Raw genomic sequence first — 57,065 nt, forward strand, 5'->3', positions numbered from 1 at the left:
CGGTGGCCTCATGGGCCGGCCGGTCGCGCGGAGGACGTCAGCTGTGGCGGATGTGACGGGTCAGCAGCCGGCGCCATGGGGACGGTACGGCGTGCGCACGCCGAGCCTGCGCGGCGGCACGCTGGCGCTCGTCGATGTGGGCACGGGCAACTTCGGGGGTGATCATGATTCCTTCACAGGGTTGTAAGGCGGGATCGTGGCGGGCTGGCCTCGACACTTCAAATTGTACGGCGTGAGTTACGCTCACACAAACGAATTAAAGGCAGATCGAGTGATGTGCCTACGAATCTGCGGTAAACGGGAGGTTCGCGCCATGGACGCGATCGATCGGCAGCTGATCGAGGCACTCCGCCTGAACGGCCGGTCCAGCTGGGCCGAGCTGGGCCGCGTGGTCGGACTGTCCGGCCCGAGCGTGCAGGAACGGGTCCGGCGATTGGAGGAACGCGGCGTACTGCTCGGGTATCGCGCCGTGGTCGCGCCTGAACACGTCGGGCTCGGGACGAGCGCGCTGATCGGGCTGTTCCAGCGCGACGACGTGGAGACCGACGACATCGTCGACCAGGTCCGGGAGATCGAGGCGGTCGAGGACTGCTGGTTCGTCGCCGGCGATCAGGAGCTGGTGGTGAAGGTCCGGGTCGCCGATGTCACCCACCTCGAGGCGGTCGTGGGCACGCTGCGCCGGGTGAACGGCGTAGTCAGGACCCGGACGACTGTCGTGCTGTCGACCCGATGGGAAGGGCGTCCCGCGCCGCTGCCCGAGTGAGCAGCAGTACGACGGCCGCACCGAAGGCAAGCGCCGCCGCCACCGGGTAGAGCAGGTCGGGAACGTGCTGATAGGCCGCACCACCGAGAGCGGGCGCCAAGAACATGCCACTGATGGACGCGGCGGCGTACAGGCTGGAGTAGCGCCCGACCATGCCTTCCGGAGCCGCATCGGCGACGTGAGCCGTGGCAGTCGGCTTGTAGAGCATCTCCCCCGCCGTGATGACCACCATCGCAACCGTCGCCCCGACCAGCGCCGGCCAGACGCCCAGCACCGCCAGCCCCAGACCTACGAGCGCGAAGCCGACTGCGATCACCCGAGTCGATCGATGCGCGCGAAGACGTACGGCGAGCGGCGCCTCGCAGCACACGATGACGGCAGAGCTCAAGCCGATCAGCAGTCCGTAGGCGACTGCCGGCGTACCAGCGTCCCGGAGCAGCAGCGGCATGGTGGCGAACAGCTGCCGGTACACGGTGTCGATGACGACAATCGCCGCCAGCAGAATCAGCACCTGCCTGTCCCGAAGCAGGACCCGCCAAAGTCCACGAGCGACAGCCGAACCAGCACGCGACGCCTGGGGCACCCAACGCCAGATGACCGCCGCCAGCACCAGACTGGTGACGGCGTCGATCACGAACACCAGCGAGAAGTTGTACGCCGCCAGCAACCCTCCCAGCGGAGGCCCGATCGTGAACCCGGCGTTGCTCGCCGTCCGCGACAACGCGATCCCCTCGCGCCGACGCTCAGCCGGAAGCGCGGTCGCTACCAACGCACTCATGTTGGGCCGGCCCGCCCCGCCGAAGAGGCCGGCCAGCATTCCGACGACGATCAGCAGCCCGCCTGGCACGAACCGCATGGCCAGGCAACAGACCGACCAGGCCAGCTGGCTGCCCACCGCGGCCCGGCGGAGGCCGAAGCGGTCCCCGAACCAGCCACCGCCCAGATTGCCTCCGAGCAACCCCACGCCGTACGCCGCCGCGGCGAAGCCAGCCTGCTGCGCGGACATGCCGCGATCCTCAACCAGATACAGCGTCAGGTAGATCCACGCCAGCGCGCCCGCCGCGCTGACCAGTTGCCCGACCATCACCGCCTTGAGCCACGCCGGCAGCTCAGCGATCCGACGCCAGTACATGCTGCCCCCCCAGCTAGAGCACAGGTAGAATGAGTTCCTAACGGGAACTTAGTCGGCCAGCTAGCGTGGTGGCAACCGGATTGGGGGTCGACGTGCGGCGGAGCAGCTTCTCCCCCGAGCCTGACTGTGCGATCGCACAGTCCCTCGGTGTGATCGGCGACGGCTGGGAACTGCTGATCGTGCGCGACCTCGCTCGCGGCCTCGACCGCTTCGACCAACTCGCCGACTCGCTGCACATCTCCCGTAAGGTCCTGACCGAGCGGCTCACCGGCCTGCTCGAGAGCGGGATCGTCGAGCGAACGGCGTACCAGGATCGCCCGACGCGCTACGCCTACCGCCTCACCCCGCGCGGCCGCGCACTGCTGCCCGTGCTGGTTGCTCTGCAGGACTGGGGTGACCGCTGGCTGCTCGGGGACGGTTCGCTCACCGGCACGAACGACGCCGACGAGCCGCCCGCGCACCGGGTCCACGAGCTGGTGGGCCGGCACGTCCCCGAGATCGCTCTGCCGTCCGTCAGCGGCACGACGATCGACGTGGTGGACGCGGACGCCCGCGCGACTGTGCTGTTCGGCTACCCGGCGACCGGTCGGCCGACTCCGTTGCCGGAAGGCTGGGGCGATATCGCCGGTGCGAACGGCTGCACGCTGGAGAACCGCCTCTTCGCCGCCCGGTACGACGAATTCGTCGCCAAGGGAATCGCGGTGCGCGGAGTCAGCACCCAGCGCACCGACGAACAGCAGGCGTTCGCCAAGACCGAGGAGATCTCGCACGTTCTGCTGTCCGACCTGGAGCTGGAATTGACCGCGGCCCTGCGGCTGCCGACCTTCCGCGCGGGCGGGTACGAGCGACTCAAGCGCGTCGTACTCGTGATCGGAGCCGACCGCGTGGTGACAGCCGCGCGGTACCCGGTGACGGACATCGCCGACGCCGTCGATTGGGCCTTCAAGACCGCTTGAAGAACGTCTTCAGCTCGTCGGCCACGCGACCGACCGCCTGAGCACTGCCGCCTGGATTGATCCTACCCGGGTCACTGGACCCACCATGGTCGAGGCCGTCGAACTCGACCCGCCGGCAGTGTGGAAGAACCTTCTCCAGCGTGTCCCGCCAAGGCTTCAACGCCGCGAGACCCTTGCTGCCACCCATCAGCAGCACGTCCGCCGACACCTCGCGGAACGCCTCGAACGTCCCAGCCACCTCGGCGATCAGCGCGCCCTCGTAGTGAATGGTCGGCGCGAGCCTGCGCATCGTGATGGCGTCCGCCCCAGCCTGCCGCTCGTCCTTGACCAACATCTTCTCGGTGATCCGCGTCATCAGCCGCCGCGGCACGACCTTCAGGAACGCCGGCGCCAACTGCAACCCGTACATGCTCGTCACCATCGCACCGGCGAGATTGCCCTCAGCAACCTCTCGATCGAAGCGGATCAGCCACTCCCGATGCGGCGTGGGATTGTCGACAATCGCAGGCTCATACAATGCGACCTTCTGCAGGCCCGGCAGCGTGCGCGCCGCCTCCAGCACAACGGCGCCGCCGGCGCTGACACCAAAGGCGAACTCGGCACCCGCCGCGGTCAGGACCGCCTCAAGATCCTCGACCTCGGTACGCACGGTGTGGTCCGGCCGATGCGGACCGGACAATCCACGTCCGCGGCGATCCGGGAGGTAGACGGTGAAGTCGCCGGCCAACGCCTCGGCGAGCAACGTGTGACTACGGGCGGACTCCATGCTGCCGTGCAGTACGACGACCGCCGGCCCCTGCCCGGTCTTCCAGTAGCCGATCTCGGTGCCGTCGCGGGACTCGACCGCACCCTGGGTCAGTTCTGCTGTTCTCATGACTCGATAGTCACATATTCTCTAGTTTCATTGCAACTAGTATCTCTGACCCCGTAAGCTGACGGCGTGACCTTCCGACGCTCCCCCCTCGCGCTCGCGATCCTCGGCCTGCTGGAGAACGGCCCACTGCACCCGTACGGGATCCAGCGGCTGATCAAGCAATGGGGCAAGGACCAGGTCGTCAACGTCGGCCAACGCACCAGCCTCTACCGGATGATCGTCCGGCTGGAGGACGCCGGCCTGATCACGGCCGGCGCGACCGAGCGGGACGAGCGCTATCCCGAGCGGACCGTCTACCACCTCACCGAGGACGGGCGGACAGCCTGCCGGGAGTGGCTGGCCGAGATCCTGACCACGCCGCGCAACGAGTTCCCCGAGTTCCCGGCGGGACTGTCGTTCGTGATGCTGGTGCCGCCGGAGACCGCCGGCGAGCTGCTGGCGCAACGGCGGGACCACCTGACCAAGCATGTGGCGGAGCTCGACGCCGAGCTGACCCTGGAGGTCGAGGGCGCGCCGATACCCCGGTTCGCGCTGCTCGAGACCGAGTACCAGCGGGCCGTCACGCTGGCCGAGGCGGAATGGATCGACGGGATCCTCGAGGACCTGCGCAGCGGGAGCCTGACCTGGACACCCGGACCGGCATGACGGTCGACGTCTGGTGGGCCCGGATCGACCAGGCCCGCGACGAGTTCGCCACAGATCTGGACGAGGTCGAGCGGGAGCGGCTGGCGGCGTACACACAGACCGACGCACGGGCCCGGTTCCTGCTCGGGTGCACGATGGTACGGCGGTTGCTCGCGGCACGGTTCTCGTTGTCTGCAGCAAATATCCGGCTGGACCGCACCTGCCCGCGCTGCGGTAAGCCGCACGGAAAGGTGCGTGCCGACGGCGTCGAGCTGTCCGTCACCCACGCCGGCGACCTGGTCGGTGTTGCGATCGGTGACCGGCCAGTCGGGATCGATGTGGAGAAGGTCGACCCGCACCTGGACGTCGACGGGCTCGCGCAGGTGGCGTTGACCCCTGAGGAGATTCAGGAACTGAACGGCGTCGACGGACGCGAGAAGGTGCACGCATTCCTCACGTACTGGACGCGGAGGGAGGCTGCGGTGAAGGCGACCGGCGAGGGATTGCCCGCCAAGCCACGCAAGATCACAGCGGGAATCCAGCTCCAGGAGCTGGACGTTGATCCCGACCATGTGGCGGCTCTGGCGGTGGTGTCCGCCGAGCCGCCCGTCGTGAGGACGTTCAGGTTCGGATCTGACCGTCACCGGTGACGACGTACTTGGTCGAGGTCATCTCGGGCAGAGCCATCGGGCCGCGGGCGTGCAGCTTCTGGGTGGAGATGCCGATCTCGGCGCCGAAGCCGAACTCGCCGCCGTCGGTGAACCGCGTGCTGGCGTTGACCACGACCGCGGCCGAGTCGACGGCCTGCACGAACCGGCGCGCGGCGGCCTGCGAACGCGTGATGATCGCATCGGTGTGACCGGAGCTGTAGCGACGGATGTGCTGCACCGCGGACTCGAGCGAGTCGACCACCGCGGCGGACAGGTCGAGCGAGTTGTACTCCGCGCCGAAGTCCTCCTCCGTCGCCGCGACAACATCCTTGCCCGCAGCAACTACAGCGGGATCGCCGTGCACGGTCACGCCCGCTTCGGCCAGCGCAGGCAGGGCTTGCGCCAGGAAGTCCGGGGCCACTGCCGAGTGCACCAGCAGGGATTCGGCCGCGTTGCAGACACTCGGACGCTGAGTCTTCGCGTTGAGCAGGATCGTCAGCGCCAGGTCGAGGTCGGCGTCGGCGTCCACATAGACGTGGCAGTTGCCGACTCCGGTCTCGATCACCGGCACGGTCGACTCGCTGACCACGGTCTGGATCAGGCCGGCGCCACCGCGCGGAATCAGTACGTCGACCAGCCCACGCGCCTGCATGAGCTCCTTCACCGCGGCGCGCTCAGTCGGCACACCCTGGACCACGTCCGCGGGTAATCCGGCCGAGGCGGCGGCGGATCGCAGTACGGCGATGATCGCGTCGTTGGACGCGGCGGCCGAGGACGAACCGCGCAGCAGGACCGCATTGCCCGACTTGAGGCAGATGCCGGCCGCGTCGGCGGTCACGTTCGGGCGCGCCTCGTAGATGATCCCGACGACGCCGAACGGCACGCGGACCTGGCGAAGCTCCAACCCGTTCGGCAGCGTGTAGCCGCGGACGACCTCACCGACCGGGTCGGTCAGTCCGGCAAGCTGCTCCAGCCCCGCGGCCATCGCGTCCACCCGGCTCGGGTCCAGCGCCAGCCGATCCACCGTGGACTCCGGCGTACCAGCCTCACGGGCCGACGCGACGTCCTTCGCGTTCGCCGCGACGATCGCGTCCGTGTTCGCCCGCAACGCCGCCGCCATTGCGTGCAACGCCGCATCCTTCGTCGCCCGCGAAGCCTCGGCCAACGCGTACGACGCTTCCCGCGCCCGCCTGGCCAGCTCGATGATCTCGCTCATGGTTCATCCTAGGTCGATCGGTTCACAGCAGGACCAGGTCGTCTCGGTGGACGACCTCGCGTTCGTACGCCGCTCCGAGTTCGCGCGCGAGGTCGCGCGTCGATCGGCCCAGCAGGTCAGGGAGTTCGCTGGCGTCGTAGTTGACCAGGCCGCGCGCAATGACCGCCCCGGACGGCGACACGAGGTCGACCGGATCGCCGGCCGAGAACGTGCCTTCGACCTTCGAGATGCCGGCCGGCAGGAGCGACGTACGGCGCTCTGTCACTGCCCGTACGGCGCCCTCGTCCAGGTGGAGCCGGCCCTGACCCGAGGTGGCGTGGGCGAGCCAGAGCAGACGGGTCTTGCGACGACGGCCGGTGGGGTGGAAGAGGGTTCCGACGGGCAGACCCTTCAGCGCCTCCCCAACGCGACCGGCAGACGTGAGGACGACTGGAATCCCTGCCTCCGTGGCGATCGCGGCCGCCTCGACCTTCGTCTGCATGCCACCGGTGCCCACACTCGACGACCCGGTACGACCGATCCGCAACGGGGCCAGATCAGCGGGACCACGAACGTCGGTGACCATCGACGTCCCCGGCTTGCGCGGATCCCCGTCGTACAACCCGTCGACGTCGGACAACAGAAGCAGCAGATTGGCGTGCACGAGGTGACTGGTCAGCGCGGCGAGCCGGTCGTTGTCGCCGAACCGGATCTCCGTGGTGGCGACTGTGTCGTTCTCGTTGACGATCGGTACGACGCCCAGCTCGAGCAACCGCGCGAACGTCCGGTAGGCGTTGCGGTAGTGGCTCCGCCGGGTCACGTCGTCGACCGTGAGCAGCACCTGGCCGACCCGCAGACCATGCGCCGCGAAAGCGTCGCTGTAGCGGGCCATCAGCAGCCCCTGCCCGACCGATGCGGCCGCTTGCTGCGTCGCCAGGTCACGCGGTCGCGACCGCAGGCCCATCGGGGCCAGGCCGGCGGCGATCGCGCCGGACGAGACGAGCACGACCTCGGTCCCCTCCACCCGTCGCGCCGCGATGGCGTCGACGAGCAGCCGGAGCCGTTCGAGGTCGATCTTGCCGCGCTGGGTCAGCGACGACGAGCCGACCTTCACGACGATCCGCGTGGCCTCGACGGCCTCCGCGCGTTCCTTCATGAAATCAACCGTTCTGGTCGAGTTCCTTCTGCAGTTCGAGCTCGCGCGCTTCCTTGCGCGCCAGCTTCGCCGCAGCTTCAGCTGCTCGTTTGGACTCGGCCGGAGACAGGTCCACCTCGTCCTCGACCCAGCCCGCGCCGTACTCCGACAGGTCGGACGTCGACTCCCCCGCCCGGTGGGCGTGGTACTCGGTGTCCTTCGTCCGCCGCCGTTGGACCGCGGGACGCGGCTCCTCCAGCCGGTGGTCCTCGCCGCGCCGGGCCAGGATCTCCGCGCCGGCCTGGACCTCGGGCGCGAAGTCGAACACGATCGCGTTCGGCCCGTCGCCGATGACGACCGCGTCGCCCTCCATCGCGCCGCGCTCCAGCAGTTCCTTCTCCACCCCGAGCCGGTTCAGCCGGTCGGCCAGGTAGCCGGTCGCCTCCGCGTTCGCGAAGTCGGTCTGCTTGACCCAGCGCTCGGGCTTCTCGCCCTGCACCAGCCAGCCGCCGTCGTCCGGCAACTTCTTCACCTTGAACTCGGGCCCGCCCTGGACCTGCGGCCGAATCACGATCCGCGTGGTGTCGGGCTTCTCCTCCTCGGCACGCCGCCGCATGACGATCTCCGCCATCGCGAACTTCAGGGCTTCGAGACCCTCGTGCGAAGCGGTCGAGATCGGGAACACCCGCAGCCCGCGCTGCTCCAGCTCGGCCTGCACCATCTCCGCGATCTCGCGGGCGTCCGGTACGTCGATCTTGTTCAGGGCAACGAGTCGCGGCCGGTCCTCCAGGCCGCCGTGCGCCTGCAGCTCCGCCTCGATCGTGTCCAGGTCACTCAGCGGGTCCCGGCCAGGCTCGTACGTCGCACAGTCGATGACGTGCACGAGCGCCGCACACCGCTCCACGTGCCGCAGGAAGTCGTGGCCGAGTCCGCGGCCCTCGCTCGCACCCTCGATCAGCCCGGGTACGTCGGCCACGGTGAACGTCGTGTCGCCCGCGACGACGACCCCCAGGTTCGGGATCAGGGTGGTGAACGGGTAGTCGGCGATCTTCGGCCGGGCCCGGCTGATCGACGCGACCAGCGACGACTTGCCTGCGCTCGGGAACCCGACCAGGCCGATGTCCGCGACCACCTTGAGCTCGAGGACGAGCGTCCGCTCCTCGCCGTCCTCACCGAGGAGCGCGAAACCGGGCGCCTTGCGGGCGCTGCTGGCGAGTGCCGCGTTGCCGAGACCACCCTTGCCACCCTGCGCCGCGACGAACTCCGCACCGGTCCCGACGAGATCCGCGAGCACGACGCCGTCCGCGGTACTGATGACCGTGCCGTCGGGAACGCCGAGGACCACGTCGCCGCCGTTGCTGCCGGCCTGGTGGTCACCCTTGCCCTGGGCACCGTTCGTCGCGGTGCGGTGGCTGGAGCGGTGGTAGTCGACCAGCGTGGTCACGTCCTGGTCGACGCGCAGGATCACGCTGCCGCCGTCGCCGCCGTTGCCGCCGTCCGGACCGCCGAGGGGCTTGAACTTCTCCCGGTGCACCGAGGCGCAGCCGTTTCCGCCGCGGCCCGCGGTGACATGCACCGTGACCCGGTCGACAAAGCTGGGAATCGCCATCGGTGTCTACTTCCTGTTGGTTCTTCTACTGCAAGGTTCTCTTACACAGCAGAAGGGCGGGTCCGCGGTATTCCGCGACCCGCCCTTCTCAGAGCTCGTGAAACGTCCGGGTGGCGGTGTTACTCCGCCGGGGCCGGGACGATGTTGACGACGCGGCGACCGCGCCGGGTGCCGAACTCCACCTTGCCCTCGGCCAGCGCGAACAGCGTGTCGTCGCCGCCACGGCCGACCAGGTTGCCCGGGTGGAAGTGCGTGCCCCGCTGGCGGACGATGATCTCGCCGGCGTTGACCAGCTGACCGCCGTACCGCTTCACACCGAGGCGCTGCGCGTTGGAGTCGCGACCGTTGCGGGTCGACGCCGCTCCCTTTTTGTGTGCCATCTCTGGATCAGCTCACTTCTTCTTAGCGTCGATCGCGGTGACCTTGACCTGGGTGTAGTGCTGACGGTGCCCCTGGCGCTTGCGGTAACCGGTCTTGTTCTTGTACTTGAGGATGTGGATCTTGGGACCCTTGGTACGACCCAGGACCTCGGCCGAAACGGCCACCTTGGCCAGCGCCGCGGCATCGGTCGTCACGGTGTCGCCGTCAACGACCATGACCGCCGGGAGGGACACGGTGTCGCCCACCTCGTCCGTCAGGCTGTCGATCTCGATGACATCGCCGACGGCGACCTTCTGCTGGGTGCCGCCACTGCGCACGATCGCGTACACCGTGGATCTCACTCTCTGCTGGTTCGGAAAACTTACGGGGGCCTGCACAGACCTCTAGCGGCCCACACAAACATGGCACGCTGAACGCGCGCCGACGCCCAAGTTTACGGGTCGGCTCACAGACGGGTCAAACCGGGTCAGCTCCCCGTGGAGACGAGCTCCGTGGCGTCGTTGGTCGCACCGGCCTCGGTGTTACCAGCATCACCCTCGGTCGCCGCCTTGCCACGGCCCCGGCTGCTCCGCCGGCGCCTGCTGCTCCCGTTCTTCGCAACCTCGGCCGGAGCCGCCTCAGCCGAAGCCGCCTCGGCGCCCACCGTCGTGGTCGACTCAGCCGTCTCGGTCGGGAATCCGGTCGCCTCCGGACTCACCGGTACGTCGTTTGCCCCGGAGGCCGGGTAGCCAGTCGGAGTCTCCGTCGTACCGGCCTCGTTGTCCTTCTTCGCGTCGAGCGCTGACGCAGCGGCGATCTGGGCCAGTCGCTGGGCGGCGTCGGCGTTGTGCTGCGAGGTGTCCTCGGCCGGCTGCTCGTCCTCGGCACGGCCCTTGCCCCGCCTGCGGCGCGAGCTCTTGCGGCCACCGTCGTCAGTCTGCGCGGCCGCGGGCTTGTTGTCCTGGCCGTTGCCGTTGCGGCTGTCCCGGCGACGGGACTCCTTCGGCTCGTCGTGCAGGATCAGGCCGCGGCCACCGCAGTGGTCACAGTTCTCGCTGAACGCCTCGAGCAGACCGGTGCCGATCCGCTTGCGGGTCATCTGGACCAGGCCGAGCGAGGTGACCTCGGCCACCTGGTGCTTGGTCCGGTCGCGGCCCAGGCACTCGACCAGTCGGCGCAGCACCAGGTCGCGGTTCGACTCCAGCACCATGTCGATGAAGTCGATCACGATGATGCCGCCGATGTCGCGGAGCCGGAGCTGCCGGACGATCTCCTCGGCCGCCTCCAGGTTGTTCTTGGTGACGGTCTCCTCGAGGTTGCCGCCGGAGCCGGTGAACTTGCCGGTGTTCACGTCGACGACCGTCATCGCCTCGGTCCGGTCGATGATCAGCGAACCACCGGACGGCAGCCACACCTTGCGGTCCAGCGCCTTCTTGATCTGCTCGTCGATCCGGAAGTTCGAGAAGACGTCGCCGTCGCCGGTCCACTTCTCCACCCGGTCGGCCAGATGCGGGGCGACGTCGGAGACATACTCGCGCACCTGGTCGTAGGCGTCGTCACCGGAGATCACCAGCTTGGTGAAGTCCTCGGTGAACAGGTCGCGGACGACCCGGATCAGCAGGTCCGGTTCACCGTGCAGCAGCTGCGGGGCCTGGCCGTTCTTCGACTTCTTGTCGATGTCGTTCCAGTACTTCTGCAGGCGGCTGACGTCGGCGGTCAGCTCCTCCTCGGACGCGCCCTCGGCCGCGGTCCGGACGATCACGCCCGCCTCGTCGGGGACGATGTCCTTGAGGATGGTCTTCAGGCGGTTCCGCTCGGTGTCGGGCAGTTTGCGGCTGATGCCGCCGTTGCCGCCACGCGGTACGTAGACGACGTACCGGCCGGGCAGGCTGATTTGGTTGGTCAGCCGGGCGCCCTTGTGACCGATCGGATCCTTGGTCACCTGGACCAGGACCGCCTGGCCGGACTTGAGCACCTGCTCGATCTTGCGCGGGCCATTGGCCCCGCCGAGCGTGGCCCAGTCGACCTCACCGGCGTACAGGACGGCGTTGCGGCCCTTGCCGATGTCGATGAACGCGGCCTCCATGCTGGGCAGCACGTTCTGCACCCGGCCGAGGTACACGTTGCCGATCAGCGAGACCTGCTCCTCCTGGGCGACGTAGTGCTCGACCAGGACGTTGTCCTCGGAGACGGCGATCTGGGTCAGGTCACCCCGGGCGCGGATCACCATGGTCCGCTCGACCGACTCACGCCGGGCCAGGAACTCGGCCTCGGTGACGATCGGCGCGCGGCGGCGGCCGGCCGCCCGGCCCTCGCGGCGACGCTGCTTCTTCGCCTCCAGCCGGGTCGAGCCCTCGACCGCGGTGATCTCGTTCGCGGTGTTCTTGCTGCGCGGCTCGCGCACCCGGACGACGGTCTCGTCGGGGTCGTCGGGCGACGTGGCGCCCTCCTCGCCCTTGCGGCGGCGACGGCGACGACGGCGCCGGGACGAACTGCCCGAGCCTTCCTCATCGCCGTCGGCGGAAGCGTCCTGCTCGTCGTCGGAGCCGGACTCGGCCTCCGGCTCGTCCTGCTCGTCGTCGTCGGACTGCTCGTCCGAGCTGTCCTCGGCGCCATCGGCGTCACCGGACTTGCGGCGGCGACGGCCACCGCGGCGACGACGGCGGCGACGCGTGCCCTCGCCACCTTCCTCGCCGTCCTCGGACTGCGCGTCCGACTCCGGCTGGGCGTCCGCGGACTCGTCCTCGGCTGCCTTGTCCACCGGAACAGCGGTCTGCTCGGTGCTGGTCTCTTCGGCGGTGGCCTCACGGGCCTCCGCGTCACGACCGCGACGGCTGCGGCGGCGCCGCGTGGTCGTCGGCTGCTCGTCGGCACCCGGCTCCGGAGTCGCCTCCGCGGCCTCCGAGGTGGCCTTGGCAGTCTCCGGAGCCGTCTTGGCAGTCTCCGGAGTGGTCTCAGGGGTCGTCTTGGCTGTCGCCTCGACCGGGCTGGTCGCCGCGGCCTGCGCGGGAGCCTGAGCCGGTACGTCGGTGGGCGCCTGGAACAGCACTGCCGCAGCGGCCGGAGCACGCCGGCGGGTCCGACGCGTGGTCGGCTCCTCAGCCGGGGTCTCGGCCTCTTCCTCAGCCTTCGGGAAGATCGTGCTGGGCGCCTCGTCGGAGGCGGTGGTCGCGGTGGTGGTCGTGGTCTTGGCACCGCGGCGGCGAGACGACCGGGTCGAGGCCGGCGCGGCGTCGGCCGCGGCTCCGGACGGGTCCACGGCGTCGGCGACAGGGCCGTCTGTGACCGGCGAATCCGTGCTGGTCAGGTCGGTCGCGGCAGCCTTCCTCGAGGTGCGCTTCCGGGTGGTCTTCTTCGCCGGCGCCGCGGCGTTCTCCACGACCGGGCCCGCGTCGGCGGTGGTCGTGTCGGGCGCGGTGTTCTCGCTCAGCTCCGGGAACGTGTCCTGGGCGGCGGTCTTCTTCGCCGGGCGCTTGGCGGTGGTCTTCTTCGCGGCCGTCTTGGCCGCGGCCTTCTTCACCGGGGTCTTCTTGGCGACAGCCTTCTTGGCAGCCGTCTTCTTCACCGGAGCCGGGTCGGCGGTCTCGCCGTCGGACTGGGTGGGAACCACCTCGGCGGCGGCCGTCTTGGCCGTGCGCTTGCGGGTGGTCGTCTTCTTCGCGGCAGCCTTCTTCGCGGTCCGGCCGGTGCTGGGCTGCTGGGCGGTGGCAGCCGTCTCGGCTGCCTCGGTAGTCGGCTCGTTGTCGAGCATGCGGTACGGGTCTCCTCAAGCCTTCCGGCGCAGCCTGCGACCCTGTCACGGGTCCGGCGCAGCCACTCCGAAAGGCGGTCACGGTTCGCCGTGCGGCACTCGTCGGTGCCGGCGCGGCGGAAGCCTGCTGGATCCGCTCCGCCCGCGCTCAGGGCACAGAGGGAGCGGCGGCGTCGCCCTCCGCTGGATGCGTCTGGTGGGGACCTACCTGGCCGGTCGCGGTCGCCTGGGTGGCGTCGCGGTCACGAGCGAGCGGGTCGTCCACCGTGCCGGTGGCCGCGATGAGCGGGCCCTGGGCGAGCCTGGTCAGAAGAGCCGGGCCCGTCACCGGGAGCGTCGCTACCTCTAGCACGCCGGCGAGAACGTCGTCGGGTCTCACGGCCGGGGTTCCGTGCCGTAACACCACTTGCAGTATCGCACACGTCGCAACCGGCGCCGGTTCGTGCGCGACGGTGAGTCGCAGAACGGCACCCCGACAGTCGAACGAGCGAAGACCCCGTTTGGTCATGCGCTCGACCAGAATTTCCTCTCGGGCCAGGAACGCCTCCACCGCCGCGGCGGCTACCTCGGGATCCACCCCAGGCAACGCGATCCGCCACTCGCTCGCCTCCAGCCGCTCGGCCAGCGGCCCGGGGCCGGCGACAACCACCTCGAGTACGTCGAGCCCGGGCGGCAGCGCCTCGTCCAGCGCGGCCCGGACCTGTTCGGCGTCCCGCTCGTGTGTGAGCGAGATCTCCAGGTACTCCGCCTCGGACGCGGCTCCGGTCGGCGCGGCACCGGCGTACGAGATCTTCGGGTGCGGGCTGAAGCCGTGTGAGAACGCCACCGGGAGCTCGGCGCGGCGGACGGCGCGCTCGAACGCCCGCTGGAAGTCGCGGTGTGAGGTGAATCGCAGCCGCCCGCGCTTGGCGAACCGGACCCGCAGTTTCTGGACCGCGGGAAGTTGCTGCGACGGCGGAGCTTGAACAGGTGCCACGCCCGCCATCCTCTCAGGATCCGATGGCAGGTTGTTTCACCACTGACGGGTTAGAACCGGTCAGCGGTGAAATAACCCGCCAGGGAACACCAGGGAATGCGCTTTCCGGGTTAGGGCTGGGCGGCGGACTTGCCGGTGAGGTAGAGGGCCCAGCCGAGGAGGCCGAAGGAGACGAGCATCAGCACGGTGCGTAGCAGATTGAAGGCGCGCCACCGGGCCTCGTCGAAGGCTGCGCGGGCGGCGGCGACGTCGATGGTGGCCGGGTCGCCGGCCGCCTTGAGGGCGTCGTTGAGCGGGACGTTGACCGCGATCGTCACGATGATCGTGATCAGGTTGAGGGCGAAGGCCACCGCGAGCCACGGCAGCGCCGGCTCCTTCAGGCTGAGCAGACCGGCCAGCAGCGTGAACACCGCCGAGCCGACGAACCCGAGGAGCAGGAAGACCGGGTTGAGGATGGCCCGGTCGACCGCCTGGAACGCGCCGGCGAAGGTCTTGTCGTCGGTCGTGGCCAGGCCGGGCATGAAGGCGTTCGAGTAGATCGCGTACACGCCCGCCATCAGCCCGGTGGTGATCGTGGCCGCCATCAGCGCCGCCACCCGCAGTCCGTTCATCTCACTCCTCCAGTACGGCGGGAAGGCCCCGCACCGGAAAGCTATGGCACCGCGCAGCCCACGGACATGTCAGCGAATCTCACGTCCATGTCCGCGCAACTCACAACCGCGCGCACTGCCCGGAACGCGGCCCCGAGACCTGGTTGGGCGCCTGCAGATTCACCGGAGCCGGCGCGTTCCCCGAGCAACTCAGCGGCCCGTTGACCGTGTTCCCAGCCAGTACGGCGGCCTCCGTCGTACGTCCCCCGGTCACGGATACCGGCCCGTTGACCGAGGACCCGACCGCGACCACGCTCCGGGTAACGCCGTCGGCGGTCACCGGTCCGGCCACCGTGCTCCGCAGCACCTGGAGATCGGCCGCCCTGTCGGCCCGGACCGGACCCACGATGCGAGTGCCGGTGGCAACCAACGAAGCGCCTGACCGGACCAGCACCGGGCCGTCGATCGTGGCATCGACCAGGCAGGTGACGCCGGATCCCACCACCAGTGGACCGTTGTGGACTCCGGTCACGGTCGACGTGCAGGCCGGTGCAGGTCGAAGGAGCGTGACCGCGAACCGGCGCGGGGTCCCGATGTTGCCGGTGGCATCGATGGCGCGGTACTCGACCTGGTGCCGGCCGAACCCGGGCGGTACGTCGTCCCACGGCACCACCCGCGGCATCCCGAGCTTGCCGTAGACGAGCTGGTCGATCTCCGTCCCCTCGGCGGTGAACCGGAACGGCGCGGACGCGTCCGTCGGCCAGCCGAAGTGGTTGTACCAACCGTCCCCGTCGACCCGGAACTCAGGAACGACGTACCCGGCGCTGTCGTCCGTCGCGGCGAGACTCATGGTGAACGCGTCGTTGTAGATGTACTCCGGCCCGGTCGCCTTCTGCACGGTCAGCAACGGCTTCGACAGCGTGGACTTCACCACCGGCTCGACCCCGTCGACCGACCAGGTCAGCGTCTGGTCGCCGACGCTCGCGGTCAGCGTGTGCCGCCCGGTCAGGTGGAGCAGCTCGAGGTCGAAGTCCCGGTCATTGCCCGGGTTGGCGACCGGCGCACCGTCGAGCCGCCACGTGATCGACGGCTGCTCGGTCGAAGACTGTGTCGTCTCGGCGTACACCACCTCGTCGGCGCTCACCGGATGCTCGGTCGACGTCGACCCGGTGAACATCACCGGCTCCGCCGCCGGGGACGCCGTCATCGTGGTGTTCACGGTCCAGGAGCGGGTCGAAGTCGGTCGTACGGCGGGATCCCGGATGTACTCGGTGGGGTCGACGACCTTCGCGGTCAGCGTGTGCTGACCGGGCGTGAGGTCGAGGGCCGCGAGGTCGACGGCACGGGCGTTCGCGGTCGGGAGCGCCGTACCGTCCAAGGTCCAGGTGACGTCGAGCTCGTGGCTCAGCGGGTGCAGGGTCTGCAGCCAGACGACCTGGTCACCGGCCACCTGACCGACCGGCGTGCTGTCCTGGAAGAGGTTGGTCCGGGACGAGATCCGCTGCGTCATCCGCTCCCGGGAGACCTGGTCGAAGTAGTAGCCGAGTGCCTTCATCATCGAGTGCCTGCTGGGTCGCCAGACCCCGGACCCGGCGTACATGCCGCCCTCGTACCGGCCGATCGTGCCGCCGGACTCTGACGGCTCACCGAGCCAGCGATACCACTTCTTCTGCTGGTCCCGCATCTGCTGCTCGGTCAGCAAGGTGTGGTGGATCGAGGACGGCTCCGGCCCTTCGTACGGCGCTCCACGCTCACCGCGGGCGTAGTAGTCGTACTCGTCCTGGAGGCCACCGAGCGAGTGACCGAGCTCGTGCGGGGTGATCAGTGCGGAGAGCGCGTTGCCGCCGGACGCGGTCGCGTAGGCGCCACCGGCGCCGCCGTACGTGGCACTGTTGCCGATAGCAAGGATCTGGCGGTTGGCGCCGGTCGTGCCGGGGACCAGGTCGGCGTACTGGGTCGCGGCGCCGGAGTCGACGGTGAGCAGGCGCTGGACGCTGCCCGGGTTGCAGCCGCCCCAGAAGCCCATCTGCAGTGGGGTGTCGACCTGCGGTGAGGTGAGGTCCGGGTCGCAGTCGACGCCGCTCTCGGGCGAGGTGATCTCGACGGCGTACACGTTGAAGTAGTCGCGGTACGACTTGAACGGCTCGATGCTCCACAGGATGTTGAGGTGCTTGTCCACCTGCTCGCGAAACTTCGGCAGCTCGGCGGCGGTGTAGCCGTCGCCCATCACCACCAGGTTGAACCGGGACGCCGCCGGACCAGTGACCTGGATCGGGACGACGGTCGCCGAGGCCTCCGTCGTACTGGCTCCGGCCGCCGTCGGCAGGCCCGCGAACACCGCCGCGACCACCCCGAGAACTGCCACGAATCGTCTGGTCCGCATGACCCCTCCCAGTGTGGGCGACACTGCCGTCAGCAGCTTACGAAGCGGCGGCGATCCGTGTCAGGAGTTCCCGCGCGGCGACTTGCGGGCCAACCGGGCCGCGGTGCGGCATCATGAGGGGTCGGGGAACTGTGAGGAAAGGACATCGATGACGGAACCGGCGCAGGCGCCGCGGTCCGAGCCGGACCGCGGATCACACGCGGTCGACGCCGGTGACGGTGACGGCAAGGGCATCTACTGGGTGCTGAAGAACGTGCTGGTCGGTCCGCCGGTCAGGCGGATCTTCCGGCCGATCGTCGTCGGCGCCGAGAACATCCCGGACCTCGGTCCGGCGATCATCGCCAGCAACCACCTCTCGTACTCCGACTGGATCTTCATGCCGCTGGTGCTGCGCCGGCGGGTCACCTTCGTGGCGAAGTCCGACTACTTCACCGGCGCCGGGATCAAGGGCCGGTTCCAGCGCGGCTTCTTCAAGGGCACCGGCCAGGTGCCGATCGACCGGTCCGGCGGGTCCGCGTCCGAGGGCGCGATGCGGGCCGGGATGAAGGTGCTCGAGCGCGGCGAGTTGTTCGGCATCTATCCGGAGGGCACCCGCTCCCACGACGGCCGGCTGTACAAGGGCCGCACCGGCGTCGCCAGGCTGGCGCTGGAGGCCAAGGTCCCGGTCATTCCGTGCGGCGTGATCGGCACCGACGTGGTCGCCCCGCCCGGCAAGGTGGTCGCCTCGTTCGCCTCCCCCACGGTCAAGTTCGGCCATCCGCTGGACTTCTCCCGCTACGAGGGGATGGAGAGCGACCGGCTGATCCTGCGCGCGGTCACCGACGAGATCATGTACAAGATCATGGAGTTGTCCGGCCAGGAGTACCTCGACATGTACGCCACCAAGGCCAAGCAACTGGAGGGCCGCGCGACCACCGGCGCACCGAAGAAGGTCCGCAAGTCGGACACCTGATCCGCTTGCTGAGATGACCTGGGTCTAGGCTGGTAGACCGTGGACGGACCGATCGCATACCAGGGTGAGCCAGGCGCCAACTCGGCGATGGCGTGCACCGAGATGTTCCCCGACCGCGAGCAGCTGCCCTGTACGACGTTCGAGGACGCGCTCGAGGCGGTCAGCAGCGGCCGGGCCGGGCTGGCGATGATCCCGGTGGACAACTCGATCGCCGGCCGGGTGGCGGACATCCACCACCTGCTGCCGGAGTCCGGGCTGCACATCGTCGGCGAGCACTTCCTGCCGATCCACTTCCAGTTGCTCGCCGTCCCCGGGGCGTCGATCGACGGGATCCGGACGGTTCGAAGCCACGTGCACGCGCTCGGCCAGTGCCGCAAGATCATCCGCGAGCACGGCTGGTCCACTGTGGTCGCCGACGACACCGCCGGCGCCGCCCGCGAGGTCGCCGAACTGGCCGATCCGACGGTCGCCGCGCTGTCCCCGCGGGCAGCGGCCGACCTCTACGACCTGGAGACCTTGGCGAGCGATGTCGAGGACGAGCACCACAACACCACCCGGTTCCTGGTGCTCTCCCGGGAGCCCGACGTACCTCCGGTCGGCTCCGGGCCGATCATCACCAGCTTCGTCTATCGGGTGCGGAACGTGTCGGCCGCGCTCTACAAGGCGCTCGGCGGGTTCGCCACCAACAACGTCAACATGACGAAGCTGGAGTCCTACCAGCTCGGCGGGATGTTCTTCGCGACCCAGTTCTACGCCGACATCGAGGGCCACCCGGACGACCCGAACGTCGCTCTGGCGCTCGAGGAGCTCGCGTTCTTCTCGGTCGAGGTCCGCATCCTCGGCGTCTATCCCTCGCACCCGTTCCGCGCCCAGATCGCCGAACCGGCAGCGAACCGGGCGCTTCGGCCGCACCACTAGACAACGACCAGCGCGTTCAGCCTCCAGTGCTTCGTCGGGTCTCCGGACAGTTCGAGGTCGACGTCTCCACCCAGCACGGTGAAGTGGAGCCAGCTGAACGCGCCGGTGGCGAGTGATGCGCTGGCGGCGAGTCGAGCACCAGCGGACCTGACGTACGTCGGGTCGGACGGTTGCGTGCCGTCTCCGACCAGCAGCCAGACATCGTGTTCGCCTGTCGGCAGCGTCAGCCGTAGTACGCGGGCTGACGTGTCGTTGACGAAGTCCCGCCGCAGGTCGTCGAGCACAGCACGGTCCCGCGACATCGGCCCCTGGCCGACCCACGACGACGCGTTGGGTGCGAGACGCTGATAGCCGGGCAACAGCGGACTGGTCTCCGTGCCCGCATCCAGCGCGAGTACGGCGGTGTCGCCCGCCGGCGTGGTCAGCACCTCATCGGTCCGACTCGTGTCGGTCACCTCTCCGTTCACGCCGACCTCGACGTCGAGTGCCCGAATCTCCGGATCCGGCCCTGGAACGACGATCACCTCGAGGTGCGCGATGTCGCCAGCCGGGATCGACGCTGTCGTCGGACTGGACGTCCAGCCTGATGGAGCCGGCACACGGACTGTCGCCTCCATCGCAGCCCCGGTGGTGTTGGCGACGTTGACGGTGACGGTGTTCTCGCGGCCGCAGAGCATCGGCGAAGGTGCGGCGACCTCGGTCACCACCAGCGGTGGCAGCTCGGCAGCCTCGTCCGGGATGACCAGGGAGACCAGATGCCAGTGCTGATCGGTCACGCTGCTCAGCTCGAGGTCGATGTCCCGACCGCTCGTGCCGCCGTCGAGGACGACCTTGACCCAGCTGTACTGCCCGCCGAGCAGGAACCCACTCTGGGCGAGGAGCTTGCCGTCGGAGCGAATGACCGTGGGCCAGCAGTCCGCGTTCGCATCGCCGATCAGCAGGTAGGCGTCGGAGGTGCCTGCCGGGACGTGGAGCCTGAGCGTGCGAGCGCTGGTGTCGTTGACGAAGTCGCGACGCAGGACATCCAACCGAGCACGGTCGCGCGACTGTGGCGCCGTACCGACCCAGCCGAAGCCTCGAGCCGGATCCCAGGAGTCTGACGGCGAGAGTCGCTGGTAGCCCGCGAGCACTGGGCTGGACGCCGCGCCGGCGTCCAGTGCGAGCCGGCATCGTGCACCGACCGGTGCCACGATCACCGACGTCTGCGTCCCGAGGACCGGTAAGCGTCCTGCGCCGGCGGTGATGTCGATGGACGTCACCTGCGGTGTGAGTGGTGGGGTGACGGGGACCTCGCAAGGCACGAACTCACGCGGTGGAATCGAGACTGTGCTCTCGCCGCTGGTCCAACCTCTGACGCGCGCTGTCAGCTCTACCTGGCTCGGCGATGCGTTGCCGACAGTGAGTTTCAGCAGGTTCGGCCAACCGCCGAGGAGCAGCCCGTCGCCGGTCTGTCGGAGCTGCGTCCAGGTGCGTGACTTGTCCAGGACGCGGCTGGCCTCGAAGTAGTAGCCGACGATCGAGTCGCGCCACAGCGTCGCCTGGATCGCCTGCAGGTCAAAGCGTTCCAGCGTGGTGGCGTACCGACTCCGGTCGACTCGCGACTGGAGCGAACGCCACAGCTCGCGCAGCCGGTGTGCGTCGTCGCGCCCTTCCCAGTGGGTGTCGTAGATGTGCTGGATGACTGTCTTACCGGAGTGCAGGCGATGGCCGTACGGCACGTGGTGCAGGAACAGCAGCAGCTCGTCAGGGCAGCTGGCCAGCGACTCGTACTGCTGCGCGACCGGCGGGTGATAGTGGCCGGTGTACCCGACTCCGGTCGCCACGGTCCGGTCGAACCCGGTCCCCTCGCGGTCGGCCCGGTTCCAGGGTGCGTTGCCCGCCGGGCTCGGGGTGAAGTGGTCGCCGGCGATCATGAACCCGACGCCGAGTGGCGAGGTGTAGTCCTCGTAGATCTCGCGTGACCCGAGCAGCATGCCGGTCAGCGTCCGGACCACTCGATCCTCGTCGCCGAACGTCATCCGGACCCACTCCTCGGCCACATCCGCAGCCTTCAGGGCGGGATTCCACGCCAGCCGGGCGTAGCCGTGGGTGTTGGCCGCGGCCAGTGGATGCCTGGTCCAGTTGCGGTCCGAGCCGAAGTTCATCACCCCGGCCGCACCCTCGACGATGCCCGCGACCGTCGTACCCGGACCCGCCGCGTGGGTGTCGAAGTCGTAGACCTCTTTCCACTGCGGCACCAGGTAGCACAGATGCGTCGACTGGCCGGTGTACTCCTGCGTGATCTGCAGTTCGGCCATCGTCCTGGTCCGCGGCATCGCGCCGAACAGCGGATGCACCGGCTCCCGGACCTGGAAGTCGATCGGCCCGTTCTTGATCTGTACGACGACGTTCGCGGCGAACTGTCCGTCGAGCGGCTGGAACGTCTTGTACGACTTGCCGGCCCAGGTCACCGGGTCGAAGTCGTGGATGAACGCGCGCCACATCACGATGCCGCCGTACGGACGGACCGCCTCGGCCAGCAGGTTCGCGCCGTCGGCATGCGTCCGGCCGTAGGTCAGCGGTCCGGGCTGGCCCTCGGAGTCGGCCTTGACCAGGAAGCCGCCGAGGTCGGGGATCACGCCGTAGACCTCGCGGGCCTTGTCCCACCACCACTGCTTCACGGCCGCGTCGAACGGGTCAGCCGTCGGCAGGCCGCCGAGCACGATCGGGCAGGCGAAGTTGGCGGACAGGTAGAGCGTGACGCCCCACTCCCGCAGTACGGCGGCCAGGCCGGTCAGCTTCGGCAGCATCTCGGTCGACAGGAACGCCGGGTTGGCGTTGACGTTGTTGACGACGGTCCCGTTGATCCCGACCGAGGCGAGCGCTCTGGCGTAGGCGAGGTCTCGCGGGCCGGTGTCCGGCAGGTCGTCCCACTGGAAGATCGAGTCGCCGGCGTACCCGCGTTCGACGCTGCGGTCGAGGTTGTCCCAGTGGTTGACCAGGCGGAGGTTCTTGACCGGGCGTTCGCGGATGTCGAGGCGAGTGAGATCGTGCTGGGTCTGCAGCAGCCGGAGCAGGTGGAACGCGCCGTACAGGACGCCGCGTTTGCCTTCGCTCGCGATCAGGATCGCGCTGTGCCGAGTCCGTACGACGTAGCCCTCGGGGCCGAGGCGACGGAGCTCGGCGCGGTCGACGTACTGGGCGATGTACGGCGAGGTGTCGGGGGTGCCGATGATGACCGCGCCGTCGTGCTTGGGGGTGGTGTGGCGCGGGACTGTGCGGCCGGTGATGGCCGAAAGGCCTTGCAGGAGTTCGGTTGCGGCCGAGTTGATGACGTCGATGTGCGGCGCGACCAGGTGGGTGATGGCGCGGCGGTAGTCCTGCAGGCGGGACGGGCCGGCCTTGCGGTAACGCAGCCAGAGTTCGTGGCCGTCCTCGTCGGGCAGGCCCGGGCCGGCTGACGCGGTCAGTGGGTCGAGCAGACCGCCGGCCAGCACGGCTCCGCTGGTCAGCAACAACTGTCGCCGGGTGAACTCCATGCTGACGTCCTTCCGTGTAGGACCGCTGAGGAACCGGTTCCTGACCGTAGGCTCGGCACTGGGCTGCGTCAAGGGTGGGACGCTCTGGGATTTCGATTTCTGCGGGCAGTTGCGGTGCATCACAGGCCAATTGGTCTACGATGACGTCGAACCGGTCTCGTGCATTCAGGAACCGGTTCCTGATCAGCAGGGAGGAACGCGTGCGCCGGACCAGGCAGGTGACGATCCTCAGCGTGGCCGCGGCCGCCGGCGTCTCGAAGTCCACCGTGTCGCGGGTGATGAACGAGACCCCGAACGTCGATCCGCAGATCGTGATCCGGGTCCGCGACGCCGCCGCTCGCCTTGGCTATCGGCCCAGCGGGACGGCGCAGAACCTGTCCCGCGGCCGGACCGGCATCGTCGGCGTCCTCGTCCCCGACCTGGCGAACCCGCTGTTCGCCACCATCCTCAAAGGCATCTCGGCCGAGGCCGAGCAGGACGGCTACCGGACGTTGGTTGCCGATGCCAACGAACAGCCGGACGCGGAGCTCCGGCACCTGAACGAGCTGGCCCGGCAGAGCGACGGCCTGATCCTGTGCGGTCCGCGGATGAGCATGCCGGACCTGGCCGGCCTGGCCGATCTCGACGTACCGATCGTCGTCGTCAACCGCAAACCGGCCGGCAGCCTGTTTCCCTCGGTGACCGTCGACAGCCGGGAGGCGGTCGCGGATCTGTGCCGGCATCTCGACGCGCTCGGTCACACCCGGCTCTGCTACCTCACCGGACCTGCGCATGCGGCCGCGGACGGCGAGCGCTGGTCGGCCCTGAAGTCGTCGATCCGGAGCCGGACCAAGCTGTCCCGGGTCGCCGCCGGTGCGATGCTGGACGACGGCCACGCCGCGGCCGAGGCCGCCCTCGCCACCGGCGCCACCTGCCTGATCGGCTTCAACGACCTGGTCGCGCTCGGCGCGGTGGCCAGGCTGCAGGAGCTCGGCATCGCCGTCCCGGACCAGATCTCGGTCGCCGGCTTCGACGACATCGTCTACGCCCGCTTCACCTCCCCCGGCCTCACCACCGTCGCGATGCCGAAGACCGAGTTCGGCGAGGAAGCCTGGCGCCTCCTCTCGCCGTACCTGCACGGCCGCAAGACCCGCCGGACCCGGACCCTGTCCGCCACCCTCATCATCCGCGGCAGCACCGGCCTCCGGTCCCACCGCACCAACTGAGGCTGAGGCAAATCTGTCCCTGTACCTGCGGAGCCGGTAGGCTGCGCCGGCCGGTCGCCAGGCCGGCTGGGGAGGGAATCGGCGTGAACATCGTTCTTCCGGTCAGACTGACGCTTGCACGACGGCTGCAGAACACCCGGGTGCAGCTCCGATGGTTCATCTGGGTGCTGAGGTCGGTCGGCGTGCTTTACCTGGCCTGGTGCTTCCTGAGTCCGCCGTACGACGTCGGCCTGCTGGCGCTCGGCGTGTTCTATCTCCTGCTGCCTGAGCTGATGGGTGTCGTGCGGCACCTCGTGGCCAGGAGGTTCGGGCCTGTCTACACCTACACATTGACCGACGACGGCATCGCGATCCGGACTGCGATCAGCAATCTCCAGTTCGACTGGTCAGCGGTGAAGTCCGTCCGGCAGACGCGGGACTCGTGGGTCATCCGGCTGCCTGGGCTCGGTGGGTTCCGACTGCTGACGGACGACTTCACTCCCGGGCAGGCCGAGGAGTGGCAGGCGTTCCTCGCCGGCCGCAGGCTGGTCCGATCCTGAATTGAGGGGCGCGGCCGGGCCTGGCCGCATAGGGTTCGGCGCGTGCGCATCGTGACGGTCGACGGCCGGGATCCAGACGTCTTCAAGCAGTTCTTCCAGGTGAAGGACGACGTCCGCCGGGAGGAGCTCGAGTTCCCGGCAGGACTGGGTCTGGAGGAGGCCCGGGTCCTGATGACCGGGACCCACTCCGATCTGAAGGCCGACGGGATCGGGCTGGTCGACGGGGACACCTGGGCGGGCATCGTCTGGCTGGACTGGTGGTTGCTCGGCAACACCGAGACCGTCGACGTCGAGTTCGCGGTCGCTCCGCCGTACCGGCGCCGTGGCGTCGCGACCCGGCTGCTGGAGGTCGTGATCGACCGGGCCCGCGCCGAGGGCCGGCGGGTGTTGTCCGGCCTGAACATGGCCGGCGATCCGGTGACCGGCGAGAGCCCGGGTACGGCGTTCGCGGCGGCGCGCGGGTTCGTCCGCAAGCACGCGGAACTGCACCAGGTCCTCGAACTGCCGGTGCCGGACGAGCAGCTGGCGGCCTTCGATCAGCCGATCCCGGGCTACCAGCTCGTGCAGTGGCGCGAGCACGCGCCCGAGGAGTGGCTCGAGCAGTTCGCCGAGCTGCTCACCTGGATGACCGAGGACGTTCCGCACGGCGACCGCACCGTCGAGGCGACCCGGTGGACACCCGAGCTGATCCGGGAGGCCGAGGCCCGCCGGATCGCGCAGGGTCGCTTCACCTACACCACGGCCGCCGTCCACAGTGCGTCCGGCGAACTGGCGGCGTACACCCAGATGGGCGGCACTCCCGCCACCCCCGACCGCCGCAACCAGTACGACACCTACGTCCGCCGCACCCACCGCGGCAACCGCCTCGGCATCGCCGTCAAGGCGCCCAACCTCCGCGCACTCCAGGCAGACCTCCCCCAACCGGTCGCCCTGCACACCTGGAACGCCCCCGAGAACGCCCCGATGATCGCGGTCAACGACAAGCTCGGCTTCCGTCCCGTCGCCCAGCGCACCATCTGGGAGCTCAGCCTCTAGCGAATGCGGGGATATCCAGGGGTCGGCGTTAGTCTGGTAGGCGCTCTGATCCCGACCGGAAGTGCCCGATGACTGTCGAATCGTTGTTCCCGCGCCTGGAGGCATTGCTGCCGGGGGTGCAGAAGCCGATCCAGTACGTCGGAGGCGAGCTGAACTCGGTCAGCAAGGACTGGGACTCGGCCAGCGTCCGCTGGGCCCTGATGTACCCGGACGCCTATGAGGTCGGCCTGCCCAACCAGGGCGTCCAGATCCTGTACGAGGTGCTCAACGAGCGCGACCACATCCTGGCCGAGCGGACGTACTCCGTCTGGCCGGACATGGAGCAGGTGATGCGGGACAACGCGATCCCGCAGTTCACCCTCGACAGCCACCGGCCGGTCCGGGCCTTCGACGTCTTCGGGCTGTCGTTCTCCACCGAGCTCGGCTACACCAACATGCTCACCGCGCTCGACCTGGCCGGGATCCCGCTGTACGCCGCGGACCGGACCGACGAGGACCCGATCGTGCTGGCCGGCGGGCACGCCGCGTTCAACCCGGAGCCGATCGCCGACTTCATCGACGCCGCCGTACTCGGTGACGGCGAGGAGATCGTGCTGGCGATCTCGGACGTGATCCGGGAGTGGAAGGACGAGGGCAGCCCGGGCGGGCGCGACGAGGTGCTGATGCGCCTGGCCGCCTCCGGTGGCGTCTACATCCCGAAGTTCTTCACGGTCGAGTACCTCGCCGACGGCCGGATCAAGCGCGTCGCGCCGAACCGTCCGGGCGTCCCGTGGCGGACGGCCAAGCACACCGTGATGGACCTGGACGCCTGGCCGTACCCGAAGAAGCCGCTGGTCCCGCTGGCCGAGACCGTGCACGAACGGTATTCGGTGGAGATCTTCCGCGGCTGCACCCGCGGCTGCCGGTTCTGCCAGGCGGGCATGATCACCCGGCCTGTGCGTGAGCGCAGCATCACCACGATCGGGGACATGGTCGAGAACGGGCTGAAGCAGTCCGGGTTCGAGGAGGTCGGGCTGCTCAGCCTGTCGTCGGCCGACCACAGCGAGATCGCCGACGTGGCCAAGGGCCTCGGCGACCGGTACGAGGGCAGCAACGTCTCGCTGTCGTTGCCTTCGACAAGGGTCGACGCGTTCAACATCACGCTGGCCAACGAGTTCTCCCGCAACGGCCGGCGCAGCGGCCTGACGTTCGCCCCCGAGGGCGGGTCGGACCGGATGCGCAAGGTGATCAACAAGATGGTCACCGAGGAGGACCTGATCCGCACCGTGGCGGCGGCGTACGGGCACGGCTGGCGGCAGGTGAAGCTGTACTTCATGTGCGGCCTGCCGACCGAGACCGACGAGGACGTGCTGGCGATCGCCGACCTGGCCAAGAAGGTGATCGCGACCGGCCGCGAGGTGTCCGGCCGGCGCGACATCCGGTGCACGGTGTCGATCGGCGGGTTCGTGCCGAAGCCGCATACACCGTTCCAGTGGGCGTCGCAGCTAGGCGCCGAGGAGACCGACGCGCGGCTGTCCAAGCTGGCCGCCGCGATCCGCTCGGAGAAGGGCTACGCCAAGGCGATCGGCTTCCGGTACCACGACGGCAAGCCCGGCATCATCGAGGGCCTGCTGTCCCGCGGCGACCGCCGGGTCGGCCGCATCATCGAGCAGGTCTGGCGCGACGGCGGCCGGTTCGACGGTTGGAGCGAGCACTTCTCCTACGACCGCTGGGTCGAGTCCGCCGACAAGACGCTGGCCGACGAGCCGGTCGACCTCGCCTGGTACACCACCCGCGAGCGCGAGTACGCCGAAGTCCTGCCCTGGGACCACCTGGACTCGGGCCTGGACCGCGACTGGCTGTGGGAGGACTGGCAGGACTCGCTCGAGGAGGACGGCGCGATCGAGGTCGAGGACTGCCGCTGGACCCCCTGCTTCGACTGCGGCGTCTGCCCCCAGATGGGCACCGAAATCCAGATCGGCCCCACCGGCAAGAAGCTCCTGCCACTCTCGGTGCTCTAGGGCGTGTCTCTCGGTTCCCTGCAGTACCGAGTGCCGCGCAGCACGCAGGGAATCGAGAGACACGCCCTAGCACTCAGGTAGCGGCATGATCGTCGTACGGCGGTGGTGCTCGAAGACGACCGAACTGCGGATGTCGGCGATCTCCTGGCGCTTGGCCAGCGCGAGGACGAGGTCGCGCAGTGCCTGGGTGTCCTTGACGGCGACGTGAGCGAGGAAGTCGGAGCCGCCGGAGACCATGAACATCGCCAGGGTCTCGGGCAACTGGTTCACGTAGTCCTGGAAGGCGGTGGCGACGGCCATTGCCTGTGGGCGGAGCTTGATCGAGATGATCGCCTGGGTGGAGCGGTCGATGGCCTTCAGGTCGACCTCGGCGTGGTAGCCGGTGATCACGCCGCGGTCGCGCAGGCCGCGGATCCGCTCCAGGCAGGTGGACGGGGCGATGCCGAGTTCGGCCGCCATGTCGCGGTTGGTCCGGCGGGCATCGTTCTGCAGCATCCGCAGGAGCGCCGTATCAAGTTCGTCCATGACAGGCAGTTTCGCAGGTCTGCCGAACGACGTTCGGAATCGATCGCGAACAGCCGCGCACGAAGCTAGGTTTGCCGCCGTGCTGACGAACAAGATGGTCGTGGTCATCGCGGCCGAGGCGCCGATCGGCGTCGCCCTGAACACCGCTGCCCTGCTCGGCGTCGGACTCGGCCACCACCACGATCAGGTGGTCGGCCCGGATACCGAGGATGCCGCGGGCAACCCGCACGCAGGTATGTGCGCCTACCCGATCCCGGTACTGCGGGCCTCCGCCGAGCAACTGCACGACCTCCGGACCGCGGCGGCCGCACGGGGCGACGTCACCGTGCACGACATGCACCAGATCGCCCAGCGGGCACGGACCTACGAGCAGATGTCCACCACGCTGAGCGGCACCAAGCCCGACGACGTCGAATACCTGGGCCTCGCCCTCTTCGGTCCCCGCCAAACCGTCGACTCACTCACCGGTGCGCTGGCGTTGTACCGCTGACGACTTTGAGCACCGAGCAACCACCAGCGACCCTCGAATGTGGTCGACCCGCGCACAAGGTCGCATCCTGCGGTCGCGTCCGTAGTGTGGGGGCATGCGACTCAACTACGAGGTGACGGGTCCCGACGACGCGCCGGTGGTTCTGCTGGGATCGTCGCTCGGGGCGACGCAGGCGATGTGGGCGCCGCAGCTCGAGGTCCTGGCGCAGCGGTTCCGGGTGGTGACCTTCGACCACCGCGGCCACGGCGGGTCCGACGTACCGCTCGGGCCGTACACGATCGACGACCTCGGCGGTGACGTGGTCGAGCTGCTCAACACGCTCCTCGTGGAGCAGGCGTCGTACGTCGGCATCTCTCTCGGCGGCGCGGTGGGGCTGTGGCTGGCCCAGAACGCGCCGGACCGGTTCAACCGCTTCGCGCTGATCTGCCCGCCGGCCAACCCGGCCGAGAACAAGCAGATGTGGGCCGACCGCGCGGCTCAGGTCCGCGCCGAAGGCACCCAGGCGATCGTCGACGCGACGCTCAGCCGCTGGTTCCTACCGGAGTTCACCGCGACCGCTCCGGTCCGCCAGATGCTGCTCGACAGTCCTGACGAGGGCTACGCCGCCTGCTGCGAGGCACTCGGTAGCACCAACCTGGTCCCCGGCCTGTCGGACATCACCGCGCCGGTGCTCCTCGTCACCGCCGAGTCGGACACCTCGATCCCGCCGGAGACCGTCGTACCCCTGGCTGGTCAGATCCCCGGCGCGCACCTCGAAATCATCGAGAACGCGGCCCACCTGGTGACCTACTCCCACCCCGAGGTCATCAACCCGCTGCTGCTGACGCACCTGACCTGACGCCTGGGCTCGTCGCCGAGCCCAGGCGCCGCTGGATTCAGTTGCAGTAGTACGCAGGGTTGGGCGATGTCTCGGTCTGGTCCTGCCAGTGGGCGACACCGACGTAGTAGCCGCAGCCGGTGCCCTCGTCGAACCAGGCGCCTCCGCCGGAGTACGCGTACGTCTCGGCGACCGTGGTGAACGGTCCGGACGCGCTCGGGCCCTTCTGCAGCTCGACCCTGACCTCAGTGACGCTGGTCGAACAACCCTCCAGGTCGACGGCGACGTACAGCATCAGCGCGCTGTAGCCGACGCTCGGCGCGGTCACCAGGTCGCAAGCCTGCGTCCCAGTCGTCGACGCATGGGCCGGCGTCCCGACCATCAGACCCGCCACAACCGCCCCCGACATCACGGCAGCACCAAGAAGCTTCCGCATCTGCGTTCCCTCCGGTTGGAAATTTACAGAGGGTCAGCAGACTAGGTCACTCGGTTACCGAGGTCGACCCTTTCGACGCCGCTGAAAGAAGCAGCTCACTGAGCAGGAGTTGGTCAGCGTTGCCCAGAACGAGGTCTGCAGTCGCGACCGCGGCCGGCGCGACGTACGGATTGGGGATGGCGACCGCGAACATGCCGGCCAGCTGCGCCGCCGCGACGCCGTGCGCGGTGTCCTCGACCGCGATGGCCTCCGCTCCCCGTACGCCGAGACGCCGCAGCGCCAACTCGTAGATCGCCGGATCGGGCTTGTGGGTGCTGACCTCGTCGCCGGTGACGATCTGGTCGAAGAGATCGATCGCGCCGACCCGCTCCAGATGACCGCGCACCCACGGGCTCGGTGAGCTGCTGGCGATCCCGACCTGCAGGCCGAACTCGCGCGCCGTCGTCACCCAGTCGCGGATCCCCGGCCGGAAGTCGAGCTCGGAGTGCATCCGCTCGCGATGCGCCATCCTGCGGGCGTGACTGGCCTCCCGGTCGAAGCCGGCGCCGACGGCCGCGGCGAGCAGCGCGTACCGGGTCTCGGAGGTGTCGCCACCGTGGCCCGGCCAGAAGTCCTCGAGATCCAGCTCGAGCCCGTGGTGCGCCCATTCGGCCTGCCAGCTCTGCACCGAGGTGGACTCGGTGTCCATCAGCAGACCGTCGAAGTCGAACACCACGGCCCGCACGCCGACCGGCACGAGGCGCGCCGCCAGGCGGTGAATCTGCAGCTGGCTCAACCCGAGGCCGGAGAGGTACGCACGGATGCCGCCGAGGCAGGAGTCAAGATGGTCGAGTGATCCGAGGATGGTCTCCGGCCTGGTCCGCGACCGCTCAGGACCGTCCTGCAGCCCCAGCAGGACCTCACTGATCGCGTAGTCCTCGGCGATCACGTCGCGAGGTACGCCGGCCAGCTCGAGCAGCAGAGCGGCGAGCTGTCCGGTGCGATCCTTGCCGGCCTGGCAGTGCACGACCACCGGCCGGTCCGCCGGGGCATCCGCGATCGCCCGGAAGATCTTGCCGATGTGGGCGGAGTTGCGACTCAGGCCGTTGGAGTAGACATCAACGAGCCGCGACTCGGCAGCAGGGTCGCGCGACTCGTCGGCGACCGGGTCGATCCAGGGGATCCGCCGGTACGCCGGGGTGCCGTCCAGCGGGTGTAGTCGCGGCAGCTCGCGGTCGCTGCGCACGTCGAGGACCAAGCCGGCTCCGACCGCAGCCAACGCGCTCCGGCCCGCAGGGTCCAGATTGTCGGGTGACTCCGACCGGAACACTGCCCGCTGGCGAGTCGCAACGCCGTACCTCGTCGGAAGTCCACCTAGGTCACGCGCGTTCGGGCTCCACACGGGCGTCAGTTTAGGACAACGCCTCCTAGGGACTCGAAGTCGTGCCAGGTGCCGTCGAAAGCCTTGTGGTGCAGGGCGGAGTCCATGCCGACCGCGAAGACGTCCAGCCGGCCCGGGCCCCATGAGACCACCGAACCGGCTGGTCTTGGCCGCGCGACCGTGGTCGCGGGTTCGAGCCAACCGGCCAGAGCGGCGATGTTCATGCGGAGGATCTCGGCCGCCAACGACCAGTTGAGGAAGTTCAACGTGTCGTTCGCCGAGTGGATGTGGCCGTTCGCGCTGTCCGCGCCCTCGATCGACAACACCGCCGGGATCCCGGCGTCGATGAACGGCACATGATCGCTGGCGAACGGGTTGAGCGACGTCTCGACCTTCAGCCCGGTGTACGTCGCTGCCGCCGTCGCCAGGTCCGCGATCTGACTCGACGAGACCGGCGCACCTTCGAGCAGCACCGTCGGCACGGCTGTGTTCTTGCTCGCGATCATGTCCATGTTGAGGACAGCCCGGATCCGGGCTCGTTCGGCCGGAGGCAGCGCGGCGACGTACTGCTTGCTGCCGAACAGCCCCTCCTCCTCACCGCCGAACAAGATCAGCCGTACGTCGTGCCGCCAGGACCGGGTCGACAGCAGCCGGCCGAGTTCCAGCACGCCCGCGGAACCACTCCCGTTGTCGTCCGCACCGGGTGCGGTGGCGGCCGGCCCGCCGGCGATGTTGATCGAGTCGAGGTGTGCCGTGATCAGGACCAGGCCACCGCCGCCGGTGCCGGGCCGGTCGCCGATCAGGTTCTGCGAGTGTCCGGCGCCGACCGTGATCTGGGTCCGGCTCACTCCATAGCCGAGGGCAACCATTTTCGCGGCGGCGAAGTCCACCGCGGTGGTGAACGACGGACTCAGCGAGTGCCGCGTCGGCAGACTCGCCAGCCAGGTCAGATCGTCCTGGTACGACGCCGGCGACAGTTGTGCGACCAGGTCCACGATCGATGGATCCACCCTCGCCGCAGCCGGCGCCGGATTGTCGACAACCGTCGTACCGGCGCGGAGTGGTTCGATCCGCCAGCAGTTGTTGGAGCGGCGGCGCGGTCTGTCGGCCGACGAGATCACCAGGTGCCGGCCGTGGTCGAGCAGCGGCGCGACGTCCGGGTAGTCGTCCTGGAAACTCCGGCCCACCTGGGTGACGAGCAGCAGGCCGGGTGCGGTCCGGGAGGCCCGGCCGAGGCGTTGGCCGGCCGGAACCCAGAGGAGAGTCTTGTCGCCGAACCGGGCCGAGTGCGCGCCATCGGCGGCATCGACGGTCGGTACGACGAGATAACGCACGGGTGCAGTGGTCATGTCAGTCCTGCCAGATGATCTCGAGACGATCGGGCTCGGCCGCGATGATCCGGGCGGTCCCGCCGGCGGAGCGGGTGATCAGTCCGTCGGCGTTCCAGTGTCCGCCCGGTCTGGGCTCGGGCGCGTCGCCGCGGCCGAACGCGTACTCCACCAACGTTCCGTCCGGCCGGAACTCCACCCCCCGCCGGCCGCGGGCCGGCGGGAAGGCGAAGTCGTCCCGGCGGTAGACGCTGATCCCGTCGTGGTCCTCCTCGAACGAGTGCGTCCACCGCCCCTTGCTGTGTCCGGTCAGCGCAGCACCGCCTGTTCGATGGTTGCCCCCGGCATCGTTCCGGACGCCGGCATCGACTCGGGCACGGTCGAAGGGACCGTCACCCGGAAGTCGCTGATCACGCCGCCGAGCGGCTCGTAGCCGGTGATGTCCGGTCCCCAGTTCGAGCCGTCCCACCACTTGTGGTACAGCTGCTTGTCGGTGCCGGTGACGAACACGTCGAGCCGGTTCGGGGCCCACGAGACGACGCGCGGCTCGTCGGTGCAGAGGCCGCCCATGTACTCGTAGTCGGTGAGCGACGGTCCCCAGGCGGAGCCGTCCCACCACTTGTGGTAGAGCGCGGAGTCCGCGCCGAGCACGAAGACGTCCAGCCGGTTGGCGTCCCACGAGACCACGGTCGGGGTCGTCGTACAGACGCCACCCATGTACTCCCAGCCCGACCAGTTCGAGCCGTCCCACCACTTGTGGTACAGCGCGGAGTCGGTGCCGAGGACGAACATGTCGAGGCGGTTCTCGCCCCAGGCGACGACCCGTGGTGGTGAAGCGCAGAGACCACCGAGATATTCGTAATCGGTGGCCGACGGTCCCCAGTTCGAACCGTCCCACCACTTGTGGTAGACCGCGTTGTCGGTGCCGAGCACGAACACGTCCAGCCGATCGCTGCCCCAGGCAACGACTTCGGGCGGGCTCATGCAGATGCCGCCGAGATACTCGTAGTCGGTGACACTCGGTCCCCAGTTCGAGCCGTCCCACCACTTGTGGTAGAGCGCGCGGTCGGTGCCGAGGACGAAGGCATCCAGCCGGTTCGGCCCCCAGGTCGCCAGCCGCGGCGGGCTCATGCAGACGCCGCCGAGATACTCGTAACTGGTGACGCTCGGTCCCCAGTTCGAGCCGTCCCACCACTTGTGGTACAGCGCGTGATCGGTGCCGAGGACGAACGCGTCCAGCCGGTCCGGGCTCCAGGACGCGACTTCAGGAGCACTCATGCAGACACCACCCATGTATTCGTAACCGGCGACGGACGGTCCCCAGGACGATCCGTCCCACCACTTGTGATACATCGCCAGATCGGTGCTGAGCACGAACGCGTCCAGCCGGTTCGCGCCCCACGACACCACCGAGCCGGCGGGTTGCGGCGTACCGGAGGCGCCGGCATAGACCGGCAGGTTCGTCCGGACGGTGTCCAGGCAGGCTTCCATCCGGGTGGCCTGGTCGTTGGTGAACATGACCATGCCGCGGTCGTCGGTGTAGTCCATGTAGTCGTAGAACAGATCCCCGTTCGGACCGTTGCTGCAGGTCACGTGCGGGAACGTCGGTACGCCGAAGTTCGGGCCGGCCGCGTTCGGGGTGTCGGCGCACTCGTCGCTGCCGCTGCAGCCACTGCCGTCGTCGCCCCAGATGTGGAACAGGTTCAGGTAGTGCCCGACTTCGTGGGTCGTGGTCCGGCCCAGGTCGAACGGTGCGGCCGCCGTACCGTTGGTGCCGAACCCGCTGTGCAGGATGACCACGCCGTCGGTGTTCGCCGGGCCGCCCGGGAACTGGGCGTACCCGAGCAGCCCGCCGCCGAGCTGGCAGACCCAGATGTTCAGGTACCGGTCTGTCGGCCACGGGTCGATGCCGCCGGTCGACGACTTCTTCACCTTGTCGTCGGTGCCGAAGGACGCCGTACTCGTCTGGGTCCGGGTGACACCGGTGGTCGGGTTGCCGTTCGGGTCCACGGTGGCGAGGTAGAACTCGATCCGGGAATCCGCGATCAGGCCGGTGAACGCGGCCGGGACGATGCCGAGGTCGGAGTTCGTCGCCCGGAAGTCCCGGTTCAGTACGTCGATCTGGCTGTCGACCTGCGCTTGCGAAATATTCTGCGCGGCGGTGTTCCAGACCACGTGCACCACGCACGGGATCCGCGCTATACCGGTGAACCGCTGCGGACCGGCGACGTACAGCGATGTCGCGTTCTCGATCGCCGACCGGGCGGCGGCGTACTCGGGTGAGGTCGACAGCAGCCGCCGGTGCACGTCCATCACACCGCACTGCCGTCGAGTCGGGGACTCGGTCCGCCCGTCCGTGCCGCTCATACCTGCACCACCGGCTGAACCGCCACCACCCATGCCCGCGCCACCGGGTACACCGGTGCCACCGCTCATGCCCACTCCACCGGCCTGGCCGCCGCCGCTCATACCGGCACCGCCTGCCGATCCACCACCGCCCATGCCGCCGGCTCCCGCCGAACCCGGCGCAGAATTCATGCCCGTCATCGGCATTCCGCTCGCCGGCTGGCCGTTGGCACCCTGACCGGCTGCCGCCTCGCCCGGCATCCGGTAGTCGTCGTCGCGGTGCTTGCCCGCTCGACCGTTGGCCTTCCTCGGCATCTCTCCCCCTTCCAACGGGGGCGCACGAGCAGGTCGGGAACGCACACGATCCCGGACCGAGAAGGTCTTCCCCCAGCCCGCCCTCCGATCGAAGGCGGTCTGTCCCGCCTTCCCCCACCGAACAGTCGGCCCCCAAGTCTCTGTTCTGGATTCACCTTGCTCCCCTCACCGCTCGCGCACAAGCCTTCGCCCGCCGGGTAGTGAACTCCACCGGAAACCCAGCGCTTGTTGGAGAATTGCTTGAAGCCTCAAGAGGGGAACACCATGCGCCGAGAGCTGTCCATCCCGTTCGACGTCCGGGGTCACCGCGGCCTGATCTCGGTCCGCATCGTGCCCAACGACGACCCGTGGGCGTCGGGCCATCAACTCGTCGTACCGGACCTGAATGCCGAGGCGTTCCGCGGCTTTCCTTTGTGTACGGCGAGTCTGCGGTACCACGGCTCCGGCATCAAAGCGATCATGGGCTGGATCCAGCTGATCACCCGCGACTTCGACGGCGACATCTCGGTCGACCGCGCACCGAATCTGAGCCCGGCCGATCCGTTCTACGCCTACGGCTACCTGCCGACGTTCTTCGATGCCCCGGCCAATCCGGACCACCCGGACGGCACGTGGCGCGCCGACACCTTCCTCGTGGTCGTGCCCGACGTGATCCACTCGCGCACCGTCGCCCCGGTCGCCGCGTTCACGTGGGGCTACCGGCTCGAATCCGGTCGCCCGACGCTGCTCGACGTCACTCCACTCGCTTCGGCGAGGTGGTCAGGCCATCGGTCCGTCCTCGAGGCCGCCCACCCGACCTGGACCTTCGGCTGAGCCCGCCGTCCGGTCCTGCAACTCAGCCGGCCTCCAGGTCCGCCGCCCATCGGGTCAGCCGGCTTTGAGGACCTGCTGGGCTTTGGTGACGGCGGCTTCGGTGGCGGCCTCGAACTCCGAGCCCTGTCCGGCCAGCACGCCGACCGAGACGATGACGTCGTTCACGCCGGTGATCGCGGCCGTGTACTCCAGGCCGCGCTTCGGGCCGCTCGTGCCGGTCAGGCGGAACGCGAACGGGCCGGTGCCGGCCTTCGGCGCGGAGATCTCCTCGACCTTCATCGACGTGCTGCTCTCGCCCTCGACCTTGAGGGAGACCTTCGAGCAGGACGAGACCGCGTCGTCGTAGGTCTCGCGCAGGTCCGCGACCTTCGTCGCCGTACCCATCGAGTCCAGGCCGAAGTCGATGTACGGACCCTCCTGGCCGCCGGAGAACGAGCGGGTGACGCTGGCCTTCGCACCGGGCGCCTTGGTGGCGTTGAGGTACTTCACCAGCGTCTTGCACCTGCTCGTCGGCGACGAGAACGGCTTCGAGGTGTCCTCGGGGTCTTCCTTCTCCTGCGAGAACCCGGTCGGCAGGTCGCTCAGCGCGAGCAGGGCCCGGGTCAGCTCGGCGGACGAGCGGGTGACCGGACCGGTCGGTTTCTCACTCGGTGCCGATGAAGTCACGCTCGGTGCCGGTGTGGTCCCAGCGGGAGTCGAGGGTGCTGCTGCGTTCTTCTTGTCGTCCCCACCGCAGGCGGTGAGCGACAGGCTGAGAGCAGCGGCGAAGGCAAGCGGGAGCGACACGAACCTGGTCATGGACCTTCCAAACCCTGTCAGAACCGTGGGCCGAGCGCGCCCTCCGGTGGCCGAGCAGGCAGCAGCGTACCTGACGCGTCAGCCCAGTCGGTGCCGTGTCAGGCCGTGTCTGGGCAGGTCGTGTCTGGGCGGGCCGTGTCTGGGCGGGTCGATCAGAACCGGTGCGAGCGGAGGTGGATGTTCTCCAGCAGCCCGACCGCGAGCAGGCCCGCGAACATCGACGATCCGCCGTAGGAGACGAACGGCAGCGGCAGACCCGTGACCGGCATGATCCCGAGCGTCATCCCGATGTTCTCGAACGCCTGGAACGCGAACCAGCAGACGATGCCGGTCGCCACCAGCCGGCCGAACGCGTCCCGCGCGTTGATCGCGATCCGCAGCCCGCGGAACAGCACCAGCGCGAACAGCGCGATGATCGCACCGGCCCCGATCAGGCCGAGCTCCTCCCCCGCCACGGTGAAGACGAAGTCGGTGTGCTGCTCCGGCACGAACGCGTTCTGGGTCTGGCTGCCGTGGAACAGCCCTTGGCCGAAGATCCCGCCGTTGCCGATCGCGATCCGAGCCTGGTTGACGTTGTAGCCGATGCCCTGCGGATCCTGCGACGGGTCCGCGAACGCGATGAACCGGGCCAGCTGATAGTCCTTCAGCACCTGCAGCTTGATCGCCACCGAAGCCACCACGACGCCCGCGGTGATCAGCCCGAGCATCCAGCGCTTCGGTACGCCGGACACCGCGATGATCCCGAACACGATCGCCCCCAGCACCATCACCGTGCCGAGGTCGGGCTGCAGCATCACCAGGATCACGGGTATGCAGGCGACCGCGATCGCCTGCGCGACGTCGACGGTCCGGGCCGTGTCGTTGTGGTCGGTCTCGCCTTTCTCCGCGATCAGCAGCGCCATCCCGACGATCACCGCGAGCTTGGCGAACTCGCTCGGCTGGATCGACATCCAGGGCAGCTGGATCCACGAGCGCGAACCGTTGATCACCGCGCCGACCCCGGGCACCAGGACCAGGATCAGCCCGACGATCGAGGCGGCGTACAGGACCGGAGCGAGGATGCGGACTCGGCGGTGATCGGTGACAGCGGCGCCGACGGCGAGCACCAGGCCGATGGCGAAGTTCAGCGCATGCCGGGCGAGGAACGCATACTGGTTGCCGTCGGTGAGCGAGGTGCGGGCGTGCGTCGCGGACCAGATCAGTACGGCGCCGATCGCCGACAGCGCGACGACACCGAGGACAAGGATCCAGTCCACCTGCCACACCGTCGACCGCCGGTCCATCCGCGGCCGGGTCCGGATCGGGCTCAGCAGTGCCATGTCGAGGCCCTCACCGTTCCGGGGTCTGCTGGCCGGCCGGCGGGGCGGGCTTGATGTTGTAGAGGGTCTCGTAGATCTTGCGGACCGCGTCACCACCGGCGCCCGAACCGGTGCCGGCCTGGCTCAGCATCATCACCACGGCATAGCGATCCGTGTACGACGCGAGCCACGAGGTCGTCTGCTTGCCGTAGACCTCAGCCGTACCGGTCTTGGCCCGGACCGGGATCTGGTCGACCGGGAACCCGTTGAACTTCCAGGCCGCCGTACCGGACTTGACCGTCTCCTGGAGGGCCTTGTCGATGTAGCGCAGGGTCGACGACGGCACCGGCAGCTTCGCCTTCACCGTGGGCTTGATCTCGTGCTTCTTGCCATTCGCACCGATCCACGACTGCACCACCCGCGGCTCGTACAACGTGCCGCCGTTGGACAGCGCCGCGTAGACCGAGGCCAGCTGCAGTGGCGTGACGGTGGTGTCGCCCTGGCCGATGGCGAAGTTCACGGCGTCACCGGCACGGTACTTGTAGCCGTCGACGCAGAACTCGCGGGAGAACTGCTTGAGGAACGCCGACGTACCGGCCGGCGGGTTCTGCGCCAGCTTGCAGTAGTAGTCCTTCTGCGAGTCGTAGTACTGCTTCTTCCACTTGCGGTCGGCGATCCGGCCGCTGACCTCACCGGGCAGGTCGACGCCGGTCGGTGTACCGAGGCCGAACTTCTGCGCCATCTCCACCAGCGGGTCGTGGGTGTTCACGTCGGTGGAGTTGCCGCCCTCCTTCAGCCAGAGCGCGTAGGCGATCCGGTAGAAGAACGTGTCGCAGGACAGCGCCAGCGCCTGGTTGAAGCCGATCATCCCGTACGACGCGGACTCGTAGTTCTTGAACCGGCGGTTGCCGACCTCGAAGTACGAGGAGCAATCGAGCCGGGTCTTCGGGCTGTACCCGGCGCCCATCGCGGCGGCGGTGGTGATCGGCTTGAACGTCGATCCCGGTGCGAGCTGGCCCTGCAGGGCGCGGGAGACCAGCGGGGTGCCGGACTTCGTCGAGTACAGCCCGTCCAGCTCGCGCTGGGTGATGCCGCCGACCCAGACACCCGGGTCGTAGGTCGGGTAGCTGGCCATCGCGACGACCCGGCCGGTCTTGGTGTCCAGCACGACCGCGGCACCGGAGTCGGCGACGTACTTGCGCTTGGTGACCGGGTCGGTCTGCTTGCGCGCGGTCATGATCGCGCTCTTGAGCTGCGTCTCGACCGACGCCTGGATCCGGGCGTCGATGCTGGTCACCAGCGTGGCGCCCGGGACCGGCGCGGTCTGCTTCTGGATACCGGTCGTGTACCCGACCGCGTCGACGATGACGTCCTTGACGCCAGGGGTGCCGCGCAGGAGTTGGTCGTAGGTGCGCTCGACTCCGGCCCGGCCAACGAGGTCCGACCGGTGCGGGACCGAGTCCTGACCGGCCTTGTCCAGAGCCTCCAGCTCCTCGGTCGTGATCGGCGACAGATAGCCGAGGAGGTGGGCCGCGTTCACCTTGTACGGCTCGGGGTACGCACGCAGGGTCTGCGACTCGGCGGCGACACCGGGGAAGTCCTCGCGGCGCTCCATCACCTCGATCGCAACCTGCTCGCTGACGTCCTTCGCCACCGGGATCGGCTGGTACGGCGTGCCGTTCCAGCAGGCGGGTGGTTTCGACGCGCCGGGCTCGCCGCAGAGCATCGTGCGTGCCTTGAGGTCCTTCGGCTTCTGGCGGAGCACCTTCGCCAGGCGGGCGAGCACCGCGTTCTGCTGGCTGTCCGGCAGCTTCGCCAGCACCGACCGGTCGACCGTGATCACCAGCGAGACCCGGTTGCCGACCAGAGTGCGGCCCGCGGCGTCCACGATCGTGCCGCGTGGCGCCGGCACCAGGACCTGACGGGTGTGGTTCTGCGTCGCGGCCTGGGTGTAGTCCTCGTTGGACATCACCTGCATGTACCAGAGCCGGGCGAACAACGTGCACAGCAGGGAGAAGACCAGCACGCCGATCACGAACAACCGCAACCGGGCCTTCAGCGGTGCCTCGAAGCCGTCGAAGCTCATGGCAGGACCCGGCGGCGCTCGCGGGCCGGGACCACGCGGCCCATGATCCACATGACCAGGGGGATGACGACGATCGCGCCGACGACGTCGTACCCGGCGGCGATGCCGAGGCGGACACCGAACTCGCCCCAGTCGACCGATGGATCGTGCAGCAGCGAGCCGGTCGCGCAGTAGATGAACAGCGACACGGCAGTGCCCAGCACCACGGTCACCGCGACCCCGAGCGGCCCGACCGGGCCGGTCGACGTCTCGCGACGGATCAGACCGGCCACGTACCCGGCGATCGCGAGCGCCAGCGCCCACCGCCCGGCGGTGTGATCAGCGGGAGGTACGACGTCGAGCAGCAGACCACCGGCGAACCCGGCGATCGCTCCCCACTCCGGCCCGCGGGACAGAGCGAGCGCGATCACCACGATCAGCACGAGGTCGCAGGTCACGCCCGCGACCGCGATGTTCGTCAGCACAGAGGTCTGCACGGTGACGGCCACCATCAGGAACAGGGCGGCCAACCCGATGCGCAGTGCGATCACGTCAGTTCACCTTCCCTTCTGTGGTCGACACCTTCGGCGAAGGCGTTGGTGTGAGCTGGGCGCGCGGCGGCCGGGCCGGTGGTCCGGTCACCACGCCGACCGTGTCGATCCGGGTCGGATCGACGTACGGCCTGATCGTCGCGGTGGACCCGAGAGCGCCCTCGTTCGCCGTCACCGAGGTGACGACGCCGATCGGCACCCCCGGCACGTACGGCGCGTTGTCGCTGGAGCCCCAGGTGACGATCTTGTCCCCCGCCTTGGGCCGCGCCTTCAGGTCGACGAGGTGGTAGTCGAGCAGGCCCGCGACGTCGCCGCGGCCGGAGACGAAGCCGAGCGCCATCGAGGCGTTCAGCCGGCCGCCCACGGTCGACTTCCGGTCGCCGATCAGCAGCACGGTCGCGGTCGCCTGGGTGGTCCGCACCACCCTGCCGACCAGACCGTTCCCGTTCAGCACGGTCATGTCGACGTGCACGCCATCCGCCGTACCGGCGTCGATCGTGACCGTGTGGTTGAAGCTCTGGGCGCTGCCGATCCCGATCACCCGGGCAGGTGTCATGGTGAACGCGGGTGCGAGCTTGAGCAGTTTGTCCAGCTCGGCGGCCCGGTTGCGGGCGTAGTCGGAGGAGTTCAGGTCCCGGGTGAGCGACTCGTTGTCCTTCTTCAGTTTTTCGTTCTCGTCCCTCAACCTATCCATTTCGGCGAACCGGTCGCGGAGGTTGTCCACAGGCTGCCGCGCCGAGCTGGCGGTCGACTCGAGCGGGCCGAACACCCCGGCCGCGGCCTCCCGCAACGGCTCCACCGGGGAGCCGGCCGAGCGCCGGGCGTCGAGCACGATCAGCGTGAAGCAGGCCAGGATGACCAGGACCAGCACGGTCCGGCGCCGGCGGATCTCCCGCGGCAGACCGGCCGAACGGACCAGGCCCCTGGCGGGGGTGCCGAGGTCTTTGAGCATGGGTCAGCGTCCCTCGGGCGTCAGCGCCTGTTGTCGGTGACCAGGATGCGGTTCAGGGTCTCGATGTTGTCGACGCACTTGCCGGCACCGAGCACGACGGCGTCCAGCGGGTTCTCGGCGACGTGGATCGGGATGCCGGTCTCGTGCCGCAGCCGCTCGTCCATCCCCTTGAGCAGCGCACCGCCGCCGGTCAGCACGATGCCACGGTCGACGATGTCGCCGGCCAGCTCCGGCGGGGTCTTGTCCAGGGTGGCCTTGACCGCGTCGACGATCGCGGTGATCGGCTCCTCGATCGCCTGCCGGATGTTCGAGGACGAGACCTTCACGGTCCGCGGCAGGCCGGAGACCATGTCCCGGCCGCGGATCTCGCTGTCCGGACCGTCCGTGGTCGGGAACGCCGATCCGATCGTCATCTTGATCTGCTCGGAGGTGGCCTCGCCGAGCAGCAGCGAGTACTCCTTCTTGCAGTAGTTCACGACCGCCTTGTCGATGGCGTCGCCGGCCACCCGGATCGACTGGCTGGTGACGATGCCGCCGAACGAGATGACCGCGACCTCCGTCGTACCGCCGCCGATGTCGACGACCATGTTGCCGGTGGCATCGCGGACCTCGAGGTTCGAGCCGAGCGCGGCCGCCATCGGCTCCTCGATGATGTAGACCTTGCGGGCTCCGGCCATGTACCCGGCGTCGCGGACCGCGCGCTGCTCGACCGCAGTGATCCCGGACGGCACGCAGACCACGATCCGCGGCTTCGCGAAGTACCGGCGCCGGTGCACCCGCTGGATGAAGTACCGCAGCATCTGTTCGGCGGCGTCGAAGTCGGCGATGACGCCGTCCTTCAGCGGCCGGATCGCGGTGATGTTGCCGGGGGTCCGGCCGATCATCTTCTTCGCCTCGTGCCCGAACGCGACCGCCTCGCGCGGCTCGTCGGTCCTGGTCGCCACCACCGATGGCTCGTTCAGCACCACGCCGCGACCGCGGACGTAGACCAGAGTGTTCGCCGTACCCAGATCGACCGCCATGTCGCGGCCGAGCATGCTGTTCGCCACCGCGGCACCTCCCACTCGGTCCCCGATCAGGCTAAGCGCCGCCCGCGCTCACCCCATGGACCGACACGTTCCGTCCGCCCAGGCACGTATCGTATCCATTCCTGCACAAGCAGTCGGCAGCGGCCTCCGCCCCCGCCTCCAGTGTCACTCAGGGTAGGTCGGGGAACCAGATCTTGATCTCACGCTCGGCCGATTCGGGCGAATCGGAGCCGTGGACGAGGTTCTCGCGGTTGGAGAGGGAGAAGTCGCCGCGGATGGTGCCGGGGGCGGCCTTGCGGCCGTCGGTGGCGCCGTTCAGGAGGCGGACGACCTCGACCGCCTCGTCACCCTCGAGGACCAGGGCGACCAGCGGGCCACTGGTGACGAAGTCCCGCAGCGGCGGGTAGAAGTCGCGCTCGACGTGCTCGGCGTAGTGCTGGTCCGCCTGCTCGCCGTCGATCGTGCGCTGGTCCATCGCGACGATCCGGAGCCCCTTGGCCTCGAACCGGCCGAGGATCTCGCCCACCAGGCCACGGCGAACCGTGTCGGGCTTCAGCAGGACCAGGGTGCGCTGCGACATCTGTCAACTCTCTCTCGAAGTAGTTCGGGCCGCTGAGCCTAGCTGTTTTACCCCTGCTGCGCCTGCTGGGCTTTCGCTTCGTCGATCCGGCGGCCGAGCACGAACGCCGCCACCCAGAAGCCCGCGAACGCCAGTCCGAGCACGAACATCACCGGTACGACGAAGCCGAGGCCGATTGCGCCGACCTGGACCACTGAGCCGAGGATGTAGCCCACCTGGTTGCGCAGCAGCCCGGCCGCGACGATCGCCAGGACGGCCAGCCCGAGGCAGACGGACAGGGCCACCGCGGGCCGGACGTCGGCGACGGAGATCATCACCGGCGTGGCCAGCGCCAGCACCAGCGACTCGAACCCGAGCACGATCGAGGCGAGCGACCTCATTGGTCGGCCTGCTTCGGCTTGCGGACCAGCAGCGTGCGCGCCTCGCCCGCGGTGATGACAGACCCGGTGATCAGTACGCCGCCCGTACCCATGGCGATCGCGTTCTCCTCGGCCAGCCGGATCGCGTCGTCGATCGCGTCGATCAGGTGCGGCCGGACCAGCACCCGGTCCTCGCCGAACACCTCGATCGCCAACTCACCCAGTTCCTCGGCCGGCATCGAGCGCTCGACGAAGCTGTTCCGGGTGCACACGACCGTCTCCATGATCGGTTCGTACGCCTCCAGCAGGCCGTACACGTCCTTGTCCTTCATACAGCCCAGTACGCCGATCAGCGGCTGGAACGCGAACGCCTCGGAAACGGTGGCCGCGGTCGCCTCGGCCCCGTGCGGGTTGTGCGCGGCGTCGACGATGATCGTCGGGCTGGTCCGGACGACCTCCATCCGGCCCGGGCTGGTGACCTGTGCGAAGCCGGCCTGCAACAGTTCGGTGGTGACGCGGTCCTCGTGCTCCGGCCCGGCGCCGAGCAGCGCCTCGACGGCAGCGACCGCGGTGGCCGCGTTGTGCGCCTGGTACTCACCGTGCAGCGGGACGAAGATCTCCTCGTACTCACCGCCGAGTCCCTTGATCGAGATCACCTGCCCGCCGACCGCGAGCGAGCGGCTGGTGAGGCCGAACTCGATCCCCTCCCGGGCGACCTGCGAGCCGACCTCGGCGGCCTTGGTCAGCAGCACCTCGAAGACCTCCAGGCTCTGCTGCGACATCACCGTCGTACCGCCGGGCTTGATGATGCCGGACTTGTCCCGGGCGATGGTGACCGGATCCGCGCCGAGGATGTGCGCGTGGTCGACCGCGACGGGGGTGATCACCGAGACGGTCCCGTCGGCGACGTTGGTCGAGTCCCAGGTACCGCCCAGGCCGACCTCGATCACGGCCACGTCGACCGGAGCGTCGGCGAACACCGCGAACGCCATCGCGGTCATCACCTCGAAGAACGACAGCGGGTGCTCCTGCTCGGCGTCGACCACGTCCAGGTACGGCGCGATCTCGGCGTACGCCTCGGTGAAGCGCTCCTCGCTGATCGGCTCGCCGTCCAGGGTGATCCGCTCCCGGACCGACTCCAGGTGCGGGCTGGTGAACCGGCCGGTCCGCAGCCCCGCCTCGCGGAGCAGGGTGTCGATCATCCGCGCGGTGGAGGTCTTGCCGTTGGTCCCGGTCAGGTGCACCACGGGGTAGGACTTCTGCGGGTCGCCGAGCAGCTCGACGAGCCGCTGGACCCGGTCCAGCGTGGGCTCGATCTTGTGCTCCGGCCAGCGCTGCTGGAGCCGTGCCGACACATCGGCGTAGGTGAGGTCGCTCATCAGGAGACCGAGTCTAGTGAGCCCTGTGGATAAAGCGGTCGGAGCACCCCTTGACAACCACTACGATTGTGCGCATGAGCCAGACGTCCCGCGTTCCAGACAAGCCCAGCCTCGAAGGACTCGAGGAGAAGTGGGCGGCCGTATGGAAGGAGCAGCAGACCTACGCCTTCGACCGCACCGCCGAGCGTGCCGACGTGTTCTCCATCGACACGCCCCCGCCGACGGTCTCGGGGTCCCTGCACGTCGGGCACATCTTCAGTTACACCCACACCGATCTGGTCGCCCGCTTCCAGCGGATGCGCGGCAAGAAGGTCTTCTACCCGATCGGCTGGGACGACAACGGCCTGCCCACCGAGCGCCGGGTCCAGAACTACTACGGCGTCCGCTGCGACCCGACCCTGCCCTTCGACCCGGAGTTCACGCCGCCGGCGAAGCCTGACCCGAAGAAGCAGGTCTCGATCAGCCGGCAGAACTTCGTCGAACTGTGCGGTGGGCTCACCCACATCGACGAGCAGGCGTTCGAGGCGATGTGGCGGCAGGTCGGCCTCAGCGTCGACTGGTCGTATCTCTACACCACGATTTCCGAGGACAGCCGCCGTACGTCGCAGCGTGCCTTCCTGCGCAACTTCGCCCGTGGCGAGGCCTACCTGGCCGAGGCGCCGACGATGTGGGACGTCACGTTCCAGACCGCGGTCGCCCAGGCCGAGCTCGAGGCCCGGGAGTACGCCGGTGCCTATCACCGGATCGCGTTCCACGGCGCGGACGGCCCGATCTACATCGAGACCACCCGGCCCGAGCTGATCCCGGCCTGTGTCGCGCTGATCGCCCACCCCTCCGACGAGCGCTACAAGCACCTGTTCGGGACCACCGTGAAGACGCCGCTGTTCGGGGTCGAGGTCCCGGTCCTCGCGCACGAGGCCGCCGAGATGGACAAGGGCGCCGGAATCGCGATGTGCTGCACGTTCGGTGACCAGACCGACATCCTCTGGTGGCGCGAGCTGCAACTGCCGGTCCGCACCGTCATCGGCCGTGACGGCCGGCTGCTGCGGGACACGCCGCCGTGGCTGGAGGGTTCGGAGCTGTACGCCGAGTTGGCCGGCAAGACCGTCTTCAGCGCTCGCGAGCTGATCGTCGCGAAGCTGCGCGAGAGCGGGGACCTGGACGGCGAGCCGAAGCCGACCCAGCGGATGGCGAACTTCTTCGAGAAGGGCGACAAGCCGCTCGAGATCGTCTCGACCCGGCAGTGGTACATCCGCAACGGCGGCCGGGACGCCGACCTCAAGCAGGAGTTCATCGAGCGCGGCAACGAGCTCGCCTGGGTCCCGGAGCACATGCGGCACCGGTACCTGAACTGGGTCGAGGGCCTGAACGGCGACTGGCTGATCTCCCGCCAGCGCTTCTTCGGCGTCCCGTTCCCGGTCTGGTATCCGATCGACGCCGAGGGTGAGCCGGACTACGACCACCCGCTGATGCCGAGCGAGGCGGAGCTACCGATCGACCCGACCTCGCAGGCTCCGCGGGGGTACGACGAGAGCCGGCGCGGCAAGCCGGGCGGGTTCGAGGCCGACCCCGACGTGATGGACACCTGGGCCACCTCGTCGCTGACCCCGCACATCGTCTGTGGCTGGGAGCGGGACGACGACCTGTTCGCCCGGACGTTCCCGATGGACCTGAACACACACGCCCACGAGATCATCCGGACCTGGCTGTTCTCCCGCATCGTCAGGGCGCATTTCGAGAACGGCACGCTCCCATGGGCGCGCTCGATGATCTCAGGCTTCGTCGTCGACCCGGACCGCAAGAAGATGTCCAAGAGCAAGGGCAACGCGGTCGTCCCGTCCGAGATCCTGAACAAGTTCGGCTCGGATGCGGTCCGGTGGCGGGCCGCGATGGCGCGGCCGGGGCTGGACTCGCCGTTCGACGAGTCGCAGATGAAGGTCGGTCGCCGGCTGGCGATCAAGGTCCTGAACGCGTCGAAGTTCGTGCTCAGCTTCGGCGCGTCGACGGTGGACCCGGCGGCGGTCACCGAGCCGGTCGATCTGGCGATGCTGCAGCAACTGCGGTCGGTTGTCACCGACGCGACCGCCGCCTTCGAGCGGTACGACTACACCGGTGCGCTCGAGGTCACCGAGCGGTTCTTCTGGACGTTCTGCGACGACTACGTCGAGTTGGTGAAGGAGCGCGCGTACGGCGGTCAGGGTGACGCCGGCGCGGCCTCGGCGAAGGCAGCGCTGGCTGTCGCGTTGTCGGTCCAGTTGCGGCTGCTCGCGCCGTACCTGCCGTTCGCGACCGAAGAGGTGTGGTCGTGGTGGCAGGAGGGTTCGATCCACCTGACCCGCTGGCCGGAGCCGGATGTCGACCTCACGGTCGCGGCGCAGGAGCCCGAGGTGCTGGATGCGGTCTCCGAGGTGCTTGCGGGCATCCGCGGGGCCAAGTCCGCTGCGCAGGTCTCGATGAAGACCGAGGTCAGCAAGGTCGAGGTCAGCGGCCCGGCCGCCCGGCTCACGCTGGCGGAGCGGGCGGAGCCCGACCTGCGGGCCGCGGGCCGGATCACCGGTGAGATTGTCTGGCATGCGGACGAATCCGACTCGGTCACCGTGGTCGCGACGCTCTGAGTTGTACTTGGATGGTGCCCGTCTCCCGTCGGGAAGGCGGGCACCATTCGTTTGCAGACAACGACTACGCTGCGGAATCACGTTGTTCCGATGTGACACCATCGGGCCGAACCGTGCGTCCTGCCAGTCCTGAGGAGCCTGTATGAGCGACCCCACCACCCCGGACCCCACGTCCAAGGCTTCTACCACCACGGCCGCCGACATGGCGGACACCGCAGAACTGGCCAAGGTCGAGGACCCCAAGCCCACGAAGGCCGATGCGGAGACGGCTGCTGCGAGTGAGAAGGCTGGGACGGGCGAGAAGGGTGATGCGCCTGCGAAGGCTGCGGCTGGGGAGAAGGGCGCGACTCGGGAGAAGGCTGCGACTGGCGAGAAGGTCGCGGCTGGGGAGAAGGCTGCGGCTCGGGAGAAGGTCGCGGCTGGGGAGAAGGTCGCGAAGAAGAAGTGGTGGCGGCGGATTCGCCGGGGTCCCTGGGTGACTGTGGGCGGGATCCTGGTCGTGCTGCTGGTGCTGGCGCTGCTGGGCTACATCTGGGGCCTCGGGCCGCTCAACAGGCTGAACACGGAGCGCGGGATCACCCCGCCGGCCAAGCTCGCGGGTCTTGACCGGATCACGGATCAGGAAATCCGCGGACAGCTCCAGCTGGACCAGACCCGCGAGGCGCTGAGCCGCATCAACGACGGGAAGCAGGCAACGGTCGAGGCGTACGGGAACCTTGACGGCAATCGGATGTTCGTGGTGATCGCCCTGCGCGGCAAGGTCGACATCGACAAGACCCTCGCCGACTCCGGTGCCACCCCCGACCAGATCAAGCGAGTCGGCCACGCCACCTGCGTCGAGTCGGCCGGCAACCTGCCGACCCAGTGCTACCGCGGCTCCAACACGCTGACCGTGATTGCCCAATCGGGCAACGACGGCGTGGCCGTCGACGCAGTTGCGCCGGTCGCCGAGGAAGCCTTCAACGCGATGAAGTGACCGGTCAGCTGAGCAATCCGGCGATCGCGGTCATGATCGGAATCGACAGCAGCGTGCTGATCAGCACGGCACTCCGCGCGAGAGTCCGGCTGCTGCGGTAGTGAACGGCGTACACGTAGACGTTCTGGGCAGTCGGTAGTGCGGCCAGCAGGGTCGGCGCGAGGAGCGCGATCCCGTGCAGGTCGAGCACCCACCGTCCGAAGACATACGCGGCGATCGGTTGCAGGACCGTCTTGAGCACCACGGCGAGTACGACGTCCCGCCGCAGGCTGATCGAGTCCTTCGTTCCGCCACTCAAGCTCAGCCCGTACGCCACCAACGCGACCGGCACCGCAGCAGCCGCCACAAGGTCGATCGGCCGCATCAGCAACGAAGGCAGCTGCACACCGAGCGCAGCCACCAGCAGCCCGAGCAGCGACGCCACGGTCAACGGATTCCGCAACGGCCGCGTCACCACGGCCCGCAACGACACCCGCCGCCCGGATCCCTGCCGATCACCGTCCAGTACGGCGAACGCCACCGGAGCCATCACCAGCAATTGGAACAACACGATCGGCGCAACCAACGCCCCGTCTCCCAGCACGTACGCCGCCACCGGTACGCCGAGGTTGCCCGCGTTCACGTACGACGACGCGAGGACACCGATCGTCGCCTGAGATCTCGTCCGCCGCCAGATCACCGCAGCGACCAGCAGAAACACCAACTGCACCACGAACAGACTGGCCACGTTGGTGAGCAGGACGACCGAGAAGATCGCGTGCAGGTCCGCCCGCGCCACCGTCGTGAACAACAGCGCCGGCGTGGCCACGAAGAACGCCATCCGCGACAAAACCAACTCGTCCTGCGCCCGCAGTACGCCGATCAGTCCGACGACGTACCCCAGCACCGCAACAGACACCAACGCGACGAAGGCACCGACGACAGCGGACATCGCGGTCAGGCACTCGAGGACGTCGGCACGTGCGGATCGTAGATGACAACGCATCCCCCGCCCCCGCCCCGCTCAGTCCTCGGACAGGTGACGAAACCGTTAACCTGTCAGATGCTGACGAGACAGCGCCTTGAGCGGAAAGATTCCACCATCGACGAACAGGATGGTGACCATGACTCTTTCCCCTCGAACTGTGCGTGGTGCGCTGGCGACCGTGGTCGTGGCGGCCGCCACGATCGGCGTCGCACTCCCCCTCAACGCGACCGCCGCGACCGCCGGCGGCAGTGGACTGCCGCTCGGCGACCCTGATCTGGCCGAGACCCGCAGCAGCCAGGAGCTGGCGCGCGGCGTGACGCTGACGCGGATCGTGCGCGGGACCGAACCGGCCCCCGCCGACCAGATCAACACGACGACCCGGGGACCGTGGGTCGTCAGCGTGCTGACGATCGATCCCCGCAAGGCGAAGGGCCATCTGCAGGCGACGTACGGGCCGGATCTCGCGAGGGTCGAGAAGACCTCGGACCTGGTCCGGTCGGCGGGCGCGGTGGCCGGCGTCAACGCGTCGTTCTTCACCTTCACCGCAGACCCGCTGTACCCGGGCGACCCGGTCGGCCTCGGCATCTCCGACGGCAAGCTGCTGAGCGAGCCGCTGACCGACCCGGCCGAGGCCAACCTGCTGATCGATGCCAAGAGCAACAAGGTGATCGCCGGGCACCTGCAGTGGTCGGGCGAGGTGCGGAACCGCGCGACACACGCCGAACTACCGCTCGAGTTCGTGAACCACCGGCCGGTGATCCCGGCCGACTGCGCGAGCCTGCCGGACCAGACCACCTGCGCGTCCCCGGGTGACGTCGTACTGTTCACGCCCGAGTTCGCCGCGGCGACTCCGGCCGGTGCGGGCGTCGAGGTTGTACTCGACCGGCGTGGCTGCGTGGTCAGCACCGCGACGACGCGGGGCACGAGCCTGAAGGCCGGCCAGACGTCGCTGCAGGCGACCGGGCAGGACACCGTCGCGCTGCTGAACGTGGCGTCGGGCGGATGCCTCGACCGCGACCTCAAGGTGTCGAACGAGGACGGCGACAAGGTCCCGCTGCGCAGCGGCCTGTACGGCGTGACCGGTCGCTACCGGCTGACGGCCAACGGCGAGATCGTCGTACCGGACGGGTCCGGGAGCTTCTTCGACCGGAACCCGCGGACGATCGCGGGCACGACGCCGGACGGCAAGATCGTGCTCGCGACGCTCGACGGACGGCAGACCACGAGTGTCGGGACGACGATGGACGAGACGGCCGCGGTCGCGCAGTCGCTGGGGCTGCGGAACTCCATCAACCTGGACGGCGGCGGGTCGACCGCGATGGCGCTGCAGGACGGCACCCTGGTCAACCACCCGAGCGGTACCGGCGGCGCCGAGCGCGCGGTCGGCGACGCGATCGTCTTCGTCCCCGGCCACTGAGCATCCTGACGACTGAGCACTGAGCACTGAGCACTGAGCACTGAGCACTGAGCACTGAGCACTGAGAAGGCTCGCACGTTCGTGAGACGCTGAGCGGGTGCGACTACGGCTGCTGCTGTGCACGACCGTCCTCCTCGGGACGGCCGGATGCGGCGGCGGCCAGACGAAGGAACCGGCCACAACCGCACCCGCCAGCATCTCCGTGACCAGCCAGGCGTTCCGCGAGGGCGGTTCGATCCCGCGCAAGTACACCTGCGACGGCGACGACGTCTCACCGCCACTCGCGTGGAAGAACGTGCCGCAGAACGCCGGCGCCCTCGCCGTTGTCGTCGACGACCCGGACGCACCCCGCGGCACGTTCACTCACTGGGTCCTGCTCGACCTCGAGCCGACCACAACCTCCCTCGCAGAAGGCGAAACGCCGCCCGGCGCCAGACAAGCGAAGAACTCGGCGGGCGGGGCCAAGTACTACGGCCCCTGCCCGCCGAGCGGCACACATCACTACCGCTTCACCATCTACGCCCTCTCCGAGGCAACCGCCCTCCCCAACGGCGCCGACCTCGAAGAAGCCCTCAACGCCATCGACGACAGAACCCTCACCCGCGGCCGCCTCACCGGACTGTTCTCCCGCTGAGCACCATCAGCGGACCCGCAGCGTGACGTCCACCGGTTTGGCCAGGTACGGCGTGTTCTCCCCGATCCAAACACCCGCCGAGTAGGCACCGGCCTTCAGACCAGCGGCGTTCACCCGCACCGTCACCGTGACGCTCCGGCCCGGAGCCAACGTCGTCGGTGAACCGGTGACCGACATCCACGGCACATCCGTCTCGCCACACGCGCCGTACGTCGGCAACTGTTCCGCCGAGTCGACCGGGATGAACCCGGACTTGGCCGATCCACCGATCCGGTTCAGCCCGCACGCGCTACCACCGCGGTAGAGGACATGCCGGGACGGAGCGAGCGCGGACCACCGGTCGGTCGCCGGGTCGTAGGAGAACCCCTCGTTGGTGATGGCACCGGTCGTGCCGCCACCGGAGACCACGGTGGTGATCCCGCCGGAGACCAGCAGCCGTCCGTACGACTCGGTGTAGCCCATCCCCCACAGGTCGATCGGCAGATCGGCCTTCTTCGTCCACACGTTCGTCGCCGGGTCGTACGCGAACGTGCTCTGCGAGATGGCCCCACCGCGCCGGATCCCGCCGGCGCAGTACACCTTCCCCTCGAGCACTCCACAGGCCCGATGCCCGCCCGGCTCCGGGTAGTCCGCGAGTACGTCCCAGGTGTTGGTGGCCGGGTCGTACCGCCGGACGTTCCTCGAGTCGCACGCGTTCGAACATCCGCCGACCAGATACAGCTTGCCGTCCAGGACCGTCCGGCCCGCGGCCGCCTGAGCGTCCGGCGCGTCGGCCAACCGCGTCCAGGTGTCGGTACGACGGTCGTAGCCGAACGTGCCCTTCGACGGGACGAGGTCGGGACCCCAGCCGCCGCTGACGTAGAAGGTGTCACCGATGAACGCCCCGGCCGCGTTCTCCCGGCCGTCCGGAAGATCCGCGATCGGCGACCACTCCTGCGTCGATGGGTTGTAGACATAGCCCTTCGCGGTGGTCAGCCGCCCGTCGACGCCGCCGACGGAGTACACCAGCCCGCCGACCTCACCAACGGTGTTGTCCATGATCCGGGTCGGGTAGTGAGTCAGATCGACCCACGGCCCGGCCGCCGGCGCCCCGGACCCGTGGCCGTTCCCATCCAAGGCATCGCGTGACAGTGCCAACGGTGAGTAGTCACCTGCCACCCTGGCCACACTGTTGCTGCCAGCAACCAAGGCGCTGTTGCCGGCGGCCACGACCTGCCGTTCGCCGAAGCTGACGTTGGCCGCAGCGGTCCCGGTGTTCTGCACCGTGAACCGGGCTGTCGCGACGCCGCCCGCCTTGACGTCCATGGTCACGGCACCAGGTTTCACAGACAGTTCCCCGGCCGACAGCCGGAGATCGACCCGGCTGATCCGCCGGCTCTGCACCTGCACCCGCTCGGAGCTGTCCTGGTAGTCGACGAAGCTCGTGCCCACCGTCTGACGCCCGGCAGGCGAGAACATCCAGTAGAAGCCGTCGCCCACTCCGCCATCGGCCGGCGTCGCCGCGGTCCGGACGGTCCGATCCGCAAGCTGAACCGATGCGCCGTTGAGCACCGCACCGGTGTTCCGGTCACTGACCTGTCCGAGCACCAGACCCCCGTTTACCGGACCGCAGGTCAGGTCCCCGACGAACACGTCGTCGACCTGCCAGAAGTAGGTGTTGTACTTCGCGTCCCAGTAGTGGAACCGGACCCGGACGCCGTCCTTACCGGCGGCCTGCGGGATCGGTACGACGGTCCGCTCCGGCTGTACGTCATCCGGCTGGTCCAGCACCGTCTGCCAGGTCGTGCCACCGTCCAGACTCAGATCGACGTCGCTGTTCTCGCTCAGTGACTGCAGGTTCTGGCGGAAGGTGATCACCGGCGACTTCCGCCCGCGCAGATCCAGTGCCGGCGACACCAGGCTCGCGTCGAGCACGACTGGATTGCCCGGCGTCTGCCCGATAGCGAACCCGCCGTTGCCGCCGGTCCGGTTCCTCGTCCGGTACGGATCGTCGAACCGCCATCCGTTGTTGGTCCACCCAGCCGGCTGACCGTCATCGAAGTCCGTCGAGACTCCGGCATAGCTGTAGCCAGGGGCAACACACGAGTCCGGATCAACCGTCAGCGACACATCCCGCCTGACATCCTTTCCGCGGACATCGATCGCCACGGAGCCGGCCCGGTACCCCGGATAGACCGCCTCGACCTTGTAGCTGTACGACGCGTTGGCCGGCAACTCGAAGCTGTAGCGACCGTTCTCCGGCTTGGTGTAGAAGACTCCACCCGGCACGTCGTCGACCGTGAGCTTGGCGTACAACGGCCAGCCCTGACCGGATCCGTCCTCGACCGTTCCCGACACTGTGACCCGCGGCAGCGAGCGCAGCCGCACCGCCACCTGAGTCGTCTTCGCCGCGGTGACAGTCACCTGCGCGGTCCCGCCGTCGTACCCGAACGAGGACGCCGCGACGCTGTACGTGCCGACCGGAAGCGGCAGCGAGTACTTCCCGTCGTCGCCGGCCGTGCGCTCCCGGCTGACAGGCCCGCTGATCTTCAACCCGGCCGACGGAATCGCCTTGCCGGTCCGTGAGTCCGTCACCGCGATGGCCAGCGTTCCGGTGTCGCCCACCGGTGCGGAGTCCACCAACGCCAACGCGTTCAACCGGCCCTCGCCGTACACGTTGTTGTCGGCATCTGTCCCGCCACACTGTCCGTCCGGAGTGTCCGCACTGCTCCCGTCGAGCAGGGCGCGCGTCGCGTCGACGTCACCCACCAGCCCAGGGGCCGCCGACCACAGCAGTGCTACCGAGCCGGCCACGTGTGGTGCGGCCATCGAGGTACCACTGGCATAGGCGTAGCCGCCCGGAACGGACGACCGGACGTCGACACCAGGTGCGGACAGGTTCGGTTTGGTGACACCGTCCTGGCCGCCGCCGCGGCTGGAGAAGTCCGCGATCGTGTTGTTCACGTCGTACGCGCCGGTCGAGTAGTTCGACGCCAGGCTGCCCGGTGAGCCGCTGGTGTGGCAGCTGAGGCCGTTGTTCCCGTTGGACCACACCGCGAAGATGCCGGACGCCGCCCACGCCTTGGTGATGTCCTCCATGAACGGATCGTTCGACGGTGTCTCACTGCCCCAGGAGTTGTTGATGATCTGCGGGCGACGGCCGGCGTCGGGGTTCTGCCCGGCGAGGTCGGTCGGCTGCAGCATCCACTGGCCCGACGCGATCAGCGACGCGTCGCTCGGGCAGCACCCGTTCGCCGCGATCCAGTTCGCCTCGGGTGCGACTCCGATGCCGTCGGCGCCGATCATCGTGCCCATCGTGTGGGTGCCGTGACCGTCGTGGTCGCACGGCACCGGTCCGCAGGTGCCGGCCGCGTCGAACCAGTTGTAGTTGTGGTCGAACGTCCCGTCCGGCTTCGTGCCGCGGTACTGCTGGACCAGGGCGGGATGGTCGTACTGCACACCGCTGTCGATGCTGGCGACGGTGATCCCGGCGCCTCGATCGCCGTACTGGTTCCAGACGTCGTCGGCGTTGATGTTCGCGATACCCCACTCGACCGCCGCGGCCTCCTTCGCCGCCGCGGTCTTCTTGTCCAGTTTGGGCGGCTGGTACGACGTCGTGGCGTACAGCCCCTCGACGTCGACCGACGCGGCGAGTTGCTCGGCCATCGCCAAGCTGCCGCCGGTGACGCGGATCGCGTTCGTCGCCCAGAACGCCTGGTACGACGTCCCAGCCGCGTCGAGCTGGGCCCGGATGTCGTGTTGCGACGACTGGGCGGCGCGCTGCAGCGCCTCGGCGACCGCCGTGCCACGCGCCTTCCAGTCGTCGATGGCGGCGGCCTTCGACAGGTCCGGCTGAGTGCCGAACCGGACCCAGAAGGCGACGGGAGCGACCGACTTGCGGGTCAACTGGTCCCGTAGTGCCGGCTGGATCTTGTCCGCCCGTGGCGTCCCGGCCGGCGGTGTCGCCTCCGCTGGATTCGCCCGGGCCGGGGTGCTGAGCAAGGTTGCTAGCAGTGCGATGCAGGCGATGACGGCCGCCCGGATTCTCATATGCCGACCTTCCGTGGAAATGGCAGGGTGGCCGGTGACTTTATGTCGCCTCGGCGGCAGAAAGCGGGGCAAACTGTCGGCACTTTGTGGGCAGATGTCGTCCAGCGACTGGAGAACTTGTTGACTGGAGCCAGGACGTCGGGAGGGAGCCAGATGGACACGGAGTCGTTGCTGGAAAAGCTGGGTCTGTCGAAGACCGAGGCCAAGGTCTACCTCTGTCTGCTCGGCGAGGCGCCACTGCCCGCCGCGACCATCGCCGACCGGACCGGGACCTCGCGCAGCAGTGTCTACCTGGTACTGCGTTCCCTCGTCGACAAAGGACTCATCGACGCCGGCGCCGGCTACAGCAGCCGCTACCACGCCGCTCCCCCGGACCGGGCCTTGGCCGCACTGCTGGAACGCGAGCAGCAGGAGCTCGAGAACCGCAAGCAGCAGGTCGAGCAGGTGTTGCCGGACCTGTCCAAGTTGTTCGAGCAGAGCACCGGCGCGGACGGCGAACTCGTCGAGATCCTCCGCACCCCGAGCCTGGTCGGTCAGCGGTTCGACCGGCTCCAGTCCGAGGCACGCGAGAGCATCGACGTGGTCGTCCGCGGACCGCTCCAGGTCGGCGGCTCGAACGAGGCCGAGCTCGGCGCGCTCCGGCGGGGCGTCCGGGCCCGGGCGATCTACGACAATTCGATCCTCGCCGATCCGGTGGTCGCGAAGAACCTGCGGTCCTGGACGTCGGAGGGCGAGCAGGCGCGAGTGTATCCGGGTGCGCTGCCGATGAAGTTCGCCCTGTTCGACGCGCACACCGTGGTGATGCCGCTGGTCGCGCCGGGGGTCACCGGCGTGGTCGCGATCATCGTCCGCAACCACGAACTCGCGGCCGCACTCGAGTTCCTCTTCGACACGTTGTGGAGCGCCTCCGAACCACTGAAGCAGGGCTGATGGACGCCACCGCCGCTGTCCCGGTCGTCGTCTGTATCGCCAGCAGTCCCGAGGAGCGCAGCCGACTCGCCGCTCAGTTCGACGGCATTGGTGTGCTCGTCGTCGCGTCCGACCCCACTGTCGCCGGTCAGTTCCTCCGCCAGTTCCGCGGATCCGGCGGAGGCCATCCGGCCGGCGACGCGTCCGTCGTACGCGTAGGTGGTCTGCGCCTGGACGATCATGAGGCGACCTGGCACGGCGTGCCGTTGTCGTTGACACCGCACGAGTTGAAGGTTCTCGCGTGCCTGGCGGAGCGGCCCGGCCGGATCTGGACGTACCAGCAACTACACGACCGGGCCTGGGACGGTTCGTACTTCACCGGTCCCGCGGCCGTGCAGTCGGTGATCAAGCGCCTCCGGGCCAAGCTGCGGCAGGCCGGTGTCCTGGTCCACATCGACGCCGCGCGTGGTCTCGGCTTCCGCCTGGTCGACGGGAAGGACCTCCGGCTGATCCGCGGTCAGTAGCCATAGCCCCCGTTGCCGTTGCCGGAGCCGGACGAGGTCGACGGAGCCGGCGAGGGAGCCGCGGCCGTGGTGGTGGCGGCGTGCCAGGTGAAGCTGGCGCCGTCGAACTCGTCGGTCAGGTCCTGGCCCTTGTGCTGGCCCGCCGCGGTGTCGAGGCGGAAGGTGTACAGCGGCTTGCCCTGGAAGGTGAGCTGGCTCTTGCCGGTGTCGGACCGCTGGACGACCCCGAGACCGTCCATAGCCTTGGCCGCGCTGTCCGTTCCCTCGACCGGCATCCAGAATTCCAGGCAGCCGGCCGTGCACTTGATCATGCCGCCGGCCTCCTGATCGGCGAAGTAGACCGTCTTGCCGGCCGGATCGACCAGGGTCTGGCCGATGCCGGTCACGTC

General features: G+C 68.8%; 50 protein-coding genes (1 of these 50 running past the window's edge). 19 read left to right on the forward strand and 31 right to left on the reverse strand.

Annotated elements, in window-relative coordinates:
- Positions 1 to 37 precede the first annotated feature (37 nt).
- On the reverse strand, positions 38 to 166 hold the full coding sequence (locus AB0I34_RS35165; RefSeq protein WP_360453709.1) for a hypothetical protein: 129 nt from the start codon (positions 164 to 166) through the stop codon (positions 38 to 40).
- A 147-nt stretch (positions 167 to 313) separates the two neighbouring features.
- On the opposite strand from AB0I34_RS35165, the gene AB0I34_RS35170 reads away from it, so the two are divergent.
- Positions 314 to 763 carry an Lrp/AsnC family transcriptional regulator gene (locus AB0I34_RS35170; RefSeq protein ID WP_131349810.1) on the forward strand — a complete coding sequence of 150 codons (450 nt, stop codon included), beginning with the start codon at positions 314 to 316 and terminating at the stop codon, positions 761 to 763.
- Here the strand turns inward: AB0I34_RS35170 and AB0I34_RS35175 are convergent.
- Entirely contained in the window at positions 696 to 1,895 is a 1,200-nt protein-coding gene (locus AB0I34_RS35175) for an MFS transporter (protein WP_360453713.1), read from the reverse strand. The two genes, AB0I34_RS35170 and AB0I34_RS35175, sit on opposite strands and share 68 nt — an antisense overlap.
- 68 nt (positions 1,896 to 1,963) lie before the next feature.
- Here AB0I34_RS35175 and AB0I34_RS35180 point away from each other — a divergent pair, with 68 nt between their 5' ends.
- Entirely contained in the window at positions 1,964 to 2,851 is an 888-nt protein-coding gene (locus AB0I34_RS35180; protein ID WP_360453716.1) for a winged helix-turn-helix transcriptional regulator, read from the forward strand.
- On the opposite strand, the gene AB0I34_RS35185 is transcribed toward AB0I34_RS35180, so the two are convergent.
- Positions 2,838 to 3,725, reverse strand: a complete 888-nt coding sequence (locus AB0I34_RS35185; RefSeq protein WP_360453719.1) for an alpha/beta hydrolase — start codon at positions 3,723 to 3,725, stop codon at positions 2,838 to 2,840. The genes AB0I34_RS35180 and AB0I34_RS35185 overlap by 14 nt on opposite strands.
- 66 nt (positions 3,726 to 3,791) lie before the next feature.
- Here AB0I34_RS35185 and AB0I34_RS35190 point away from each other — a divergent pair, with 66 nt between their 5' ends.
- Positions 3,792 to 4,370, forward strand: coding sequence for a PadR family transcriptional regulator (locus AB0I34_RS35190; protein WP_360453722.1), 579 nt, complete (start codon positions 3,792 to 3,794; stop codon positions 4,368 to 4,370).
- Positions 4,367 to 4,999, forward strand: a complete 633-nt coding sequence (locus AB0I34_RS35195) for a 4'-phosphopantetheinyl transferase superfamily protein (protein ID WP_360453725.1) — start codon at positions 4,367 to 4,369, stop codon at positions 4,997 to 4,999. Before AB0I34_RS35190 ends, AB0I34_RS35195 begins: the two co-directional genes overlap by 4 nt.
- On the opposite strand, the gene AB0I34_RS35200 is transcribed toward AB0I34_RS35195, so the two are convergent.
- From AB0I34_RS35200 to AB0I34_RS35240, 9 genes are all read right to left on the reverse strand, one after another.
- A complete protein-coding gene (locus AB0I34_RS35200; RefSeq protein ID WP_360453728.1) occupies positions 4,971 to 6,215 on the reverse strand; it encodes a glutamate-5-semialdehyde dehydrogenase in 1,245 nt (414 codons plus the stop codon). The genes AB0I34_RS35195 and AB0I34_RS35200 overlap by 29 nt on opposite strands.
- Before the next feature lie 22 nt (positions 6,216 to 6,237).
- Positions 6,238 to 7,350 (reverse strand): glutamate 5-kinase, encoded by a 1,113-nt coding sequence (gene proB / locus AB0I34_RS35205; protein WP_360453733.1) that lies wholly within the window; start codon positions 7,348 to 7,350, stop codon positions 6,238 to 6,240.
- Between the two features lie 4 nt (positions 7,351 to 7,354).
- Complete coding sequence (gene obgE / locus AB0I34_RS35210; protein ID WP_360453736.1) at positions 7,355 to 8,938, reverse strand: GTPase ObgE; 1,584 nt, start codon at positions 8,936 to 8,938, stop codon at positions 7,355 to 7,357.
- Between the two features lie 119 nt (positions 8,939 to 9,057).
- Positions 9,058 to 9,318 carry a 50S ribosomal protein L27 gene (gene rpmA, locus AB0I34_RS35215; protein ID WP_132405181.1) on the reverse strand — a complete coding sequence of 87 codons (261 nt, stop codon included), beginning with the start codon at positions 9,316 to 9,318 and terminating at the stop codon, positions 9,058 to 9,060.
- Between the two features lie 12 nt (positions 9,319 to 9,330).
- Positions 9,331 to 9,648 (reverse strand): 50S ribosomal protein L21, encoded by a 318-nt coding sequence (rplU, locus tag AB0I34_RS35220; protein WP_131349790.1) that lies wholly within the window; start codon positions 9,646 to 9,648, stop codon positions 9,331 to 9,333.
- A 137-nt stretch (positions 9,649 to 9,785) separates the two neighbouring features.
- The gene (locus AB0I34_RS35225) at positions 9,786 to 13,049 is read right to left on the reverse strand and encodes an Rne/Rng family ribonuclease (protein WP_360453739.1); all 3,264 of its coding nucleotides are present in this window, start codon (positions 13,047 to 13,049) and stop codon (positions 9,786 to 9,788) included.
- Between the two features lie 148 nt (positions 13,050 to 13,197).
- A complete protein-coding gene (locus AB0I34_RS35230) occupies positions 13,198 to 14,025 on the reverse strand; it encodes a TIGR03936 family radical SAM-associated protein (RefSeq protein WP_360453742.1) in 828 nt (275 codons plus the stop codon).
- Between the two features lie 110 nt (positions 14,026 to 14,135).
- Positions 14,136 to 14,636, reverse strand: a complete 501-nt coding sequence (locus AB0I34_RS35235; RefSeq protein ID WP_360453745.1) for a DUF1772 domain-containing protein — start codon at positions 14,634 to 14,636, stop codon at positions 14,136 to 14,138.
- Between the two features lie 100 nt (positions 14,637 to 14,736).
- The gene (locus AB0I34_RS35240) at positions 14,737 to 16,998 is read right to left on the reverse strand and encodes a M64 family metallopeptidase (protein WP_360453748.1); all 2,262 of its coding nucleotides are present in this window, start codon (positions 16,996 to 16,998) and stop codon (positions 14,737 to 14,739) included.
- A 148-nt stretch (positions 16,999 to 17,146) separates the two neighbouring features.
- On the opposite strand from AB0I34_RS35240, the gene AB0I34_RS35245 reads away from it, so the two are divergent.
- A complete protein-coding gene (locus tag AB0I34_RS35245) occupies positions 17,147 to 17,950 on the forward strand; it encodes a lysophospholipid acyltransferase family protein (RefSeq protein WP_360453751.1) in 804 nt (267 codons plus the stop codon).
- A 39-nt stretch (positions 17,951 to 17,989) separates the two neighbouring features.
- Positions 17,990 to 18,868 (forward strand): prephenate dehydratase, encoded by an 879-nt coding sequence (locus AB0I34_RS35250; protein ID WP_360453754.1) that lies wholly within the window; start codon positions 17,990 to 17,992, stop codon positions 18,866 to 18,868.
- On the opposite strand, the gene AB0I34_RS35255 is transcribed toward AB0I34_RS35250, so the two are convergent.
- Positions 18,865 to 22,386 (reverse strand): alpha-glucuronidase family glycosyl hydrolase, encoded by a 3,522-nt coding sequence (locus AB0I34_RS35255; protein ID WP_360453757.1) that lies wholly within the window; start codon positions 22,384 to 22,386, stop codon positions 18,865 to 18,867. The genes AB0I34_RS35250 and AB0I34_RS35255 overlap by 4 nt on opposite strands.
- A 200-nt stretch (positions 22,387 to 22,586) precedes the next feature.
- Here AB0I34_RS35255 and AB0I34_RS35260 point away from each other — a divergent pair, with 200 nt between their 5' ends.
- From AB0I34_RS35260 to AB0I34_RS35275, 4 genes are all read left to right on the forward strand, one after another.
- Positions 22,587 to 23,591 (forward strand): LacI family DNA-binding transcriptional regulator, encoded by a 1,005-nt coding sequence (locus tag AB0I34_RS35260; RefSeq protein ID WP_360453760.1) that lies wholly within the window; start codon positions 22,587 to 22,589, stop codon positions 23,589 to 23,591.
- Positions 23,592 to 23,674: 83 nt separating this feature from the next.
- Positions 23,675 to 24,130: a YcxB family protein gene (locus tag AB0I34_RS35265; protein WP_360453763.1), complete on the forward strand. Its 456-nt coding sequence runs from the start codon at positions 23,675 to 23,677 to the stop codon at positions 24,128 to 24,130.
- Positions 24,131 to 24,172: 42 nt separating this feature from the next.
- Positions 24,173 to 25,165: a GNAT family N-acetyltransferase gene (locus AB0I34_RS35270; protein ID WP_360453766.1), complete on the forward strand. Its 993-nt coding sequence runs from the start codon at positions 24,173 to 24,175 to the stop codon at positions 25,163 to 25,165.
- 68 nt (positions 25,166 to 25,233) lie between these two features.
- Entirely contained in the window at positions 25,234 to 27,165 is a 1,932-nt protein-coding gene (locus AB0I34_RS35275; protein WP_360453769.1) for a TIGR03960 family B12-binding radical SAM protein, read from the forward strand.
- A 66-nt stretch (positions 27,166 to 27,231) separates the two neighbouring features.
- On the opposite strand, the gene AB0I34_RS35280 is transcribed toward AB0I34_RS35275, so the two are convergent.
- The gene (locus AB0I34_RS35280; protein WP_360453772.1) at positions 27,232 to 27,690 is read right to left on the reverse strand and encodes an Lrp/AsnC family transcriptional regulator; all 459 of its coding nucleotides are present in this window, start codon (positions 27,688 to 27,690) and stop codon (positions 27,232 to 27,234) included.
- Between the two features lie 79 nt (positions 27,691 to 27,769).
- Here AB0I34_RS35280 and AB0I34_RS35285 point away from each other — a divergent pair, with 79 nt between their 5' ends.
- Positions 27,770 to 28,180, forward strand: a complete 411-nt coding sequence (locus AB0I34_RS35285; protein WP_360453775.1) for a DUF2000 domain-containing protein — start codon at positions 27,770 to 27,772, stop codon at positions 28,178 to 28,180.
- Positions 28,181 to 28,274: 94 nt separating this feature from the next.
- On the forward strand, positions 28,275 to 29,018 hold the full coding sequence (locus AB0I34_RS35290; RefSeq protein ID WP_360453778.1) for an alpha/beta fold hydrolase: 744 nt from the start codon (positions 28,275 to 28,277) through the stop codon (positions 29,016 to 29,018).
- A 37-nt stretch (positions 29,019 to 29,055) separates the two neighbouring features.
- Here the strand turns inward: AB0I34_RS35290 and AB0I34_RS35295 are convergent, their stop codons facing one another.
- From AB0I34_RS35295 to AB0I34_RS35315, 5 genes are all read right to left on the reverse strand, one after another.
- Positions 29,056 to 29,433, reverse strand: coding sequence for a hypothetical protein (locus AB0I34_RS35295; protein WP_360453781.1), 378 nt, complete (start codon positions 29,431 to 29,433; stop codon positions 29,056 to 29,058).
- Between the two features lie 46 nt (positions 29,434 to 29,479).
- Complete coding sequence (locus AB0I34_RS35300; RefSeq protein ID WP_360453783.1) at positions 29,480 to 30,937, reverse strand: HAD-IA family hydrolase; 1,458 nt, start codon at positions 30,935 to 30,937, stop codon at positions 29,480 to 29,482.
- Positions 30,820 to 32,142: a M20/M25/M40 family metallo-hydrolase gene (locus tag AB0I34_RS35305; RefSeq protein WP_360453786.1), complete on the reverse strand. Its 1,323-nt coding sequence runs from the start codon at positions 32,140 to 32,142 to the stop codon at positions 30,820 to 30,822. The genes AB0I34_RS35300 and AB0I34_RS35305 overlap by 118 nt, the downstream gene beginning before the upstream one ends.
- Before the next feature lies 1 nt (position 32,143).
- Positions 32,144 to 32,293, reverse strand: a complete 150-nt coding sequence (locus AB0I34_RS35310; protein WP_360453789.1) for a hypothetical protein — start codon at positions 32,291 to 32,293, stop codon at positions 32,144 to 32,146.
- A 137-nt stretch (positions 32,294 to 32,430) separates the two neighbouring features.
- Complete coding sequence (locus AB0I34_RS35315) at positions 32,431 to 34,782, reverse strand: M43 family zinc metalloprotease (protein ID WP_360453791.1); 2,352 nt, start codon at positions 34,780 to 34,782, stop codon at positions 32,431 to 32,433.
- A 264-nt stretch (positions 34,783 to 35,046) separates the two neighbouring features.
- Here AB0I34_RS35315 and AB0I34_RS35320 point away from each other — a divergent pair, with 264 nt between their 5' ends.
- Positions 35,047 to 35,595 carry a hypothetical protein gene (locus tag AB0I34_RS35320; RefSeq protein WP_360453794.1) on the forward strand — a complete coding sequence of 183 codons (549 nt, stop codon included), beginning with the start codon at positions 35,047 to 35,049 and terminating at the stop codon, positions 35,593 to 35,595.
- Positions 35,596 to 35,649: 54 nt separating this feature from the next.
- Here AB0I34_RS35320 and AB0I34_RS35325 read toward each other — a convergent pair whose 3' ends face one another.
- From AB0I34_RS35325 to AB0I34_RS35365, 9 genes are all read right to left on the reverse strand, one after another.
- Positions 35,650 to 36,393 carry a hypothetical protein gene (locus tag AB0I34_RS35325; protein ID WP_360453796.1) on the reverse strand — a complete coding sequence of 248 codons (744 nt, stop codon included), beginning with the start codon at positions 36,391 to 36,393 and terminating at the stop codon, positions 35,650 to 35,652.
- A 152-nt stretch (positions 36,394 to 36,545) separates the two neighbouring features.
- Positions 36,546 to 37,712: a rod shape-determining protein RodA gene (rodA, locus tag AB0I34_RS35330; RefSeq protein WP_360453799.1), complete on the reverse strand. Its 1,167-nt coding sequence runs from the start codon at positions 37,710 to 37,712 to the stop codon at positions 36,546 to 36,548.
- A 10-nt stretch (positions 37,713 to 37,722) separates the two neighbouring features.
- The gene (gene mrdA / locus AB0I34_RS35335; protein ID WP_360453801.1) at positions 37,723 to 39,777 is read right to left on the reverse strand and encodes a penicillin-binding protein 2; all 2,055 of its coding nucleotides are present in this window, start codon (positions 39,775 to 39,777) and stop codon (positions 37,723 to 37,725) included.
- Positions 39,774 to 40,307 (reverse strand): rod shape-determining protein MreD, encoded by a 534-nt coding sequence (gene mreD / locus AB0I34_RS35340; protein ID WP_360453803.1) that lies wholly within the window; start codon positions 40,305 to 40,307, stop codon positions 39,774 to 39,776. The genes mrdA and mreD overlap by 4 nt, the downstream gene beginning before the upstream one ends.
- A 1-nt stretch (position 40,308) precedes the next feature.
- Entirely contained in the window at positions 40,309 to 41,259 is a 951-nt protein-coding gene (gene mreC / locus AB0I34_RS35345) for a rod shape-determining protein MreC (protein WP_360453805.1), read from the reverse strand.
- Between the two features lie 20 nt (positions 41,260 to 41,279).
- Complete coding sequence (locus AB0I34_RS35350; protein WP_131352455.1) at positions 41,280 to 42,296, reverse strand: rod shape-determining protein; 1,017 nt, start codon at positions 42,294 to 42,296, stop codon at positions 41,280 to 41,282.
- Between the two features lie 160 nt (positions 42,297 to 42,456).
- Entirely contained in the window at positions 42,457 to 42,867 is a 411-nt protein-coding gene (gene ndk, locus AB0I34_RS35355) for a nucleoside-diphosphate kinase (protein WP_360453807.1), read from the reverse strand.
- Between the two features lie 47 nt (positions 42,868 to 42,914).
- On the reverse strand, positions 42,915 to 43,247 hold the full coding sequence (locus AB0I34_RS35360; RefSeq protein ID WP_360453810.1) for a DUF4233 domain-containing protein: 333 nt from the start codon (positions 43,245 to 43,247) through the stop codon (positions 42,915 to 42,917).
- The gene (locus tag AB0I34_RS35365; RefSeq protein ID WP_360453813.1) at positions 43,244 to 44,605 is read right to left on the reverse strand and encodes a folylpolyglutamate synthase/dihydrofolate synthase family protein; all 1,362 of its coding nucleotides are present in this window, start codon (positions 44,603 to 44,605) and stop codon (positions 43,244 to 43,246) included. Before AB0I34_RS35365 ends, AB0I34_RS35360 begins: the two co-directional genes overlap by 4 nt.
- A 74-nt stretch (positions 44,606 to 44,679) precedes the next feature.
- On the opposite strand from AB0I34_RS35365, the gene valS reads away from it, so the two are divergent.
- Together valS and AB0I34_RS35375 are read left to right on the forward strand one after the other, a co-directional pair.
- Positions 44,680 to 47,220: a valine--tRNA ligase gene (gene valS, locus AB0I34_RS35370; RefSeq protein ID WP_360453816.1), complete on the forward strand. Its 2,541-nt coding sequence runs from the start codon at positions 44,680 to 44,682 to the stop codon at positions 47,218 to 47,220.
- A gap of 142 nt (positions 47,221 to 47,362) precedes the next feature.
- The gene (locus AB0I34_RS35375; RefSeq protein WP_360453819.1) at positions 47,363 to 48,196 is read left to right on the forward strand and encodes a hypothetical protein; all 834 of its coding nucleotides are present in this window, start codon (positions 47,363 to 47,365) and stop codon (positions 48,194 to 48,196) included.
- Between the two features lie 4 nt (positions 48,197 to 48,200).
- On the opposite strand, the gene AB0I34_RS35380 is transcribed toward AB0I34_RS35375, so the two are convergent.
- The gene (locus tag AB0I34_RS35380; RefSeq protein WP_360453822.1) at positions 48,201 to 49,127 is read right to left on the reverse strand and encodes an AEC family transporter; all 927 of its coding nucleotides are present in this window, start codon (positions 49,125 to 49,127) and stop codon (positions 48,201 to 48,203) included.
- A gap of 172 nt (positions 49,128 to 49,299) precedes the next feature.
- On the opposite strand from AB0I34_RS35380, the gene AB0I34_RS35385 reads away from it, so the two are divergent.
- Positions 49,300 to 50,580, forward strand: a complete 1,281-nt coding sequence (locus tag AB0I34_RS35385) for a phosphodiester glycosidase family protein (RefSeq protein ID WP_360453825.1) — start codon at positions 49,300 to 49,302, stop codon at positions 50,578 to 50,580.
- Between the two features lie 97 nt (positions 50,581 to 50,677).
- A complete protein-coding gene (locus tag AB0I34_RS35390) occupies positions 50,678 to 51,214 on the forward strand; it encodes a YbhB/YbcL family Raf kinase inhibitor-like protein (RefSeq protein WP_360453828.1) in 537 nt (178 codons plus the stop codon).
- 6 nt (positions 51,215 to 51,220) lie between these two features.
- On the opposite strand, the gene AB0I34_RS35395 is transcribed toward AB0I34_RS35390, so the two are convergent.
- Positions 51,221 to 55,243, reverse strand: a complete 4,023-nt coding sequence (locus tag AB0I34_RS35395) for a S8 family serine peptidase (RefSeq protein ID WP_360453831.1) — start codon at positions 55,241 to 55,243, stop codon at positions 51,221 to 51,223.
- A gap of 153 nt (positions 55,244 to 55,396) precedes the next feature.
- Here AB0I34_RS35395 and AB0I34_RS35400 point away from each other — a divergent pair, with 153 nt between their 5' ends.
- Both AB0I34_RS35400 and AB0I34_RS35405 read left to right on the forward strand, forming a co-directional pair.
- Entirely contained in the window at positions 55,397 to 56,173 is a 777-nt protein-coding gene (locus tag AB0I34_RS35400; RefSeq protein ID WP_360453834.1) for a helix-turn-helix domain-containing protein, read from the forward strand.
- Entirely contained in the window at positions 56,173 to 56,676 is a 504-nt protein-coding gene (locus AB0I34_RS35405) for a winged helix-turn-helix domain-containing protein (protein WP_360453837.1), read from the forward strand. The genes AB0I34_RS35400 and AB0I34_RS35405 overlap by 1 nt, the downstream gene beginning before the upstream one ends.
- Here the strand turns inward: AB0I34_RS35405 and AB0I34_RS35410 are convergent.
- A protein-coding gene (locus tag AB0I34_RS35410) for a hypothetical protein (protein WP_360453840.1) crosses the window boundary here: on the reverse strand, positions 56,670 to 57,065 show its 3' portion. Its footprint extends 135 nt past the window's final position; the window shows 396 of its 531 coding nt (coding positions 136-531); its start codon lies off the right edge, out of view — the gene reads right to left on this strand; the stop codon is at positions 56,670 to 56,672. The genes AB0I34_RS35405 and AB0I34_RS35410 overlap by 7 nt on opposite strands.

This window comes from Kribbella sp. NPDC050281, assembly GCF_040655855.1.
In the GTDB taxonomy this organism is placed as follows: domain Bacteria; phylum Actinomycetota; class Actinomycetes; order Propionibacteriales; family Kribbellaceae; genus Kribbella.

Bases quoted from the DNA above. Each gene is read 5' to 3' on its own strand.
- AB0I34_RS35165 (WP_360453709.1), bottom strand. From the start codon at position 166: ATGATCACCCCCGAAGTTGCCCGTGCCCACATCGACGAGCGCCAGCGT.
- AB0I34_RS35170 (WP_131349810.1), top strand. From the start codon at position 314: ATGGACGCGATCGATCGGCAGCTGATCGAGGCACTCCGCCTGAACGGC.
- AB0I34_RS35175 (WP_360453713.1), bottom strand. From the start codon at position 1,895: ATGTACTGGCGTCGGATCGCTGAGCTGCCGGCGTGGCTCAAGGCGGTG.
- AB0I34_RS35185 (WP_360453719.1), bottom strand. From the start codon at position 3,725: ATGAGAACAGCAGAACTGACCCAGGGTGCGGTCGAGTCCCGCGACGGC.
- AB0I34_RS35195 (WP_360453725.1), top strand. From the start codon at position 4,367: ATGACGGTCGACGTCTGGTGGGCCCGGATCGACCAGGCCCGCGACGAG.
- AB0I34_RS35200 (WP_360453728.1), bottom strand. From the start codon at position 6,215: ATGAGCGAGATCATCGAGCTGGCCAGGCGGGCGCGGGAAGCGTCGTAC.
- proB (WP_360453733.1), bottom strand. From the start codon at position 7,350: ATGAAGGAACGCGCGGAGGCCGTCGAGGCCACGCGGATCGTCGTGAAG.
- obgE (WP_360453736.1), bottom strand. From the start codon at position 8,938: ATGGCGATTCCCAGCTTTGTCGACCGGGTCACGGTGCATGTCACCGCG.
- rpmA (WP_132405181.1), bottom strand. From the start codon at position 9,318: ATGGCACACAAAAAGGGAGCGGCGTCGACCCGCAACGGTCGCGACTCC.
- AB0I34_RS35225 (WP_360453739.1), bottom strand. From the start codon at position 13,049: ATGCTCGACAACGAGCCGACTACCGAGGCAGCCGAGACGGCTGCCACC.
- AB0I34_RS35235 (WP_360453745.1), bottom strand. From the start codon at position 14,636: ATGAACGGACTGCGGGTGGCGGCGCTGATGGCGGCCACGATCACCACC.
- AB0I34_RS35240 (WP_360453748.1), bottom strand. From the start codon at position 16,998: ATGCGGACCAGACGATTCGTGGCAGTTCTCGGGGTGGTCGCGGCGGTG.
- AB0I34_RS35245 (WP_360453751.1), top strand. From the start codon at position 17,147: ATGACGGAACCGGCGCAGGCGCCGCGGTCCGAGCCGGACCGCGGATCA.
- AB0I34_RS35255 (WP_360453757.1), bottom strand. From the start codon at position 22,386: ATGGAGTTCACCCGGCGACAGTTGTTGCTGACCAGCGGAGCCGTGCTG.
- AB0I34_RS35275 (WP_360453769.1), top strand. From the start codon at position 25,234: ATGACTGTCGAATCGTTGTTCCCGCGCCTGGAGGCATTGCTGCCGGGG.
- AB0I34_RS35280 (WP_360453772.1), bottom strand. From the start codon at position 27,690: ATGGACGAACTTGATACGGCGCTCCTGCGGATGCTGCAGAACGATGCC.
- AB0I34_RS35290 (WP_360453778.1), top strand. From the start codon at position 28,275: ATGCGACTCAACTACGAGGTGACGGGTCCCGACGACGCGCCGGTGGTT.
- AB0I34_RS35295 (WP_360453781.1), bottom strand. From the start codon at position 29,433: ATGCGGAAGCTTCTTGGTGCTGCCGTGATGTCGGGGGCGGTTGTGGCG.
- AB0I34_RS35300 (WP_360453783.1), bottom strand. From the start codon at position 30,937: ATGGGGCCCGGGCCGGCTGGACGTCTTCGCGGTCGGCATGGACTCCGC.
- AB0I34_RS35305 (WP_360453786.1), bottom strand. From the start codon at position 32,142: ATGACCACTGCACCCGTGCGTTATCTCGTCGTACCGACCGTCGATGCC.
- AB0I34_RS35315 (WP_360453791.1), bottom strand. From the start codon at position 34,782: ATGCCGAGGAAGGCCAACGGTCGAGCGGGCAAGCACCGCGACGACGAC.
- AB0I34_RS35320 (WP_360453794.1), top strand. From the start codon at position 35,047: ATGCGCCGAGAGCTGTCCATCCCGTTCGACGTCCGGGGTCACCGCGGC.
- AB0I34_RS35325 (WP_360453796.1), bottom strand. From the start codon at position 36,393: ATGACCAGGTTCGTGTCGCTCCCGCTTGCCTTCGCCGCTGCTCTCAGC.
- rodA (WP_360453799.1), bottom strand. From the start codon at position 37,712: ATGGCACTGCTGAGCCCGATCCGGACCCGGCCGCGGATGGACCGGCGG.
- mrdA (WP_360453801.1), bottom strand. From the start codon at position 39,777: ATGAGCTTCGACGGCTTCGAGGCACCGCTGAAGGCCCGGTTGCGGTTG.
- mreC (WP_360453805.1), bottom strand. From the start codon at position 41,259: ATGCTCAAAGACCTCGGCACCCCCGCCAGGGGCCTGGTCCGTTCGGCC.
- AB0I34_RS35350 (WP_131352455.1), bottom strand. From the start codon at position 42,296: ATGCTCGGCCGCGACATGGCGGTCGATCTGGGTACGGCGAACACTCTG.
- ndk (WP_360453807.1), bottom strand. From the start codon at position 42,867: ATGTCGCAGCGCACCCTGGTCCTGCTGAAGCCCGACACGGTTCGCCGT.
- AB0I34_RS35360 (WP_360453810.1), bottom strand. From the start codon at position 43,247: ATGAGGTCGCTCGCCTCGATCGTGCTCGGGTTCGAGTCGCTGGTGCTG.
- AB0I34_RS35365 (WP_360453813.1), bottom strand. From the start codon at position 44,605: ATGAGCGACCTCACCTACGCCGATGTGTCGGCACGGCTCCAGCAGCGC.
- valS (WP_360453816.1), top strand. From the start codon at position 44,680: ATGAGCCAGACGTCCCGCGTTCCAGACAAGCCCAGCCTCGAAGGACTC.
- AB0I34_RS35375 (WP_360453819.1), top strand. From the start codon at position 47,363: ATGAGCGACCCCACCACCCCGGACCCCACGTCCAAGGCTTCTACCACC.
- AB0I34_RS35380 (WP_360453822.1), bottom strand. From the start codon at position 49,127: ATGTCCGCTGTCGTCGGTGCCTTCGTCGCGTTGGTGTCTGTTGCGGTG.
- AB0I34_RS35385 (WP_360453825.1), top strand. From the start codon at position 49,300: ATGACTCTTTCCCCTCGAACTGTGCGTGGTGCGCTGGCGACCGTGGTC.
- AB0I34_RS35395 (WP_360453831.1), bottom strand. From the start codon at position 55,243: ATGAGAATCCGGGCGGCCGTCATCGCCTGCATCGCACTGCTAGCAACC.
- AB0I34_RS35400 (WP_360453834.1), top strand. From the start codon at position 55,397: ATGGACACGGAGTCGTTGCTGGAAAAGCTGGGTCTGTCGAAGACCGAG.
- AB0I34_RS35405 (WP_360453837.1), top strand. From the start codon at position 56,173: ATGGACGCCACCGCCGCTGTCCCGGTCGTCGTCTGTATCGCCAGCAGT.